This window comes from Micromonospora sp. NPDC005171 (assembly GCF_040608575.1).
GTDB lineage: Bacteria > Actinomycetota > Actinomycetes > Mycobacteriales > Micromonosporaceae > Micromonospora.
Genome location: NZ_JBEXIM010000009.1, coordinates 56,233 through 113,163 on the forward strand (window position 1 = coordinate 56,233; position 56,931 = coordinate 113,163).

At 72.9% G+C, this 56,931-nt stretch carries 52 protein-coding genes (2 of these 52 cut by a window edge); 26 read left to right on the forward strand and 26 right to left on the reverse strand.

Annotation, left to right across the window (positions count from 1 at the left end; genetic code table 11):
* The 3 genes in view from ABZU74_RS14665 to ABZU74_RS14675 are tightly spaced (each overlapping or abutting the next) and all read left to right on the forward strand, a layout consistent with a single transcriptional unit that may run on beyond the window.
* On the forward strand, window positions 1–126 hold the final stretch of the coding sequence (locus ABZU74_RS14665) for a MurT ligase domain-containing protein (protein WP_355423350.1). Its footprint begins 1,122 nt before the window's first position; the window shows 126 of its 1,248 coding nt (coding positions 1,123–1,248); its start codon lies off the left edge, out of view; the stop codon is at window positions 124–126.
* The gene (locus tag ABZU74_RS14670; RefSeq protein WP_355423067.1) at window positions 116–835 is read left to right on the forward strand and encodes a glutamine amidotransferase; all 720 of its coding nucleotides are present in this window, start codon (window positions 116–118) and stop codon (window positions 833–835) included. Before ABZU74_RS14665 ends, ABZU74_RS14670 begins: the two co-directional genes overlap by 11 nt.
* Window positions 832–1,518, forward strand: a complete 687-nt coding sequence (locus tag ABZU74_RS14675) for a VTT domain-containing protein (RefSeq protein ID WP_355423070.1) — start codon at window positions 832–834, stop codon at window positions 1,516–1,518. The genes ABZU74_RS14670 and ABZU74_RS14675 overlap by 4 nt, the downstream gene beginning before the upstream one ends.
* Window positions 1,519–1,715: 197 nt before the next feature.
* Here ABZU74_RS14675 and leuS read toward each other — a convergent pair whose 3' ends face one another.
* Window positions 1,716–4,556: a leucine--tRNA ligase gene (gene leuS, locus ABZU74_RS14680; protein WP_355423073.1), complete on the reverse strand. Its 2,841-nt coding sequence runs from the start codon at window positions 4,554–4,556 to the stop codon at window positions 1,716–1,718.
* Between the two features lie 404 nt (window positions 4,557–4,960).
* Here leuS and ABZU74_RS14685 point away from each other — a divergent pair, with 404 nt between their 5' ends.
* From ABZU74_RS14685 to ABZU74_RS14695, 3 genes are read left to right on the forward strand one after another with little or no spacing between them, the layout of a single operon-like run.
* Entirely contained in the window at window positions 4,961–6,013 is a 1,053-nt protein-coding gene (locus ABZU74_RS14685; RefSeq protein ID WP_030334536.1) for a MoxR family ATPase, read from the forward strand.
* 1 nt (window position 6,014) lies between these two features.
* Window positions 6,015–7,313 (forward strand): DUF58 domain-containing protein, encoded by a 1,299-nt coding sequence (locus ABZU74_RS14690; RefSeq protein WP_355423076.1) that lies wholly within the window; start codon window positions 6,015–6,017, stop codon window positions 7,311–7,313.
* Between the two features lie 16 nt (window positions 7,314–7,329).
* Window positions 7,330–9,798: a DUF3488 and transglutaminase-like domain-containing protein gene (locus ABZU74_RS14695; RefSeq protein WP_355423078.1), complete on the forward strand. Its 2,469-nt coding sequence runs from the start codon at window positions 7,330–7,332 to the stop codon at window positions 9,796–9,798.
* A gap of 644 nt (window positions 9,799–10,442) precedes the next feature.
* Here ABZU74_RS14695 and ABZU74_RS14700 read toward each other — a convergent pair.
* The 9 genes from ABZU74_RS14700 to ABZU74_RS14740 form a co-directional block, all read right to left on the reverse strand.
* The gene (locus ABZU74_RS14700) at window positions 10,443–10,841 is read right to left on the reverse strand and encodes a DUF3040 domain-containing protein (RefSeq protein WP_030334542.1); all 399 of its coding nucleotides are present in this window, start codon (window positions 10,839–10,841) and stop codon (window positions 10,443–10,445) included.
* A 116-nt stretch (window positions 10,842–10,957) separates the two neighbouring features.
* A complete protein-coding gene (locus tag ABZU74_RS14705) occupies window positions 10,958–12,217 on the reverse strand; it encodes a DNA polymerase IV (protein WP_355423081.1) in 1,260 nt (419 codons plus the stop codon).
* Window positions 12,218–12,279: 62 nt separating this feature from the next.
* Window positions 12,280–13,452, reverse strand: a complete 1,173-nt coding sequence (locus tag ABZU74_RS14710) for a nucleotide pyrophosphatase/phosphodiesterase family protein (protein WP_355423084.1) — start codon at window positions 13,450–13,452, stop codon at window positions 12,280–12,282.
* Window positions 13,449–14,216, reverse strand: coding sequence for a methyltransferase domain-containing protein (locus tag ABZU74_RS14715; RefSeq protein ID WP_355423086.1), 768 nt, complete (start codon window positions 14,214–14,216; stop codon window positions 13,449–13,451). The genes ABZU74_RS14710 and ABZU74_RS14715 overlap by 4 nt, the downstream gene beginning before the upstream one ends.
* A 74-nt stretch (window positions 14,217–14,290) precedes the next feature.
* Window positions 14,291–14,467 (reverse strand): hypothetical protein, encoded by a 177-nt coding sequence (locus ABZU74_RS14720; RefSeq protein ID WP_355423089.1) that lies wholly within the window; start codon window positions 14,465–14,467, stop codon window positions 14,291–14,293.
* Window positions 14,468–14,560: 93 nt separating this feature from the next.
* The gene (locus tag ABZU74_RS14725; RefSeq protein WP_355423092.1) at window positions 14,561–17,947 is read right to left on the reverse strand and encodes an error-prone DNA polymerase; all 3,387 of its coding nucleotides are present in this window, start codon (window positions 17,945–17,947) and stop codon (window positions 14,561–14,563) included.
* Window positions 17,948–18,091: 144 nt separating this feature from the next.
* The gene (locus ABZU74_RS14730) at window positions 18,092–19,741 is read right to left on the reverse strand and encodes a DNA polymerase Y family protein (protein ID WP_355423095.1); all 1,650 of its coding nucleotides are present in this window, start codon (window positions 19,739–19,741) and stop codon (window positions 18,092–18,094) included.
* Window positions 19,738–20,463 (reverse strand): hypothetical protein, encoded by a 726-nt coding sequence (locus tag ABZU74_RS14735; RefSeq protein WP_355423098.1) that lies wholly within the window; start codon window positions 20,461–20,463, stop codon window positions 19,738–19,740. The genes ABZU74_RS14730 and ABZU74_RS14735 overlap by 4 nt, the downstream gene beginning before the upstream one ends.
* Window positions 20,464–20,565: 102 nt before the next feature.
* Window positions 20,566–21,015 (reverse strand): SAV_6107 family HEPN domain-containing protein, encoded by a 450-nt coding sequence (locus ABZU74_RS14740; protein WP_196918924.1) that lies wholly within the window; start codon window positions 21,013–21,015, stop codon window positions 20,566–20,568.
* A gap of 445 nt (window positions 21,016–21,460) precedes the next feature.
* On the opposite strand from ABZU74_RS14740, the gene ABZU74_RS14745 reads away from it, so the two are divergent.
* From ABZU74_RS14745 to crtI, 6 genes are all read left to right on the forward strand, one after another.
* Window positions 21,461–21,949: a YbaK/EbsC family protein gene (locus tag ABZU74_RS14745; RefSeq protein ID WP_355423101.1), complete on the forward strand. Its 489-nt coding sequence runs from the start codon at window positions 21,461–21,463 to the stop codon at window positions 21,947–21,949.
* Between the two features lie 74 nt (window positions 21,950–22,023).
* A complete protein-coding gene (locus tag ABZU74_RS14750) occupies window positions 22,024–22,776 on the forward strand; it encodes a monooxygenase (RefSeq protein WP_355423352.1) in 753 nt (250 codons plus the stop codon).
* Window positions 22,773–23,324, forward strand: coding sequence for a GNAT family N-acetyltransferase (locus ABZU74_RS14755; RefSeq protein ID WP_355423103.1), 552 nt, complete (start codon window positions 22,773–22,775; stop codon window positions 23,322–23,324). Before ABZU74_RS14750 ends, ABZU74_RS14755 begins: the two co-directional genes overlap by 4 nt.
* The gene (locus ABZU74_RS14760; RefSeq protein WP_355423106.1) at window positions 23,321–24,196 is read left to right on the forward strand and encodes a carotenoid biosynthesis protein; all 876 of its coding nucleotides are present in this window, start codon (window positions 23,321–23,323) and stop codon (window positions 24,194–24,196) included. The genes ABZU74_RS14755 and ABZU74_RS14760 overlap by 4 nt, the downstream gene beginning before the upstream one ends.
* Window positions 24,193–25,320: a glycosyltransferase gene (locus ABZU74_RS14765; RefSeq protein WP_355423109.1), complete on the forward strand. Its 1,128-nt coding sequence runs from the start codon at window positions 24,193–24,195 to the stop codon at window positions 25,318–25,320. Before ABZU74_RS14760 ends, ABZU74_RS14765 begins: the two co-directional genes overlap by 4 nt.
* Before the next feature lie 12 nt (window positions 25,321–25,332).
* The gene (gene crtI, locus ABZU74_RS14770) at window positions 25,333–26,820 is read left to right on the forward strand and encodes a phytoene desaturase family protein (protein WP_355423112.1); all 1,488 of its coding nucleotides are present in this window, start codon (window positions 25,333–25,335) and stop codon (window positions 26,818–26,820) included.
* A 50-nt stretch (window positions 26,821–26,870) separates the two neighbouring features.
* Here the strand turns inward: crtI and ABZU74_RS14775 are convergent, their stop codons facing one another.
* Window positions 26,871–27,560, reverse strand: coding sequence for a CDP-alcohol phosphatidyltransferase family protein (locus tag ABZU74_RS14775; RefSeq protein ID WP_334499298.1), 690 nt, complete (start codon window positions 27,558–27,560; stop codon window positions 26,871–26,873).
* Window positions 27,561–27,604: 44 nt separating this feature from the next.
* The gene (metF, locus tag ABZU74_RS14780; protein WP_355423115.1) at window positions 27,605–28,522 is read right to left on the reverse strand and encodes a methylenetetrahydrofolate reductase [NAD(P)H]; all 918 of its coding nucleotides are present in this window, start codon (window positions 28,520–28,522) and stop codon (window positions 27,605–27,607) included.
* 258 nt (window positions 28,523–28,780) lie between these two features.
* On the opposite strand from metF, the gene ABZU74_RS14785 reads away from it, so the two are divergent.
* Window positions 28,781–29,170: a helix-turn-helix domain-containing protein gene (locus ABZU74_RS14785; protein ID WP_355423118.1), complete on the forward strand. Its 390-nt coding sequence runs from the start codon at window positions 28,781–28,783 to the stop codon at window positions 29,168–29,170.
* A gap of 9 nt (window positions 29,171–29,179) precedes the next feature.
* A complete protein-coding gene (locus tag ABZU74_RS14790) occupies window positions 29,180–30,262 on the forward strand; it encodes a polyprenyl synthetase family protein (protein WP_355423121.1) in 1,083 nt (360 codons plus the stop codon).
* Between the two features lie 147 nt (window positions 30,263–30,409).
* Here the strand turns inward: ABZU74_RS14790 and ABZU74_RS14795 are convergent, their stop codons facing one another.
* Window positions 30,410–30,799, reverse strand: a complete 390-nt coding sequence (locus ABZU74_RS14795) for an Rv2175c family DNA-binding protein (protein ID WP_334499306.1) — start codon at window positions 30,797–30,799, stop codon at window positions 30,410–30,412.
* Window positions 30,800–30,987: 188 nt separating this feature from the next.
* Between ABZU74_RS14795 and pknB the strand changes: the two genes are divergently transcribed.
* Window positions 30,988–32,976, forward strand: a complete 1,989-nt coding sequence (gene pknB / locus ABZU74_RS14800; protein WP_355423124.1) for a Stk1 family PASTA domain-containing Ser/Thr kinase — start codon at window positions 30,988–30,990, stop codon at window positions 32,974–32,976.
* Entirely contained in the window at window positions 32,976–33,845 is an 870-nt protein-coding gene (locus tag ABZU74_RS14805) for a deoxyribonuclease IV (RefSeq protein WP_355423127.1), read from the forward strand. The genes pknB and ABZU74_RS14805 overlap by 1 nt, the downstream gene beginning before the upstream one ends.
* 60 nt (window positions 33,846–33,905) lie before the next feature.
* On the opposite strand, the gene ABZU74_RS14810 is transcribed toward ABZU74_RS14805, so the two are convergent.
* The 4 genes from ABZU74_RS14810 to ABZU74_RS14825 all read right to left on the reverse strand — a co-directional run bounded on the left by ABZU74_RS14810 (window position 33,906) and on the right by ABZU74_RS14825 (window position 38,786).
* Window positions 33,906–34,940, reverse strand: coding sequence for a GntG family PLP-dependent aldolase (locus ABZU74_RS14810; RefSeq protein WP_355423130.1), 1,035 nt, complete (start codon window positions 34,938–34,940; stop codon window positions 33,906–33,908).
* 38 nt (window positions 34,941–34,978) lie between these two features.
* On the reverse strand, window positions 34,979–36,385 hold the full coding sequence (locus tag ABZU74_RS14815; RefSeq protein ID WP_112725193.1) for a class II 3-deoxy-7-phosphoheptulonate synthase: 1,407 nt from the start codon (window positions 36,383–36,385) through the stop codon (window positions 34,979–34,981).
* A gap of 87 nt (window positions 36,386–36,472) precedes the next feature.
* Window positions 36,473–36,979, reverse strand: a complete 507-nt coding sequence (locus ABZU74_RS14820) for a hypothetical protein (protein ID WP_355423133.1) — start codon at window positions 36,977–36,979, stop codon at window positions 36,473–36,475.
* 181 nt (window positions 36,980–37,160) lie between these two features.
* The gene (locus tag ABZU74_RS14825) at window positions 37,161–38,786 is read right to left on the reverse strand and encodes a glycosyl hydrolase family 18 protein (RefSeq protein WP_355423135.1); all 1,626 of its coding nucleotides are present in this window, start codon (window positions 38,784–38,786) and stop codon (window positions 37,161–37,163) included.
* 167 nt (window positions 38,787–38,953) lie between these two features.
* On the opposite strand from ABZU74_RS14825, the gene ABZU74_RS14830 reads away from it, so the two are divergent.
* Entirely contained in the window at window positions 38,954–39,445 is a 492-nt protein-coding gene (locus ABZU74_RS14830) for a glutathione peroxidase (protein WP_355423138.1), read from the forward strand.
* Between the two features lie 31 nt (window positions 39,446–39,476).
* Here the strand turns inward: ABZU74_RS14830 and ABZU74_RS14835 are convergent, their stop codons facing one another.
* The gene (locus ABZU74_RS14835) at window positions 39,477–39,782 is read right to left on the reverse strand and encodes a hypothetical protein (protein ID WP_355423141.1); all 306 of its coding nucleotides are present in this window, start codon (window positions 39,780–39,782) and stop codon (window positions 39,477–39,479) included.
* A gap of 60 nt (window positions 39,783–39,842) precedes the next feature.
* On the opposite strand from ABZU74_RS14835, the gene ABZU74_RS14840 reads away from it, so the two are divergent.
* Window positions 39,843–40,517: an NADPH-dependent F420 reductase gene (locus ABZU74_RS14840; protein WP_355423144.1), complete on the forward strand. Its 675-nt coding sequence runs from the start codon at window positions 39,843–39,845 to the stop codon at window positions 40,515–40,517.
* A 32-nt stretch (window positions 40,518–40,549) separates the two neighbouring features.
* Here ABZU74_RS14840 and ABZU74_RS14845 read toward each other — a convergent pair whose 3' ends face one another.
* Window positions 40,550–42,151 (reverse strand): glycosyltransferase 87 family protein, encoded by a 1,602-nt coding sequence (locus ABZU74_RS14845; RefSeq protein WP_355423147.1) that lies wholly within the window; start codon window positions 42,149–42,151, stop codon window positions 40,550–40,552.
* A gap of 288 nt (window positions 42,152–42,439) precedes the next feature.
* On the opposite strand from ABZU74_RS14845, the gene ABZU74_RS14850 reads away from it, so the two are divergent.
* The 3 genes from ABZU74_RS14850 (at window position 42,440) to ABZU74_RS14860 (ending at window position 44,796) form a co-directional block, all read left to right on the forward strand.
* The gene (locus ABZU74_RS14850; RefSeq protein WP_355423150.1) at window positions 42,440–43,105 is read left to right on the forward strand and encodes a methyltransferase domain-containing protein; all 666 of its coding nucleotides are present in this window, start codon (window positions 42,440–42,442) and stop codon (window positions 43,103–43,105) included.
* A gap of 147 nt (window positions 43,106–43,252) precedes the next feature.
* Window positions 43,253–44,122: a DUF4397 domain-containing protein gene (locus tag ABZU74_RS14855; RefSeq protein ID WP_355423153.1), complete on the forward strand. Its 870-nt coding sequence runs from the start codon at window positions 43,253–43,255 to the stop codon at window positions 44,120–44,122.
* The gene (locus tag ABZU74_RS14860; RefSeq protein WP_355423156.1) at window positions 44,119–44,796 is read left to right on the forward strand and encodes a class F sortase; all 678 of its coding nucleotides are present in this window, start codon (window positions 44,119–44,121) and stop codon (window positions 44,794–44,796) included. The genes ABZU74_RS14855 and ABZU74_RS14860 overlap by 4 nt, the downstream gene beginning before the upstream one ends.
* Before the next feature lie 229 nt (window positions 44,797–45,025).
* Here ABZU74_RS14860 and ABZU74_RS14865 read toward each other — a convergent pair whose 3' ends face one another.
* The 5 genes from ABZU74_RS14865 to ABZU74_RS14885 form a co-directional block, all read right to left on the reverse strand.
* Complete coding sequence (locus ABZU74_RS14865) at window positions 45,026–45,376, reverse strand: DUF2203 domain-containing protein (RefSeq protein WP_091407586.1); 351 nt, start codon at window positions 45,374–45,376, stop codon at window positions 45,026–45,028.
* 46 nt (window positions 45,377–45,422) lie between these two features.
* Window positions 45,423–46,241, reverse strand: a complete 819-nt coding sequence (gene proC / locus ABZU74_RS14870) for a pyrroline-5-carboxylate reductase (RefSeq protein ID WP_238661521.1) — start codon at window positions 46,239–46,241, stop codon at window positions 45,423–45,425.
* A 72-nt stretch (window positions 46,242–46,313) separates the two neighbouring features.
* Entirely contained in the window at window positions 46,314–47,342 is a 1,029-nt protein-coding gene (locus tag ABZU74_RS14875; RefSeq protein WP_091408060.1) for a 6-phosphofructokinase, read from the reverse strand.
* A gap of 162 nt (window positions 47,343–47,504) precedes the next feature.
* On the reverse strand, window positions 47,505–48,008 hold the full coding sequence (locus ABZU74_RS14880) for a pyridoxamine 5'-phosphate oxidase family protein (protein ID WP_355423159.1): 504 nt from the start codon (window positions 48,006–48,008) through the stop codon (window positions 47,505–47,507).
* Between the two features lie 78 nt (window positions 48,009–48,086).
* Window positions 48,087–48,584 (reverse strand): polyadenylate-specific 3'-exoribonuclease AS, encoded by a 498-nt coding sequence (locus ABZU74_RS14885; protein ID WP_112582786.1) that lies wholly within the window; start codon window positions 48,582–48,584, stop codon window positions 48,087–48,089.
* Window positions 48,585–48,852: 268 nt separating this feature from the next.
* On the opposite strand from ABZU74_RS14885, the gene ABZU74_RS14890 reads away from it, so the two are divergent.
* Window positions 48,853–49,545, forward strand: a complete 693-nt coding sequence (locus ABZU74_RS14890) for a Crp/Fnr family transcriptional regulator (protein ID WP_091407574.1) — start codon at window positions 48,853–48,855, stop codon at window positions 49,543–49,545.
* 39 nt (window positions 49,546–49,584) lie between these two features.
* On the forward strand, window positions 49,585–49,800 hold the full coding sequence (locus ABZU74_RS14895) for a hypothetical protein (RefSeq protein WP_355423162.1): 216 nt from the start codon (window positions 49,585–49,587) through the stop codon (window positions 49,798–49,800).
* 54 nt (window positions 49,801–49,854) lie between these two features.
* Here ABZU74_RS14895 and ABZU74_RS14900 read toward each other — a convergent pair whose 3' ends face one another.
* Window positions 49,855–50,112, reverse strand: a complete 258-nt coding sequence (locus ABZU74_RS14900) for a hypothetical protein (RefSeq protein ID WP_355423165.1) — start codon at window positions 50,110–50,112, stop codon at window positions 49,855–49,857.
* 137 nt (window positions 50,113–50,249) lie between these two features.
* On the opposite strand from ABZU74_RS14900, the gene ABZU74_RS14905 reads away from it, so the two are divergent.
* Window positions 50,250–53,741: an adenylate/guanylate cyclase domain-containing protein gene (locus ABZU74_RS14905; RefSeq protein ID WP_355423357.1), complete on the forward strand. Its 3,492-nt coding sequence runs from the start codon at window positions 50,250–50,252 to the stop codon at window positions 53,739–53,741.
* A gap of 68 nt (window positions 53,742–53,809) precedes the next feature.
* Here ABZU74_RS14905 and ABZU74_RS14910 read toward each other — a convergent pair whose 3' ends face one another.
* Window positions 53,810–54,502, reverse strand: a complete 693-nt coding sequence (locus tag ABZU74_RS14910) for a lysophospholipid acyltransferase family protein (RefSeq protein ID WP_355423168.1) — start codon at window positions 54,500–54,502, stop codon at window positions 53,810–53,812.
* Between the two features lie 394 nt (window positions 54,503–54,896).
* Here ABZU74_RS14910 and ABZU74_RS14915 point away from each other — a divergent pair, with 394 nt between their 5' ends.
* Together ABZU74_RS14915 and ABZU74_RS14920 are read left to right on the forward strand one after the other, a co-directional pair.
* Window positions 54,897–55,748 (forward strand): DUF308 domain-containing protein, encoded by an 852-nt coding sequence (locus tag ABZU74_RS14915; RefSeq protein ID WP_355423171.1) that lies wholly within the window; start codon window positions 54,897–54,899, stop codon window positions 55,746–55,748.
* Window positions 55,749–55,906: 158 nt separating this feature from the next.
* Window positions 55,907–56,931, forward strand: partial view of a trehalose-6-phosphate synthase gene (locus ABZU74_RS14920; RefSeq protein ID WP_355423174.1) — the 5' portion only. Its footprint extends 475 nt past the window's final position; only the first 1,025 of its 1,500 coding nucleotides appear in the window; its start codon is at window positions 55,907–55,909; its stop codon lies beyond the right edge, outside the window.

A 56,931-nucleotide genomic window follows, 5' to 3' on the forward strand; every position in this document is an offset into this window, starting at 1 on the left:
GTGCCGTTCCAGCACGTCCGCACGTTCGACGACGCGCTCCGGTCGGTCCCGCCCGGGCGGCTGGAGGTCATCGCGAACTACACCGCGTTCCAGGACATCCGAGCGGAGTTGGACCGTGTCATCTGAGAGCCTGCGCATCGTCTGGATCTACCCCGACCTGCTCTCCACCTACGGAGACCGGGGCAACGCCCTGATCCTCGCCCGTCGGGCCCGTCAGCGCGGAATGCCGGTCGAGGTGCTGGAGGTCCGCTCCGACGAGCGGCTGCCAGCGACCGCCGACATCTACCTGGTCGGCGGCGGCGAGGACGGCCCGCAGGCGCTCGGCGCCCAGCGCCTGCTCGCCGACGGCGGCCTGCACCGGGCGGTCGCCCAGGGCTCGGTCGTGTTCGGCGTCTGCGCCGGCTACCAACTGCTCGGCACCTCGTTCTTCGCCAAGGGCGTGCAGTGCCGCGGGCTGGAGCTGCTCGACCTGAAATCCGACCGGGGCGAGAGCCGGGCCGTGGGCGAGCTGGCCGGGGAGATCGACCCCCGGCTGGGCCTGCCCCCACTCACCGGTTTCGAGAACCACGGCGGCCGTACCCACCTCGGTCCCGAGGTCTCCCCGCTGGCCCGGGTCACCGCCGGGGTGGGCAACGACGGCGCCACCGAGGGCGCGTGGCGCGGCAAGCTGCTGGGCACCTACTCCCACGGGCCGGCGCTGGCTCGCAACCCGGCCCTGGCCGACCTGCTGCTGCGCTGGGCCACCGGGGCACACCAGCTCCCGCCGTTGGACGACACCTGGTCGGACCGGCTTCGCAACGAGCGCCGCTCCGCGGTGGTCGCCGCCCGGGCATGATCCGTGCCGTCCGGCGGCTGCTCCGGCAGCCGTCGGCCGCCCGGTTCGCCCTGCTGGTGCTGCTGATCGGCGGGTGCGGGTTACTGCTGCTCCTGGTGCCCCGGCCGGATCCGGCGCAGCTGCCGCTGGTCGCCGACCGGCTGGGCGACCTCGCCCCGGTGGCGGCGATCCTCGGGGGCGCGCTGCTCCTCGTCGCGCTGGTGCCCCGGACCTTCATCACGCTCGCCGCTGGCGCGATCTTCGGCCCCCTGGAGGGTGCCGCGTACGCCCTGTGCGCCGCGCTGGTGGCCGCGGCGATCGGGTTCACGGTCGGCCGGTTGCTCGGTCGGGAGTTCGTAGCCGAACGGGTCCGCGGTCGGTTGGCCCGCCTCGACGGCTGGTTCGCCCGGCAGAGCGTGCTCGGTGTGGTCACCGTCCGGCTCCTGCCGATCGCCGGCTTCGGGCTGGTCAGCTACGGCTACGGCACGACCGGCGCCCGGGTGCTGCCGTTCCTGGCCGGCAGCGTGATCGCGTCCGCGCCGACCGCCTTCGGCTACGCGGCGATCGGTGCGGCGGTCAGCTCCCCCGGCCACATCAACTGGTACGCCGCCGCCCCGGCCAGCCTCGGCCTGATCGCCAGCCTGGTCCTCATTCACAAGTGGTGGCGCGCGGAACGCCGCCGCCGTCGCGCCATGCCGGTCTGACCCGCGGCGCAGAGTCGGCCGGCTGGTCGAGCCCGCGGGCCGCGACCGGCGGCGGATGCGCCGGAAAGCGTTATGACTCAGAGGTATAAATATGCCCCTGAGTCATAACGCTCAACGCGGTGTCCGTCTCCGTGGCCGTCGGTGTGCGTGGCTCTCGCCCGGACCGTCCGCCGACCTGCCCCTTGATCGACAGGTTGTCAGGCGACGACCGAGACCATCCGACCCTTGACCACGATGACCTTGCGCGGTTCCTTGCCGTCCAGGGTCGCCGCCACCGCGTCCAGCGCCGCCGCGCGGACGACCTCCTCGGAGGCGTCGGCGGGGACCTCGATGCGACCACGGACCTTGCCGTTGATCTGCACCGGGTAGGTGACCGTGTCGGCAACCAGCAACGCCGGGTCGGCGGTCGGGAAGTCCGCGTACGTCAGCGAGGTGTCGTGGCCCAGCTTGCGCCACAGCTCCTCGGCCACGTGCGGCGCGAACGGCGCCACCATCAGCACCAGCGGCTCGGCCACCTCGCGGGGCGTGGCCGACAGTCGGGTCAGCCCGTTGGTCAGCTCGATCAGCTTGGCGATCGCGGTGTTGAACCGGATGTTGTCCATGTCGCCACGGACCCCGTCGATCACCTTGTGCAGCAGCCGGCGGGTCGCCTCGTCGGCCGGGTCCTCGGTGATCCGCAGGGCGCCGGTCTGCTCGTCGACGACGGCCCGCCACACCCGCTGCAGGAACCGGTACGAGCCGACCACCGCCCGGGTCTCCCAGGGGCGGGAAACCTCCAGCGGGCCCATCGACATCTCGTACACCCGGAAGGTGTCAGCGCCGTAGGCGGCGCACATGTCGTCGGGGGTCACCACGTTCTTCAGCGACTTGCCCATCTTGCCGTACTCGCGGTTGACCGCCAGGTCGCCCAGGTAGTAGGCGCCGTCGCGCTCCATGACCTCCTCGGCCTGCACGTAGCTGCCGCGCGAGTCGGTGTACGCGTACGCCTGGATCATGCCCTGGTTGAACAGCTTGCGGAACGGCTCGAACGACGACACGTGCCCCAGGTCGAACAGCACCTTGTGCCAGAACCGCGCGTACAGCAGGTGCAGCACGGCGTGCTCGGCGCCACCGACGTACAGGTCGGTGCCCCCGCAGTCACCGTCGCCGCGCGGGCCCATCCAGTACCGCTCGTTCTCCGCGTCGACGAACCGCTCGCTGTTCGTCGGGTCCAGGTAGCGCAGCTCGTACCAGCAGGAGCCGGCCCACTGCGGCATCACGTTGGTTTCCCGGGTGTAGCGCTTCGGCCCGTCGCCCAGGTCCAGTTCGACCTCGACCCAGTCGCGCCGCCGCGACAGCGGGGTCTCCGGGTTGCTGTTCGCGTCATCGGCGTCGAACGTCTTCGGGGAGAAGTCATCCACCTCCGGCAGCTCGACGGGCAGCATCTCCTCTGGCAGGGCGATGGCAGCGCCGGTCTCGTCGTAGACGATCGGGAACGGCTCACCCCAGTAACGCTGCCGAGAAAACAGCCAGTCGCGCAGCCGGTAGGTCACCGCGCCGGTGCCGTGCCCGTTCGCCTCCAGCCAGGCGATGATCGCCGCCTTGGCGTCGGCGACCCCCAGGCCGTTCAGGTCCAGGCCGCGCTCGGGCGCGGCGCTGTTGATCGCCGGGCCGTCCCCGGTGTACGCCTTGCCGTCGAAGCCCTCCGCCGGCTGCACGGTGCGGACGATGGGCAGCTCGAAGACCTCGGCGAACGCCCAGTCCCGCTCGTCCTGCGCCGGCACCGCCATGATCGCGCCGGTGCCGTAGCCGGCCAGCACGTAGTCGGCGATGAAGATCGGGATCTGCCCGCCGGTGACCGGGTTGGTGGCGTACGCGCCGATGAAGACGCCGGTCTTCTCCTTGCTGTCGGACTGCCGCTCGACGTCGGTCTTGGCGGCGGCGGCCTTGCGGTACGCCTCGACGGCCTCCCGGGGGCCGGCGTGACCGCCGGTCCAGGCGTCCCTCGTGCCCTCCGGCCAGCTGCCCGGCGCCAGCGTGTCGACCAGCTCGTGCTCGGGCGCCAGCACCATGTAGGTGGCGCCGAAGACGGTGTCCGGGCGGGTCGTGAACACCCGCACCGGCGTCGCCGTGGTGGGGAAGTCGATGTGGGCGCCGATGGAGCGGCCGATCCAGTTGCGCTGCATCAGCTTGATCGGCTCGGGCCAGTCCAGGCTGTCCAGGTCGTCCAGCAGCCGGTCACCGTACGCGGTGATCCGCATCATCCACTGCTTCAGGTTGCGCTTGAAGACCGGGAAGTTGCCCCGCTCGGAACGGCCGTCGGCGGTGACCTCCTCGTTGGCCAGCACGGTGCCCAGCCCCGGGCACCAGTTCACCGGCGCCTGCGAGACGTACGCCAGGCGGTGGTCGTCGACGACCTGGCGGCGCTCGGCGACGCTCAGCTCGGCCCAGGCGCGGCCGTCCGGGGTGGGTCGGTTACCGCCCTCGAACTCGGCGATCAGCTCAGCGATCGGGCGGGCCCGGCCGGCGTCGCGGTCGTACCAGGAGTTGAAGATCTGCAGGAAGATCCACTGGGTCCAACGGTAGAAGTCGGTGTCGATGGTGGCCACCGAGCGGCGCTCGTCGTGCGCCAGCCCCAGCCGGCGCAGCTGCGCCTTGTACCGCTCGATGTTCGCGACGGTGGTGGTCCGGGGGTGAGTGCCGGTCTGCACCGCGTACTGCTCGGCGGGCAGGCCGAACGCGTCGAAGCCCATCGCGTGCAGCACGTTGCGGCCGGCCATCCGCTGGTAGCGGGCGTAGCAGTCGGTGCCGATGTAGCCCAGCGGGTGGCCGACGTGCAGGCCGGCACCGGACGGGTACGGGAACATGTCCAGCACGTACAGCTTCTCCGCGCCGGCGCGCGGGTGGGTCGGGTCGGCCAGCGGGCCGGTGGGGTTCGGTGCGTGGAAGGTGCCCTCGCGCGCCCAGATGTCCTGCCAACGAATCTCGATCTCGTCGGCCAGGGCCGCGGTGTACCGGAACGGGGGAATGTCCCCCGCCGGTGCGGCTGCCTCACTCATCGTCTCTCCTCGCTTCGCTTCGCTTCGTCTCGGCACCACCGGGCCGGGCCGGCGGCGGGCACAAAAAAGCCCCTCGCACAGGAGGGGCCGCCGTGCTGTCGCTGCGTTCAGCGCATCAGCACGGCCCGGTAAGAAGCAGGAAGACTCCGGCCATGTCCCGCAGTGTACCTCTTCCACGGTTCGTCCTGCCGGCCCCCGGGCGGGGGCCGACCCCGTTCCCCCGAGCTGGCGAATATCGGTGCGTAAGCGGCGGACTACCTGCGGGGGTCGGCGATAACGACAAACATGGTTAGCCTGAGAGACCAGTGAGATTCCTGCGGCAAACGAGGCTCGACGTCGCGAACCCAACGGCGGGTCCAGGTGCTCTATACAGAGCTGCCGTGACGGCGACGAGGAGGAGGCCCGTGACACAACAGACCTGGGACGAGGTGGGCGGCCTGTTGCCGCACGACGAGTTCCGCGCCGCCAGTGAGGCCATCGTGGCCAACATCGAGCAGGTCATCGAGGGTAAGACCGCCACCGTGCGGCTCGCCCTGGCCGTCCTGCTCGCCGAGGGTCACCTCCTGATCGAAGACGTCCCGGGCGTCGGCAAGACCAAGCTCGCCAAGGCCCTCGCACGGTCCATCGACTGCACCGTGCGACGGATCCAGTTCACCCCCGACCTGCTGCCCAGCGACGTCACCGGGGTCAGCGTCTACAACCAGGAGACGCACGACTTCGAGTTCCGTCCGGGTGCCGTGTTCGCCAACCTGGTGGTCGGCGACGAGATTAACCGGGCCTCGCCGAAGACCCAGTCGGCGTTGCTGGAGTGCATGGAGGAGCGGCAGGTCACCGTCGACGGGGTGACGTACCAGCTCCAGACCCCGTTCATGGTGATCGCCACCCAGAACCCGATCGAGATGGAGGGGACCTACCCGCTGCCGGAGGCGCAGCGCGACCGGTTCACCGCCCGCATCGCGATGGGTTATCCGGACTCCAACGCCGAGCTGGCCATGCTCGACGGGCACGGTGCCACCGACCCGCTGCACGAGCTGCGCGCGGTCTCCGACGCGGCCATCGTCCGGCAGCTGATCGCCACCGTCCGGCAGGTGCACGTGGCGGACGCGGTCAAGCAGTACGCGATCGACCTGGTCACCGCCACCCGCGAGGCCCCCGACCTGCGGCTCGGCGCGTCCCCCCGGGCGACCCTGCAACTGCTGCGCACCGCCCGGGCGGTCGCCGCCCTGGAGGGCCGCGACTACGTCCTCCCCGACGACCTGCAGGCCCTGGCGGTGCCGGTGCTCGCCCACCGGATCATCCCGACCGCCGACGCGCAGCTCGCCCGACGCACCACCGACGCGATCGTCTCCGAGCTGGTGCACCGCCTGCCGCTGCCACACGACCGGCAGCGCAACCCGTACGACACCCGGCCCGCCACCGGCAACGGTCGCGCACCCTACGAGCCGCGGAGGCCATGACGTGCGTGCCGGGCTACGCGGGCTGACCACCCGCGGCCGGTCCTTCCTCGCCGCAGCGATCGCGGCGGCGATCTCGGCCGGCATCCTCGGCGAGAAGGACCTGCTCAGGGTGGCTGTGCTGTTGGCCATCCTGCCGTTGCTGGCCGCCGCCTACGTCGGGCGGAGCCGCTACAAGCTGGCCTGCAACCGTTCCCTGGACCCGCACCGGGTTCCGGTCGGCGCCAACTCCCGGGTGGTGCTGCGCCTACAGAACCTCTCCCGGCTGCCGACCGGCACCCTGCTCCTGGAGGACCGGCTGCCCTACGCACTGGGCAGCCGGCCCCGGGTGGTGTTGGAGCGGCTCGGCGCGCACCAGGCCAGCTCCGTCGCGTACACAGTGCGGGCCGACGTGCGGGGCCGCTACGACGTGGGCCCGCTGGTCGTCCGGATGACCGACCCGTTCGGTCTGTGCGAGCTCACCCGCTCCTTTCCCAGCACCGACCACCTGACGGTCATCCCGCAGGTCACCCCGCTGCCGTCGGTCCGGCTCCCCGGGGAGTACGCGGGCAGCGGCGACAGCCGGGCCCGCTCGGTGGCCGTGCACGGCGAGGACGACGCGGCGACCCGGGAGTACCGGCGCGGCGACGACCTGCGTCGGGTGCACTGGAAGTCCACCGCCCGCACCGGTGAGCTGATGGTGCGCCGCGAGGAGCAACCGTGGGAGAGCCGGGCCACCGTCGTCCTGGACACCCGGGCGTACGGCCACCGCGGCGAGGGGCCGACGGCCAGTTTCGAGTGGTCGGTCTCGGCCGCCGCGAGCATCGCCGTCCACCTGCGGCAGGCCGGCTACAAGTTGCGCCTGGTCACCGGCTCGGGGGCGGACGTGGACGCTTCGGAGGCCGGCGGGGACGGCGCGCTGCTCGACCACCTCGCGGAGGTCCGACTGGATCAGCGCGCCGAGGTCACCGGCCTCGTGCAACGGGTCCGCCAACGCGCCGACGGCGGTCTGATCATCGGCCTGTTCGGCACGGTGAGCGTGGCCGAGGCGGAGCTGCTGGCCGGGCTGCGCGGCAACGGCGCCACCTGCGTGGGCTTCCTGCTGAACAGCTCCACCTGGCTCAGCCTGCCGGAGAAGGCCCGGGCGGAGGCGGAGCACGCCCACGCCGCCGCGGTCCTCGCCATGCTGCAGAGTGGCTGGCGGGTGGTCGGCGTCGACCACGGCGGCCGACTGCCGGCGCTGTGGCCGCAGGTCGGCCGGGGCGCCCAGGGGTTCGCCCTGCGGGCCGCGCTGGCCGAGACGGTCGCCGGCGGTGTGCGATGAACGGAAGGCTCCCCTCATGATCAGCAGTCGGAACATCGGCATGGTGGCGGCCGCTGCCACGCTGCTGGCCGCCGCGCCGCTGTCGGCCATCTTCCAGGGCTGGACGTGGTTGATCGAGTCCATCATCGCGGTCGCCGTGGTGGCCGGCGTGGCCGCGCTGACCCGTCTGGCCCGGGCACCGCTGTGGGGTCAGGTGCTGGGCATGCTGGCCGGCCTGATGCTCGCCCTGACCTGGTTGTTCCCCAGCGGCGAGGAGCTGCTCGCGATCCTGCCCACCCCGGGCACGTTCGCGTACTTCGGCGACCTGCTCGCCGGCTCCATGCAGGACATGCGCTCGTACGGGGTCGAGGTCCCGGACACCGACCCGCTGCTGTTCATCGCCGTGCTCGGCGTGGGCGGGGTCGCCGTGCTGGTGGACGTACTGGCCGTGGGGTTGCGACGGCCCGCGCTGGCGGGGCTGCCCATGCTCGCCATCTACTCGGTGCCGGTCGCCGTCTACGTGGACAGCGTCCCCGCGGTGCCGTTCGTGGTGGGCGCCGCCGGTTACCTCTGGCTGCTGGTCACCGACAACGTCGACCGGGTACGCCGCTTCGGGCGTCGGTTCACCGGTGACGGCCGCGACGTCGACGTGTGGGAGGCGTCCCCGCTGGCGTCCGCCGGCCGCCGGCTCGCGGCGGTCGGGGTGGCCCTGGCGGTGGTGCTGCCGCTGGCGGTGCCCGGGATGACCGGCGGGCTGCTCGACTCGCTCAGCCGGGGGCCGGGCAACGGCAGCGGCAACGGGTCCGGCTCGGGCGGCACGTCGGGTCGGATCGACCTGTTCGCCTCGCTCGCCGGCCAGCTCAACCAGTCCCAGGTGGCCGACCTGGTCAAGGTGACCACATCCGAGCCGAACCCGTTCTACCTGCGCTACGCGGTCGCCGACGAGCTGCGCCCCGCTGGTTTCCAGGCGCGCAACCCCAGCGGCCGGTCGGTCAACCGGGACCTGCCGAACCCGGCCGACCGGGCCGGTCAAGGCGTACAACAGACCACCTACCAGGCGACCGTCGAGGTCACCAAGAGCCTGAGCATGTCGCTGATGCCGGTGTACGCCGAGCCGACCCGCACCGACGACCTCAGCGACAACTGGCTCTACGACGCCAACCAGCAGGTCGTCTTCTCCAACCGGGAGAACTCCCGGGGTCGGAAGTACTCCTTCGACTACGTCCGCTCGACCTTCACACCCGCCGCGTTGCGGGCCGCGCAACCACTGCCCTCCGACCACCCGGTACGCCGACAGATGACCGCCACCCCCGGGCCGGTGCCCGAGGTGGAGGAGCTGGTCAAGGGGCTGATCCAGGGCAAGCGCACGGACTACGACCGGGTGCTGGGGATCTACCAGCACTTCTCGGCGGACAACGGCTTCCGCTACCAGCTCAGCACCGAGAGCGGCAGCAGCGGTCAGGACATCGTCAACTTCCTGACCAACAAGGTCGGCTACTGCCAGCAGTACGCCGCCGCGATGGCCTGGCTGGTCCGCTCGGCCGGCATCCCGGCCCGGGTGGCGTTCGGGTTCACCAACGGCAGCAAGCGCGACGGTGACACCTTCACGCTGACCAACCTCAACCTGCACGCCTGGACCGAGGTCTACTTCGACGGGGCCGGTTGGGTGCCGTTCGACGCCACCCCCGCGTACGGGGTGCCGGGTTCCACCCGGTCGGCCTGGGCACCGGACACTGACGCGCCGGAGCCGTCCAGCCCGGACACCGGCGCCGCGGACACCCCGGCGGGGCCGGAAGCCTCGGCCGGGCCGGCCGGACCGGACAACGCCGACCGGGACACCGACGACGGGCTGGCCCTCGGCGGGACGACGCCGGACGAGCAGCCGCCGGTCTGGCCCTGGTGGACGGCCGGCCTGGTGGCCCTGCTCCTGCTGCTCGCGGTGCCCGCGCTGCGCCGGATGGCTCTGCGCCGCCGACGGGGTGGCCGCGCGGTGAGCGGGGCGATGGCCGCCGCCACTGTCGACGGGGACAGCGAGCCGGGGACGCGACCGGTGGTGGTCGGCGCGGACGCCAACCGGGCCCGCGCGGACGCGCACGCCGCCTGGGCTGAGCTGCTCGACACGCTCGTGGACTTCCGGGTCCCGGTCGATCCGACCGAGACGCCCAGGGCGACAGCGGACCGGCTCGTCCGGGACGCCCTCGACGACGACGCGATCGGGTCGGCGCGGCTGCTCGGCCGGGCGGAGGAGCGGGCACGCTACGCGCGGGATCCGCTGACCGGTGAGCGGTTGCTGCCGGCGCTGCGCGCGGTCCGTGGGGCGCTCGCCGCACGGGCGGACCGACGGACCCGCCTGCTCGCCGCCGTGCTGCCGCCCTCGGTGCTGCTGCGGTGGCGGACGACCATGGCGGACAGGTCCAGCCGAATGGTGGCGCTCACCGGGCAGGCCCGGTACCGACTGCTGCGGTGGAACCCTCGTCGGCTGCTGGCCGACCGGGCCGCACGCTGACCGACACCCACCCCCGCCACTCCGTCGCACCCTCGCCCGCCACCACTCATGATCACTTGATGATCAGTAGTTGCAGAGCTTCTGGCAGCTGCTCCTCATCAAGTGATCATGGGTGCCTGGGGTGGGTGTGCCGGTCAGGCGCAGCGGGACCGTGTCGGGTGAGGCGAAGACCGCGCCGGGCGGAGTGGGGCCTTGACCGGGGCGACGTCGGGTCTGCGCAGTGGTGCGGTGAAGTCGCGGTCTCCCGTGGCCGGGGTGACCCGACTGCGGGCCAGCCAACACGGCGACCGTTGGCAGTTCGAGGTCAGATCTAGCGGAACTCGAGTCGATCATGCCGCTCGTCGGGGCGACATCGTCCCGCGCGGATTCGACCGGGCGGCACGCGGGCCCCCGGCCGACGCCGGGCGCGGCGCAGCGGCCCAACGACTACCGGACCACCCAAGGTCGTGCTCGATCCAGGAAAGAGGCCCCTCCCTCGCACACGATGCCACTACTTCCAGGATCGAGCGCGATCATGCGGGAGAGGGCGCAGCGCAGAAGACGCGGAACCGGGGAAGGGCGCGCGGATACGACGGAGGTCGCCGGGGGCTGTGACCGGCGACCGCTCGTCGCGGCGTACGACCCGCTTCAGCGGCGGGACCGGCTCAGCGGTGCCCCTCCGGGCGCTGCCGCCACCTGTCCTCCATGCGGTCCAGGATTGACGACCGACGACCGGATCGGCCACCGCGGGGACGACGACGACTCGTCGTGCCGCCCACCACGTGCAGGTCGGGTGACTGCGCCCGCCGGTGCGACTGCACCGCGAACGCGGCCGACGCCAGCATGACGACGAAGCCCGCCACCGCCAGTGGTGGAGTCTTGATCACCGCGCCATAGACCAGTAGAGCCAAGCCAGCGATGATGACGCCGGCGGCGACGAGCAGGCGACGCCGCGCATGGAAGCGCGGATCGCTGGCGCGCACGGCCGAGGCGAATTTGGGGTCCTCGGCAAGCGACCGCTCGATCTGCTCGAACAGCCGCTGCTCGTGCTCCGAGAGCGGCACGGCACTCCTCCCCGGTCACGTTGGTCGGGCCCACTCGGGCCGACAGACCGTGGCAGCCATCCGGCTGCTTACCCGCAAGTCTACGAGGGGGGTCGCGCGTCGGAAAGCGGGACGACCTATGGGCGGGGTGGATTTTCGTTTCGACGGGGATCACGGTCGCCCATCAGACTGGCCGGACCTATGACGGACCGCCCGAAACGGGCAGCGGCGGCGTCCGCGACAGCTTCCGCCTCGCGCCAGCCGCGCTCCGGCGCACCGAGGGTGAGTTGCCGGGCAGCGCCCTGTGCCGGGGCGAGCCCTTCCACCCGGACACCGACGAGCCGGATCCGCTCGCCCGGGTCCAACGCGGTGTAGAGCGCCCAGACCGTGTCGAACATCTCACGCGCGGTGTCGGTGGGAACGTCAAGGGTGCGGGATCGGCTGACGGTGCGGAAGTCGGCCAGCCGGACCTTGAGTGAGACGGTGCGCCCGACCTGCCCGGAGCCGCGCAACCGGACACCGACCTTCGCGCTGAGCGCGAGCAACGCACGGCGGATCTCCAGCGGGTCGGCCACGTCGATGTCGAAGGTCACCTCGGCGCCGATCGACTTGTCGACGTGCTCGGGGCTGACCCCGCGCGGGTCGCGCCCCCAGGCCAACTCGTGCAGGTGTGCCGCCGAGGCGGCACCGACGGCTCGGCGGAGCATGCCCACCGGCGCCTCGGCGAGGTCGCCGACGGTGGTCAGGCCGAGCCGGCGCAGCGCCTCGGCGGCGCGTTCCCCCACCCCCCACAGGGCGTCCACCGGCAGCGGGTGCAGGAAGTCGAGCACCTGCCCCGGGGGCACGACCAGCAGGCCGTCCGGCTTGGCCCGGGTGGAGCCCAGCTTGGCCACGAACTTGGTCGGCGCCACCCCTACCGAACAGGTCAGCGCCTGCTCGTCGGCGACCCGGCGACGGATCAGCCGGGCGATGGTGGCCGGGGAGCCGAAGAGCCGGCGGGCGCCGGTCACGTCGAGGAACGCCTCGTCGAGGGAAAGCGGCTCGACGAGTGGCGTGACGTCCCGGAAGATCTGCATGACGGCCCGGGAGGCGGCCGAGTAGGCGGTGAAATCCGGTGGCAGGTAGACCGCCTGGGGGCAGCGGGCTCGGGCCTGGCTGGTCGGCATCGCGCTGCGGACGCCGTACCGGCGGGCTTCGTAGCTGGCCGAGCTGACCACACCGCGCGGGCCGACGCCACCGACGACAACCGGCCGGCCGCGCAGCTCGGGGCGACGGCGCACCTCGACGGCGGCGAAGAAGGCGTCCATGTCGACGTGCAGGATCGGGCTCGCGGAGTCGTCGCCGTCCGGCCCGAAGCGCGGATCGTCGCCCCGGGGCAACGACTGACTGCGGCCCATCCCGGCAGGTTAACCCCCGCGTACGACACCACCACCGGCCAGCGGGCCGAACCGTCAGCGGGTCAGCCCCGGACGACCAGCAGCGGCACGGTCAGCTCGACGGCGGTGTCCGACCCGTGGTAGGCCACCAACTTCGACGCCATCGGCCGCTCGGTGCGGCTGGCCATGACCGCGTACGTGTCGTTGCAGGTCACCACCACGTCGCCGATCCGGCCCAGGTGCTCCTCGGGCACCGGCCCGAACCAGCCGGTGGCCACCACCTCGTCGCGGGTGCGTACCCGGGCGGCGGGGCCCAGCACCTCCGACCAGGCGGCCCGCACGTCGTCGACCGCGCCCGGCTCGACGTGCAGGTAGCGCACCCGGGCCTCGCCGGCCACCAGCCGCACGCCGGCCCGCAGTCGCGGATCGGTGTCCAGGTCGAAGCGGTGCGCCGCGGGAATGTCGAGCTGCCCGTGGTCGGCGGTCACCAGCAGCGCCGCGTCCGGCGGCAGCCCGTCGACCAGCCGGGCGACCAGGGCGTCCACCTCGGTGGCCGCGACCCGCCAGGGCTCCGAGTCGACGCCGTAGACGTGGCCGTACCGGTCCAGGTCGGCGTGGTAGCCGGAGACCAGTGTGGGCCCGGTGCCGGCGGCCAGCGCGGCGAGCATGGCGGTGGCCACCTCGTCCCCGCCGGCGGCGCCCCGGAAGCCGCCACCCCGGTTGGCGGCCAGTGTCAACCCGCTGCCGCCGAACTCCGGCCGACTCACCACTGTCGTCGTCACCCCGGCGGCGCGGGCCCGCTCCAACTGGGTGGGCACCGGCTGCCAGCGCAGCGGCGACGGATCGGCGGCCCAGTCGGTGTGGGTGAGCACCCGATCGGTGCCGGGCACCCGCACGGTGAAGCCGAGCACGCCGTGTGCGCCCGGCGCAGCACCGGTGCCCAGCGACGCCAGGCTGGTCGGGGTGGTGGACGGGAAACCGGCGATGAGCGGGCGGGCCACCGTCGCGGCGAGCCCGGCGAGGGTCGGCGCGTACGGTGCCGCGGTCGGCAGCTGGTACCAGCCGAGCCCGTCGACAAGCAGCACGGCGATCCGGCGTACCCCGGTCAGTGCTGGCCCGAGCCCTAGCGGGTCGGTCGAACCGGGCACGCCCAGCACGGCCAGCGCGCTGGGCAGCACGTCGGCGAGACGGCCGCCGCCGTGATCCGGCCGGAGGATCTCCAGCGGCGCCGGCCGGCCACCGGCCTGGCCGATCATGCCGGCCGGCGGGCGAACAGGTGCAGTTGGGCGGCCAGGTCCCGGTACGGCGGTTGGGCGGCCAGCGCACGTTCCAACTCGACCAGGGCGGCGGGCTGCCCGTCGGCGACCGCGGCCGGCAGCAGGTCGGCCAGCACGCGTACCCCGTGGATCTCCTCGACCACCAGCCCGGCGGCGCCGAGCAGCGCGGCGGCGCCCGGGGCGTCGTAGCGTCGGCGCAGCGTGTCCCGTGGCCCGGCGGTGCCGGCCGGATCGGCGGCCAGTGTGGCCGCGACGTCCAGGTGCCCGTTCATCGCGCGGCCCAGCACGGCGGCGGCCCGGCCGGCCACCAGCACGCTGGCCGCGCCACCCGGACGCAGCGCGGTGGCCAGCGCGGCCACCACCGGCGTCGGGTCGTCCACCACCTCCAGGACGGCGTGGCAGAGCACCAGGTCGACGCCGGCCGGCTCGACCAGCCCGGCGAGGGCGTCCCCGTCGCCCTGCACGGCGGCGATCCGGTCGGCCACCCCGGCCTCGGCGGCGCGGCGGGTGAGCGCGGCGAGCGCGTCGGGGCTGGCGTCGACGACCGTGACCCGATGCCCGGCGCGGGCCAGCGGAACGGCGAAACCGCCGGTGCCGCCGCCCACGTCCAGCACGGTGAGCTCGGCGTCGCCGCGCCGGTCCAGCTCGGCGCGGAGCACCGACCAGATCACTGCGGTACGGGGTGTCAGCGGCGGCTCGGCGAACCGGCCTCGGGTCTGCTCCACCCGGTCGAGCCTAGTCACCCGGCCCGGTGGTGGTGCGGGCGTGTGGGGGCGCCCCGCCACACGCCCGATCGGTGCCTGCTGTGGGCGGTCGGTCAGGCCTCGGTGCTCTCGGCCTCGTCCTCCGCCCGGGACCGGCGCTCGTTGGCCACCGGACCGTTTGTCACCTCGTACTCGCGGGGGTCGGCGAGGTGCGACGGCACCCAGCCGGTGCCCAGTCGGGTCCGCCGGGCGTTGGCGATTCCACTGGTGTACGCGTGATTTCCCGTCACTGTCGTTCCCCCTTACGGATCACGGGCCGCTCTGCCCGCTCGAGACGAGTCTCCCGCTCGACGGCTCCGGAAACCGTAATGTGGATCACTGATTCAGCGGAAGTCGCGGGAGGCGGGACTGACCGGCGGCTCGATGGCGTCCAGCCGGTCGGCGACCAGGTTGGTCACCCCCTCGTGCCGCTGCAACCGCCCCCGGACCACAAGCGCGGCGCTGGTCCGCGCCACCCGCCGGTAGCGCTGCCACAGCCCCGGCGAACAGGTGACGTTGAGCATCCCCGTCTCGTCCTCCAGGTTGAGGAAGGTGACCCCACCCGCTGTCGCCGGGCGTTGCCGGTGGGTGACGATGCCACCGACCCGGATCCGTTGCCCCGGCTCCACCCGACCGAGCCGGGCGATCGGCACCGCGCCGAGCACGTCGAGCTGACCCCGGATGAACCGGGCGGGATGACTCTCCGGCGACAACCCGGTGGCCCACACGTCGGCGACCAGCCGGTCCACCGCCTCCATCCCGGGCAGCGTGGGCGCCGCCGCGCCGGTCACCGTGCCGGGCAGCCGACCGGGCCGGTCCTGGGCCGCCGCACCGGCGGCCCACAGCGCCTGTCGCCGGGTCAGCCCGAAACAGGCGAAGGCGTCCGCGGTGGCCAACGCCTCCAGCTGAGCGGCGGTGAGACCGAGCCGCCGGGCCAGATCCGGCATGTCCCGGTACGGCCCACCGGCGACCCGTTCGGCCTCGATCCGTTCGGCCACCTCGGCGCCGAGGGTCCGCACGCTGGACAGGCCGAGCCGGACGGCGGGGCCGCCCAACCCCCAGGCGTGTGGCGGCTCCCCCGGCCCGCTGCCCCACCGGGTCTCCGGGGTGGACTCCAGCACCGCCTTCGCGCCGCTGGCGTTGATGTCCGGACGACGGACCTCCACCCCGTGCCGGCGGGCGTCGTCGACCAGGGTCTGCGGGGAGTAGAAACCCATCGGCTGGGCGTTGAGCAGCGCGGCCAGGAACGGCGCCGGGTGGTAGCGCTTGAGCCAGGAGCTGGCGTAGACCAGGTAGGCGAAGCTCATCGCGTGGCTCTCCGGGAAACCGTAGCTGGCGAACGCGGTGAGCTTGCGGTAGACGTCGTCGGCCAGCTCGCCGGTGATGCCCCGCTCGGCCATCCCGGCGTAGAGCCGGTCGGCGATCCGGGTCATCCGCTCGACCGAGCGTTTGGCGCCCATGGCCCGGCGCAGCTGGTCGGCCTCGGCCGCGTCGAAGCCGGCCAGGTCGATGGCGAGCTGCATCAACTGCTCCTGGAACAGCGGCACCCCCAGGGTCTTCTCCAGCGCGTTGCGCATCAACGGGTGCGCGTACGTCACCGGCTCCTGGCCGTTCTTGCGCCGGATGAACGGGTGCACCGAACCGCCCTGGATCGGACCGGGACGGATCAGCGCCACCTCGACCACCAGGTCGTAGAACTCGCGGGGCTTGAGCCGGGGCAGGGTGGCCATCTGGGCGCGACTCTCCACCTGGAACACCCCGACCGAGTCGGCCCGGCAGAGCATGTCGTAGACCTCAGGGTCGTCCAGCGTCATGTCGCCGAGATCCAGCCGGGACCCGATCATGTCGTAGCCGTAGTGCAGGGCGGAGAGCATGCCCAGGCCGAGCAGGTCGAACTTCACCAGGCCCACGGCGGCGCAGTCGTCCTTGTCCCACTGCAGGACGCTGCGCCCGGGCATCCGCCCCCACTCCACCGGGCAGACCTCGATCACCGGCCGGTCGCAGATCACCATGCCGCCGGAGTGGATGCCCAGGTGCCGCGGGAACGTCTGCAACTCGTTGGCGTACTCCACCACCTGCTCCGGGATGTTCTCCACGTCGACCGTGGCGACCGAGCCCCACCTGTCGATCTGCTTGCTCCAGGCGTCCTGCTGCCCCGGCGAGTAGCCGAACGCCTTGGCCACGTCCCGCACGGCCGACCGGGGCCGGTAGGAGATGACGTTGGCGACCTGGGCGGCGTGCTCCCGGCCGTAGCGGGTGTAGACGTGCTGGATCACCTCCTCCCGGCGGTCGGACTCGATGTCCACGTCGATGTCCGGTGGACCGTCCCGTTCCGGGGCGAGGAACCGCTCGAAGAGCAGCTGGTGCCGGACCGCGTCCACATTGGTGATCCGCAACGCGTAGCAGACCGCCGAGTTGGCCGCCGAACCCCGACCCTGGCAGTAGATGTCCTGGTCACGGCAGAACGTGACGATGTCGTAGACCACCAGGAAGTAGCCGGGGAACCCCAGCTCCTCGATCATGTTCAACTCGTGGTCGAGTTGCGCGTACGCCGTCGGATGCGCCTGCGGCGGCCCGTAGCGCTCGTGCGCCCCGTCAGCGGTCAGCTTCCGCAGCCAGCTCATCTCGGTATGCCCCGGCGGCACCGGGTACGCCGGAAGCTGCGGCGCGACGAGTTGAAGGTCGAAGGCCAACTCGGCGCCGAACTCGGCGGCCCGCGCCACCGCACCCGGGTACGCGGCGAACCGGGCCGCCATCTCCGCGCCGCTGCGCAGGTGGGCGGTGGCCGCCGCGGGCAACCAGCCGTCGATCTCGTCCAGGCTGCGTCGGGCCCGGACCGCGGCGACGGTGGTGGCCAGCCGACGCCGGCCGGGGCTGGCGTAGTGCACGTTGTTGCTGGCCACCGTCGGCAACCCGGCCGCGGCGGCCAGCTCGGCGAGCGCGTCGTTGCGGTCGGCGTCGACGGGATGGCCGTGGTCGGTCAGCTCCACGGCCACCGTCTCCGCGCCGAAGAGCGCTGTCAGCCGGTCCAGCTCGCGGGCCGCCGCGTCCACCCCCTCGGTGAGCAGCGCCCCCGGCACGTGCCCCTTGCGGCAGCCGGTCAGCACCAGCACATGGTCACGCAGCTCGGCGGCGACCTCCTCCAGGTCCCCGTACTCCGGGCGGCCCTTCTCCCCGCCGCGTAGCTGGGCGCGGGCGATGGTGGTGGCCAGCCGGGCGTACCCCTCGTGGCCGTGCGCGAGCACCAGCAGGTGCGCTCCGTGCGGGTCGGGCTCACCGTTCTGCGGGCCGGGCAGGCCGAGGGACAGCTCCGCGCCGAAGATGGTCGGCAGGCCCAGCGTACGAGCCGCCTCGGCGAAGCGGACCACCCCGTAGAAGCCGTCGTGGTCGGTGACGGCGAGCGCGGTGAGCCCCAACCGGGCCGCCTCCTCGGCCAGCTCCTCCGGGTGGCTGGCACCGTCGAGGAAGCTGAAGTTGGTGTGCGCGTGCAGCTCCGCGTAGGGCACCACACCGTCGGGACGGGTCAGCTCCGGCGGCTGGTACTGCTCGCGGCGGCGACTCCAGGCCGGGGAGTCGCCGCCATCGGCGTCCACCGCGAGCGGGTCCACCACGTGCAGGTGCCGCTCCTCGCGCGACCGCCCGCCGCCCGACCGGCCGGAGCCGCCGGCGGCCCGCCCGGAGAGCACCCGTTCCAGCTCTGACCAGGGCATCTTCGGGTTGTGGAAACTCATCGAGCCGCCCTCACGGGTGGCCGGATCCCGACGGCCGGATCCGCCGGCGAGAGGGCCGGGGTGCGATATGACCGGAAGTCATGAACATGCCTGACAGTCATATCGCTCGTCGGGGCATCCGCCTCCGGCCCGGGGAGCACCGGCTCAGTCATAGATCGCCTCCACCAGCCACTGCCCGGCCTCGACGGCCAGCAGCAGAGCGGCACCGTCGGCCAGGCTGACCTGGAACCGGGCCCGGCGACGGGCCTCGACCGGCGCCCACCACCGCTCGTCCACCGGCCACGGGCCGGCCCAGCCCACGATCTCCGCCGGCTGGCCGGTGCCGACCACCAGCCGGGCCGGTGGGGCACTCACCGCCAACCGCGCGCTGATCACCACCGGCTCACCGGCGGCGTCGTGCACCGTCGCCGCGAGCGGGCTGGGCAGCACCACCGCCGGCGCGGGCGCCGGCAGCCGACCCGGCCACGGCGGAACTCCGCCCCCGCTGCGGTCGGCGGGCCGACCGGCACTGGCGGCCCGGTCGGCGCCGCCGGCGATCGGCTCGCCGGGCAGCGGTGCCGGGCCGGGGCGGGCGGGGACGCGTTCGTCGCCCCACGGCACCAGCCGCACCTGGTCGGCCGGGGAACGCCCACCACCGAGCACCGCGGTGACCACCGCTTCCGGGCCGAGGATGCCCTGCACCCGGCTCAACGCCCGGTGCGCGCGCTCCCGCTCCTCGCCGGTCTCCCCCCAGAGGCCGGCCTGCAGACCGGCCTGGGCGATCACCCCGTCCGGGATCAGTCGCAGTCGGATGATGCCGGCCGTCGGTCGGGCCGGGCGGGCGCCGGCGCGGCCGTTGCTGCCGGAGAGCCACCCGTCGAGCTGCCAGCGCACCCGGTCGGCGATGGCCGCGGCGGTGAGCAGGCCATCGTGCCGCCACACCCGGTGCAGCTCCTGCCCGTGCTCGGTGACCGCCTCGATGCCGAGCCGGGTGCAGGCCAGCCCGTGCCCGGCCAGCCGCTCGTGCAGCTGCTCGGCCAGTGCCCGGGCCACGAACGCCGCCGCGTCGACCCGGTCGATCGGCTCGTCGTGCTCCGCGGTCACCGTCAGATCGGCCGGTGGTTGCCGGACGGCGAGTGGGCGGTGGTCCCGTCCGGCGGCCAGCCGGTGGGCCAGCGCACCGTCGAACCCGAACCGGGCCAGCACATCGCCGGCTGGCAGGGCGGCGAAGTCGCCGAGGGTGCGCACCCCCAGCCGGCGCAGCAGGTCGGCCAGCGCCGACCGGCCGAGCGCCTCGACCGGCAACCCGGCCAGGAACTCCGGTGTCCCGCCCGGGGCCACCACCCGGCCGGCGCGAGCGGCCAACCCGGCCGCGAACACCCCGTCGGCGATGCCGACCTGGCTCTCCACCAGGCACGACTGGGCCACGTGCTCGATGATCCGCTCGGCGGCCGCCTCCTCGCCGCCGAGGTAACGGCCCGGCCCCCGGGCGGCCACCGCGCAGGCACCCGGACGGACCACCTCGACCCCGGCGACCAACTCCTCCACCGCCGCGACCACCGGCTCGAACGCCCGGGCGTCCCGGCCGGGGTCGTACTCCACGACGGTGAGCTGTGGGCAGCGACCCTGCGCCTCCCGCTTGCGCAACCCTCGACGCACCCCCTCGGCGCGGGCCTGCTCGGAGCAGGCGACCACCCGGTTGGCGTGCAGCACGGCGACCGGGCCGGTCGCCGGCACCCCGTCGACGATCTCGGCGGCGAGCACCGGCCAGTCCGGGCACCACAGCAGCAGCGTGCGTGCCGGCGCGCCGGTCACCCCCGACCGACCAGTGCGAGTGGCGCGGCCGATCGGCCCACGGGCGACGGCAGCGTACGAGGGATCACCCGGGTCAGCTCGTCACCCGGGAGCCAGACCTTGATCTCCTTGGGTCGGGCGGCCGCCCCGCGCCCGCGCGCCGAGACGGTGATCTCCCGACGGCGCAACCGCCCCCGGCCCAGCCCGAGCCCCTCCCAGACCCCACGGACCACCTGCAGCGTCACGTCCGCGCCGTCCCACCGGCCGTACGGGACGAGCACGCTGCCGCGCTGCCGGGCCCGGGCGGCCAATCGGGAGGCGACCGAGGCGGAGACCGAGGCCGGCACGCTGGTGACCACGACGTCCACCCCGTCGATCAGCGCGGCGACCACGGTGGCCCACTCGGGGCCGGGGTTCGGCACCAGGGCCAACCGGTCCAGGGCGATGCCCAACTCAGCCGCCGCGCCCGCGCCGAACGTCGGCACCCCGACCACGGCGCACCACGAGCCGGCCCGGGACGCCTCGGCGAGCAGGGCCAGCATCAGCGAGGTGCCACCGCTGCGGCGGGGCTGGCCGGCGGCGACCGCGATGGTGCTGCCCCGGCGCAGGCCCCGGTTGGGCAGCAGACCGGTCAGCTCGGGCACCACCGGCAGCACCCGGTGCCCACCGACCGGGTCGGGGGCGCTCGCCGGGCGCACCAGATCGGCCAGCGCGGCGGAACCGACCACCATGCGGCCCGCCATTGGACCAACTCCCCCGTCGTTGCTGTGGATCAGATCAGGACCGGCACGCCGTGCCACCGGCCGCCCGGCTCCCCCCGCGGGGCGGCCGGTGGCACGGCGGGATCAGGCGGCGAGACCGTCCAGGGCCGGTTGGTGGGCCACGCCGAGCGCGGTTTCCACCACCGTGACGAACTGTTCGGCGGCGCGGAGCAGATCGTCGGCCTCCCGGGCGCTGACCACCCGGGGGATGCCAGCCTCGGCGGCGGCGCGCTTACTGGCCCCCGCGGCGAAGAACCGGGACCACTCGTCGAGCTCCGGAGCGACGGCGCAGAGGAGGACCCAGACACTGGTGATCCGGTTGCGCCGAGTCGGCGCGGGTCGGGCCCGGGCGGCGAGCAGGGCCGCCGCCGCGCGCAGGGCAGCCAGGTGGGCAGCCGCGTAGCGCAGGCCGTCAGGTCGGGTCTGGCCGGCCTCGACCAGCCCACGGCGGGCCAACGTGAGGAGCTGGGCGGGGGTGCGGTGCGGCAGCACGTGCGCCGGCACCGTCGGTGCCTGAGCCGGGTTAGTCGGCATGAATGTCTCTCCTCCACGTGGCCGAGACGTCACTCCGGCGGCTGATGCCACCGACGCGACGCCGAGGTCGAGGTGGTGCGGAGGAAGACGCACCGGGTGTGGCCGGCCGGGTGTGGATGCTTCCCCACACCACACCCGGCCGGCGGACCGGCGGGTGCGTCGCCCGCCGCCCGGGGGTCGTGGGCGGCGGGCAACGCTCCTGCCTGTTGGGACCAGGCTCGCGACTGCCCGGAAACCCAGGTGCGGCCCGCGGAGCCGCACCGCCCGGAGGTGGCGCCGCGAAACGCCGCGCTCCGGCTGGTTGGAACGGGCGTTCGAGGCAATCGAACACTCGTTCTAACTGCTGCTGACAGTACACCTCCCCTCCGACGAAAATGCAACGTGTGACGCGCCGAGCGTGCCGGGCGGCTGAACCGGCCACCAGCGGACCGGGAAGAATGGCGGGATGCAGCCACACCCGAACGTACGGGCGGTGCAGGACGCGCTCACCGCCGCCGGCACACTCGACGGCGCCGGTGAGCCCAGCATGGTCCGTCTGCTGCCCGACGCGGTGCACACCGCCGCGGCGGCCGCCGAGGCGCTCGACGTCGCGGTCGGTCAGATCGCCAACTCACTGATCTTCGACGCGGACGACACGCCGCTGCTCGTCCTCACCTCCGGCGCGCACCGGGTCGACACCGCCGGTCTGGCGGCATCGATCGGCGTCACCCGACTGCGCCGGGCCACCCCGGAGTTCGTCCGGGCCCACACCGGGCAGCCGATCGGCGGGGTCGCCCCACTCGGGCACCCGCACCCGCTGCGCACACTGGTGGACACGGCACTGGCGGCGTACCCGGAGATCTGGGCCGCTGGTGGTGTACCCCAGGCGGTCTTCCCGACCACCTACACCGAGCTGTTGCGGGTCACCGCCGGCACCCCGGCCGAGGTGGCGTGAGCGAGCGGAGCGAGCTGACCAGCAGGCACAGCAGCGACGCGCTCGCGCCGCCGCGAAGCGGAGACGCGAGCGAGCTGACCAGCAGGCACGGCAGCGACGCTCCGGAGTTGGTCACGCTGCACGTGTGGCGGACCTCCCGCGGCGCGCTGCCCCGGGCGCTGACCCGGATGGCGCTGGACCCCCGCCGGTTGCGGGCCCTCCCGGGCGTCCGGTTCGGCAAACTGCTGGGCACCGGGACCGGCACCGACTTCGGGCCGAGGGACGCCGACCTGACCCGGTGGGCGGCGCTGACCGTCTGGGACTCCCCCGCCGCGGCGGCCGACTTCGACGACTCGTCGGTCGGGCGGGCCTGGGCGCGCATCGCCCACGCCCAGGCCCGGATCGACCTGCGCCCGCTGACCAGCCGGGGCGAGTGGTCCGGCCAGCGGCCGTTCGGTGACCCGCCGGGCGGCCGGGTCACCGGCCCGGTGCTGGCACTGACCCGGGCCCGGCTGCGGGCCCGTCGGGCTGCCACCTTCTGGCGGGCGATCCCGCCAGTGGCCGCCGCCCTGCGCGACGCGCCCGGGTTGCTGGCCCGGTTCGGGGTCGGAGAGGCCCCGTTGGGCTGGCAGGGCACGGTGAGCGTGTGGCGCGACCCGACGGACCTGGTGGCGTTCGCGTACCGTCACCCGGAGCACCGGGCGGCGATCATGCGAACCCCCACCGCGGGCTGGTACGCCGAGGAGTTGTTCGCCCGGTTCGAGGTGCGCGACGTGGTCGGCGACCGGTCGGTGCTCGGGTGGGTCGCCGACGGCGGCCCGGAAACGGTGAAGGGTGGACGGGCATGAGGTTGGTGCGCTGGACGCCGGACGATCTCGTCCGGCGGCTGGACGACGTGGTGGCCGTCTACGGCGAGGCGATGGGATACCGCACCGACCTGCTGGAGGCCCGGCGCGGTTACATCGCCACCCACGTCCGCCGGCCGGGTTTCCGGGCGGTCGCCAGCCTGACCAGCGAGGGTCACCTGGCCGGCTTCGGCTACGGCTACCTGGGCGCCTCCGGTCAGTGGTGGCACGACCAGGTGCACCGCGCGCTGGACGCCCCGACCCGCACGCGCTGGCTCACCCACTGCTTCGAGGTGGTCGAGCTGCACGTCCGGCCACCGGCGCAGGGGCACGGGCTGGGCACCGGTCAGCTGCGCGCGCTGCTCGGCATGGCGGAGGGCGACACCACGCTGCTGTCCACCCCGGAGGCCGACGAACAAACCTCACGGGCCTGGCGGTTGTACCGACGGTTCGGCTTCGTCGACGTGCTGCGCGACTTCCACTTCCCCGGCGACGAGCGACCGTTCGGCGTACTCGGTCGGGATCTACCGCTCGAGCCACCGACGTCATGACCCGGCGGATCTCCTGGACGCTGCTCGCCGTCCTGGTGCTCGCCCAGATCTGCTACCCGCTCACCACCGGCGCCACCCGGGCCGGGCTCACCGTGGCCACCGTTGTCCTCGGTTGGCTGCTCTCGGTCGGCCACGCGCTGCTCAGTCGGGGCCCGCGGGTGGCGGCGGCGCTGGTCGCTGTGGCCACCGGCGGCGGGTTCGCGATCGAGGCGATCGGGGTGGCCACCGGCGTGCCGTTCGGCAGCTACGACTACTCCGGTGAGCTGGGCCCCAAGCTGGCCGGAGTGCCACTGATCATTCCCCTGGCCTGGACCTGGATGGCCTGGCCGGCCTGGCTGGCAGCGGTCCGACTGACCGGCGGCAGTGCCCCGACGGTCGACGGCAGCACGTCAACGGCCGGCGGCGGGCCGACGGTGGGTCGATGGGTGGGGCGGATCGCGCTGGCCACTGTGGGGCTGGCCGCGTGGGACCTCTTCCTCGACCCGCAGATGGTGGCCGAGGGCTACTGGGTCTGGCGCGACGCCACCCCGGCCCTGCCCGGCCTGGCCGGCATCCCAGTCAGCAACTACCTGGGCTGGCTGCTCTTCGCGGTGCTGATGATGAGCGCGCTGCGCCCGCTGGCCGGACCGGCCGCCGAGCGCACCGACCAGCGGGACCACCCGATGCTCGCGCTCTACCTGTGGACGTACTTCTCCAGCATCCTGGCCCACGCCGTCTTCCTCGACCTGCCCGCCTCGGCGCTCTGGGGCGCCGCCGGCATGGCCGTGACCGCCGTACCCCTGACGGTGACCCTGCTGCGCGCCCAGCGCAGCCGTCACCTCCGGCCGCAGGCCCACCAGCCACACCGCCCCGGCGTCGACGCGACCCGATGACCGTCCTGCTCGCCCTGCTGCTCGCCGTCGCCGCGTTGACCGGACACACCTGGCTCAACGCCGGCCGCTGGCTGCGACGGCCCACCGACCGGCCCGAGGACGTCGACGAACCGGTGGCCGTGCTGCTGCCGCTGCGCGACGAGGCCACCCGGGTCACCCCCTGCCTGCGCGCCCTGCTGGCCCAGCGCGGTGTACCCGGGCTGCGCGTCGTGGTCCTCGACGACGGGTCCACCGACGGCACCGCCGACGTGGTCCGCGCGGTGGCCGGCGACGACCCCCGGGTCACGCTGCTCACCGGGGTCGCCCCGCCACCGGGCTGGCTGGGCAAGCCGCACGCCTGCTGGCAGCTGGCCACCCGGGCCGACCCGGACGCCACCGCGCTGGTCTTCGTCGACGCCGACGTGGTGCTCGCCCCGCACGCCGTGGCCGCTGCCGTCACCGAGTTGCGCGCCGCCCGGGCGACGCTGCTGTCGCCGTACCCCCGGATCGTGGTGGCGACGGCGGCCGACCGGTTGGTGCAGCCGCTGTTGCAGTGGCTCTGGTTGACCTTCCTGCCGCTGCGCGCGATGGAACGCTCGCCGCGGCCGTCGCTGGCCGCGGCGGGCGGGCAGTTCCTGGTGGTGGACCGGGCCGGCTACACCGTCGCCGGCGGGCACGCCTCGGTCGCCGACAAGATCCTTGAGGACGTCGAGCTGGCCCGGGCGGTCAAGCGGTCCGGCGGGCGGATCGCCCTGGCCGACGGCTCCCGGCTGGCCACCTGCCGGATGTACGACGACTGGCCGCAACTGCGCGACGGGTACTCGAAGTCGCTGTGGGCGTCGTTCGGGCACCCGGGCGCGGCGGCGGCCGTGGTGGCCGCGCTGTTGCTGCTCTACACCGCCCCACCGCTGATCGCGCTGGCGGGTGCGGCGGCCGGCGCACCGGGGGTGGCCGCCGTGGGCCTGGCCGGCTATCTGCTCGGGGTGACCGGACGGGTGCTCACCGCCCGCGCGACCGGAGGACGGTGCTGGCCCGACGCGCTCGCACACCCCGTGTCGGTCGTGGTCCTCGGTTGGCTGACCCTGCGGTCGTACCATCTGCGAAAGCGACGCCGCCTGACCTGGCGGGGCCGCCCGGTCACCTAGGGAGGACGCGGCATGGCGCGGATCGTGGTCGTCGGCGCCGGGGTGGGTGGCCTCGCCACCGCCGCCCGGCTGGCCGCTACCGGGCACCAGGTGACCGTCTTCGAGGCCGCGGACGCGGTCGGCGGCAAGCTCGGCCGGTACGCCCACGACACCCCGGCCGGGTCGTTCCACTTCGACACCGGGCCGAGCCTGCTCACCCTGCCCGAGGTCTTCCACGACCTGTTCGAGGCGACCGGGGCGAAGCTCGACGAATATCTGGACCTCGTCCCGCTGGACCCGATCGTCCGGCACGTCTTCGCCGACGGTGGCCCGACCCTGGACTCGTGCGCCGACCCGGTGGAGTTCACCGCCCGGATCGGGGCCGCCTTCGGTGACCGGGCGGCAGCCGACTGGCAGCGGCTGTGGCGCCGGGCCGAGCGGGTGTGGAACGCCTCCTCGCGGGACATCCTGCGCCGCGCCGTCGACTCTCCCCGCGACCTGGCGTCGCTGGCCTGGCGCGTCGGTGACCTGGCCGCCATCGCCCCGGGTCGCAGTCTGCGCGGCCTGGGCCGCCGGCACCTGTCCGACCCCCGGCTGCGGATGCTGCTGGACCGGTACGCCACCTACACCGGCGCCGACCCACGTCGGGCACCGGCGGCGCTGGTCGCCGTCCCCTACGCCGAGTTGGCCTTCGGCGGCTGGTACCTGCGCGGCGGGCTGGGCACGCTCGCCGACGCGCTGCTGACCCGCTGCCTGGACCTCGGCGTGGTCGTGCAGACCGACGCCACGGTCACCCGGATCGACGCCACCGGCGGCCGGGTGCACGGGGTACGCCTCGCCGGCGTCACCGCCCCGGTGCCCGCCGACGTGGTCGTGGCCAACGTGGACGCGCTCACCGTCTACCGTGACCTGCTGCCGCACCCGCGTCGGCTGGCCGCGCTGACCGACCGCAGCCTCGCCGGCTTCGTGCTGCTGCTCGGCGTCTCCGGCAGCACCGGGCTGGCCCACCACAACGTCTTCTTCCCGAACGACTACGACGCCGAGTTCGACGCGGTCTTCGGTGACCCCGGGCGCGGCGTACGGGCCCGACCGGCGGTCGACCCGACGGTGTTCGTCACAGTGGCCGACGACCCGATGGTCCGCCCAGCCGGGCACGAGGCGTTGTTCGTGCTGGTCAACGCCCCCCGTCAGGGCACCGCGGCGGGCGCTGTCGACTGGCGACGCCCGGGACTGGCCGACGCGTACGCCGACCGGATCCTCGACGTGCTGGCGCGGCGCGGCGTGGACGTGCGGGACCGGCTGCTGTTCCGCGAGATCCGCACCCCCGCCGACCTGGACGTGGCGACCGGCGCGCCGGGTGGCTCGATCTACGGCACCGCCGGTGGACTGCTCCGCCCGGCCAACCGGGGTCCGGCGAACGGGCTGTGGCTGGTGGGTGGCTCCACCCACCCGGGCGGCGGGTTGCCGATGGTGACCCTCTCCGCGCAGATCGTCGCCGACGAGATCGGCCCCGCCTGGTAGACCCGGCGTTGCTGTCAGCCGGCGCCGGTCTCTTCTGCGGGTGTCTGTCTTCAGCCGGCGTCGAGCAGGGCGCGGCGGATGCTGGAGAGCAGTTGCCCCAGGCCGAAACCGGCAAGTAGCACCCAGACCGCGGTCGCCATGGTGATGGTGCCGGCGGCCAGGTCCGGCTCGATCAGGCCGGCGAGCCCGGCGACCAGCAAGCCGGCCAGCGCCACCGAGACCCGGGTGGGCCGTTCGCCCACGGTCACCGCGCCGATCTCCCGCATGCCGGCGGCGACCGCCCGCGCTCGGACGTACTCGTGCAACCAGGACAGCGCGCCGCCCGCGACGACCAGCCCACCCGGCGCGCCCACCAGCCAGAACGCCAGCAGCCACGCCACCTCGCCGAGCCGGTCGGCGACCGAGTCGTAGACGTAGCCGAGCCGGGTGGTGCGACCGGTGGCGACCGCCACCGCGCCGTCCACGCTGTCCGCGACGGCGGCGAGCAGCACGAACAGCGCGCCGAGGAACGGCCCGTCCCCCGGCCGGCCCACCAGCAACGGTACGCAGAAGCAGAGCAGCACCCCGGCCACCGTGACCGCGGTGGGGCTGACCCGCAGCCGGCCCAACACATATCCGACGTGGTACGCGAATCGCAGCCAGGCACGCACCACCGGCGCCGCGACCCGAGGGTCGAACCCGCCGTGCAACCGCGCCCACGCCGTGGCGTACTGATCCCAGTTCAGCTGTGTGCCCACCACGGATCAACCGTCGTGCCGGGCAACAGGTGTCGCAGGCGCAGCGTTCACACGCGGGCGCCGACCTTCAGGTTCTGCCAGACCTCGCGGGTCGCGGTGGACCTGTTGAGGGTGATGAAGTGGATTCCCGGGACGCCCTCGTCCAGCAGCCGGCGGCACATCTCGCTGGCCTGCTCGATGCCGAGCCGGCGGACGGCGTCCGGGTCGCCGGCGACGCGTTCGAAGCGGGCCGCCAACTCCGGTGGGAACGGCGCGCCGGACAGCTGCACGGACCGCTCGATGGTGCCGATCTGGGTCACCGGCATCACCCCGGCCAGGATCGGGGTGTCACAGCCGGCAGCGGCCACCCGGTCGCGTAGCCGCAGGTAGTCGTCGGCGTCGAAGAACATCTGCGTGACCGCGAACTCCGCGCCGGCCCGACACTTGCGGACGAACTGGGCGGTGTCGGTGGCCACGTCGGGCGAGCGGGGGTGCTTGTACGGGAAGGCGGCCACGCCGACGCTGAAGTCGCCGGCGTCGCGCACCAGCCGGACCAGGTCCTCGGCGTAGTCCACCCCCTCGGGGTGGCGGATCCACTCGCCGCCCGGATTGCCCGGGGGGTCGCCACGAACGGCCAGCACGTTGCGCACGCCCACCCCGGCGAGCCGGCCGACCACGTGCCGCAGCTCGGCGACGGAGTGGTTGACCGCGGTCAGGTGGGCCATCGGCAGCAGTGTGGTTTCGGTGGCGATCCGCTCGGTCACCGCCACGGTGGTGTCCCGCGTCGAGCCGCCGGCGCCGTACGTGATCGACACGAACGACGGACGCAGGGACTCCAGCTCGCGGATGGCCTGCCAGAGCAGCTGCTCCCCCGCCTCGGTCTTGGGCGGGAAGAACTCGAACGAGAAGGTCGGCTGGTGCTCACGGATGAGCTCCCCGATCGCCGGCTGCGGATTGGGGAGTGTCGAGGGAAGACCGAGCGCCACGACCCGACTCTAGCGGTCAATGGCACCAGGACCCAGGCCCTTCCCACCCAGCGGCGGGCCCGCCCGGTCCGCCCGACCGATGGGCGGGGGTCGCCCGGGCGGAAAGGCGTCGTACCTCCGAGGTAGGAAAGGGCGGTGCGGGAGGGGCGGCGGGGGTGGTCCCGGTCTCGTGCGGGGGTCAGCAACCGAGCGGTGACGCCGGTCCCGTCCGGTCGGGTGGGTGGGTCGTCACCGCACCGACGCCCGCCAGGAGGACCCATGATCCCGCCCGCATCGCCGCGCCCCGCGCAGCTCGGGCCGCTGCTGGCCCGGTGCCGACTGGCCCGGGGCTGGAGCCAGCAGCGAGCCGCCGCCGAGCTGTGTGCCGCCGCCGGGGTGCCGACGTTGAGTCGGCACGAGATTTCCCGGTGGGAGCGACAGCGTCGCGTGCCGGGCGGGTTCTGGCTCGGCTGGCTCGCCGTCGTCCTGGACGTGCCGCTGGTGGTGCTCGCCGAGGCCGCCGCGGCCGCCCGTCGGGCCGGCTCGACGCGGGCCACCGGGCCGGGCCGCGCCGCGGTGGCCGGCGGGCGACCGAGTGGGCGCACGGGTCCCGGCCGCACCGGCGGGACCACGCGTGGCGGTGGAGCACGAACCATGACGACCGGCTAGCGTCGAGGCGTGACCCACGCTGCTCCCGTGTCCCCCGTCGACCGCGCCGGCCTGCGGGAGCGGATCGACAAGGCCCTCACCGAGTTCCTGGCCGGCCAACGGGTCCGGCTCGCCGCCGTGGACGACGCGCTGGGTCCGGTGGCCGAGGCGATCGAGGCGTTCGTGCTCGGCGGCGGCAAGCGGCTGCGTCCGGCATTCGCGTACTGGGGGTTCCGGGGGGCCGGCGGGGTGGACGGCGACCAGGTGCTCACCGCCCTGGCCGCGCTGGAGTTCGTCCAGGCCAGCGCCCTGATCCACGACGACCTGATGGACCGTTCCGACACCCGTCGCGGCGAGCCGGCGGTACACCGGCGCTTCGCCACCCGGCACCGGGAGGCCGGCTGGGGCGGCGACCCGGACGGTTTCGGCGACGCCGCGGCCATCCTGCTCGGTGACCTCTGCCTGGTCTGGTCCGACGAGCTGCTGCACTCCGCCGGACTGGACCTGTGGTCGTTGGCCCGGGCCCGGCCGGTCTTCGACGAGATGCGCACGGAGGTCACCGTCGGGCAGTACCTCGACGTGTTGACGCAGGTCACCGGGGACACCTCGGTGGAACGGGCCAGCAAGGTCGCCCGGTACAAGTCCGCGAAGTACACGGTCGAGCGTCCGATGCTGCTCGGCGCCGCGCTGGCCGACGCGCCGGAGGAGGTGCGAACGGCCTACTCGGCGTACGGGCTGCCGTTGGGCGAGGCGTTCCAGCTCCGCGACGACGTGCTGGGGGTCTTCGGTGACCCGGCGCTGACCGGCAAGCCGGCCGGGGACGATCTGCGCGAGGGCAAGCGCACCTACCTGGTGGCGGCGGCCGTGGAGGCCACCGACGACGCGGGCCGCGAGCTGCTGCTCGGCCGGCTCGGCGACCCGGAGCTGGACGAGCAGGGGGTGGCCCGGCTCCGCGAGGTGATCTCGGGAAGTGGGGCACTGGCCCGCACCGAGCAGCGGATCGTCACGCTCACCGACACCGCCCTGGCCGCCCTGACCGCCGTCGACCTCGACACCGAGGCCCGCCAAGCCCTGGTGGACCTGGCCATAGCCGCAACCCGCCGAGCCGACTAACCCCGCCCCACCCGGCCCCGGCCCCCGGTGTTGATCATGAAGTTATTGCCACGACACGCCGAGCGGGCTGGCAATAACTTCATGATCAACGGGGACGGGAGGCGCGGAGGCGGCGGGAGCGGGCGGCGGGGGCGGGCGAGCGGCGGGTCAGAAGCCTTGGGCTTGGGCTCGGCGTTTTACCTCGCGGGCCTGGTCGCCGGAGAGGGCGGCGGCTGGGGTGGCGCCGGGGAGGGTGTCGTCCGGCTCGTAGAGCCAGCGCAGGGCAGCCTCGTCGTCGTAGCCGTTGTCGGCGAGCAGGTTGAGCACGCCGGGCAGGTGCTTGAGCACGGTCTGGTTGGCAACCAGGTCCGCTGGGATCCGGCGGACGCCGTCGCGGCGGACCGCCAGCAGCTCCCGGTCACGGATCATCTGGTGCACCTTGCTGATCGACACGTCGAGGCGTTCGGCGACGTCGGGCAGGGTCAACCAGCCGGCCGGGTCGGTGGGTCCGGCGAGCTCCAGGCCGGGCGCGGCCTGGTCGGGTACGGGTTCGGTCACCCGACCACCCTGCCACGCCATCGCCGCGACGAGCCACCGGCACCCCGGGCGACCCATCGGCGCCCACTCTGTTGATCGCCGCTGACCAGCAAATAAGGGGCGACGAGCGCGGCGGGACGGGCCGGTTCGGCGTACGGCTGTAGCATCCTGTTCATCCTTCACCCCCTGGACACATAGACTGCCTGCCGATGGACACTCAGGTCGCCGACACGTTGCTGGGCTCGCTTATCGACGGGCGCTACCGCATTCGCGGTCGCGTGGCCCGTGGTGGCATGGCGACCGTGTACACCGCCACCGACGAACGCCTTGAGCGCACCGTCGCTGTCAAGATCATTCACCCGACCCAGGCGAGCGAGGCACGAGCCCGGATCGCCAACTTCGTGGCCCGGTTCACCGACGAGGCGAAGACCATCGCCCGGTTGACCCACCCGAACGTGGTGGCGGTCTACGACCAGGGCACGCACGCCGGTCTGCCGTACCTGGTGATGGAGTACGTCCGTGGTCGCACGCTGCGCGACGTGCTGGCCGAGCGACGCCGACTCAACCCGGACGAGGCGCTGGCCATCACCGAGCAGATGCTCGCCGCGATCGCCGCCGCGCACCGGGCCGGGCTCGTGCACCGCGACGTCAAACCGGAGAACGTGCTGGTCGCGGAGGCGCCTACCGGCGGCGTCGCCAACCTGGTCGACAGCGTCGTGAAGGTGGCCGACTTCGGGCTGGCCCGGGCGGTCGAGGCGAGCGCCGACGAGGAGCAGGGCAATCAGCTGATGGCGACCGTGGCGTACGTCGCCCCGGAGCTGGTCACCGAGGGCCGCGCCGATCCGCGCACGGACGTCTACTCGGCCGGCATCGTGCTGTTCGAGATGCTCAGCGGCCGCGTGCCGTACGACGGGGACCGCCCGGTGGACGTCGCCTGGCAGCACGTCGACCGGGACGTGCCGGCGCCCTCGACGCTGGTGCCGGGCCTGCCGTCGATCCTCGACGACCTGGTGCAGCGGGCCACTCGACGTGATCCCGGCGCACGGCCCGCAGACGCCGGCGCACTCCTGGCCGAGGTGCAGGTTGCCCGGGATCGTCTGGGCGACGCCAACAGCCACACCGCCGTACTCAGCCCGATCAGCGACGCACCGTCGCTCTCCCAGCCGACCATGATGGTCGCGACGGTCCAGCCGCCCAACCGCCCGTCGTGGGCACGACTACCGGAGGGGGCCAGCAGCCAGGGGCCGGGGCGGCGTCGGGCCGCCCCGGAGCCGGCGGAGGGCCTGGGTGCCCGGCTCGCCGCGCTGCGCAGCACGGTGCTGAGCGACCCTCGTGGCCGGCTGGCCGTCGCTGCCGTGGTGGTGACGCTGGGCCTGGTGGCCGCGATCGGGGGTTGGTGGTTCGGCGTCGGCCGCTACACGGACGCTCCGCAGCTGGTGAGCCTGACCAAGGCGCAGGCGCAGGCGCAGGCCGACCGCGCGGGGCTCGTCCTCAAGTACGCCGAGCCGCGCTTTGACGAGAAGACCCCGAAGGACAGCGTGCTGGGGCAGAGCCCGGCGTCCGCTGCCAAGATCGTCAAGGGTGGCACGATCACCCTGACCCTCTCCCTCGGCCCGGAGCGTTTCCCCGTACCGGACGTGATCGGCAAGGAGTTCGAGCTGGCCGAGGCGGACTTGGTCAACGCGAAGTTGGTGGTGGCCAAGGGCACCGCCCGCTACGACGACAGCCTGCCGGCCGGGGTCGTGGTGGACAGCTCCCCCAAGGTGGGCGCCGAGGTCAAACCAGGTGCGAAGGTCACCCTCATTCTGAGCCGGGGTAGGGCGCCGGTGACGGTGCCGAACCTGGTCGGCAAGAGCCTGACCGAGGCCCGGACGACCCTGGCCCAGCTCAACCTGGTGCTGGTGGAGAACTACAAGGACTCCGACAAGCCGAAGGACGAGATCCTCGGCCAGAGCCCGGCCGATGGCGCCGGCGTGGAGAAGGGCACCTCGGTCAAGCTGGACGTCAGCAAGGGGCCGCCGCTGATCGTCATGCCACGGGTGATCGACCTGCCGTGCCAGCAGGCCAAGCAGGCGTTGGAGGGTCAGGGCTTCCCGGTGGCGGTCGCGATCAACCCGAACGCCGTGGTCCGGATCCAGCTGCCGGGTGAGAATTCGCAGGTGGCGCCCGGCACCCCGGTCACCCTGACGTGCTTCTGATGCCGACGATCTCCGCGCGGCCGGTGGGCACGCACACGCCGACCTCGGGTGGGCTGGCGAAGGCTGCCCTGCCGTACGCCGACACGACCGGTGCGCGGGTGGTGCAGGTCTACGTCTCCAACTCGCGCGGCTGGGCACTGCCCGACGGCGATCCGGGGCAGGACGCCCTGTTCCGCGACGGTTGCGCCGAGCGGGGCATTCCCGCGTTCATCCACGCCGCGCTGCTGGTCAACCTGGGCTCGCCCACCCCGGCCACTGTCGAGAAGTCGGCCCAGACGCTGGCGCACGCGCTGCGTCGGGGCGTGGCGATCGGCGCGCGGGGAGTGGTGTTCCACGCGGGCAGTTCGGTGGACGAGGGGCACGCCGAGGCGGCGATGCGACAGGTCCGCGAGGTGTTGCTGCCGCTGCTCGACTGGGCCGCCGACGCTGGCGGGCCGATGTTGCTGGTCGAGCCGAGCGCGGGCGGAGGCCGGTCACTGGCCTCCCGGGTGGAGCAGCTCGGGCCCTACCTGGACGCGGTGGACCGGCACCCCATGCTCGGGGTCTGCTTCGACACCTGCCACGCCTGGGCGGCCGGGCACGACCTGGCGGCCGAGGGTGGCATGACGGCGACCCTGGACACCCTGGTGGCGACTGTCGGTGCGGACCGGCTGCGGCTGGTCCACGCCAACGACTCGAAGGATCTGTGCGGCTCCACCCGGGACCGGCACGAGAACATCGGCAAGGGCAGCATCGGCGAGCCCGCCTTCGCCGAGCTGATGGCCCACCCGGCGACCGCTGGTGTCCCGGTCGTCGTGGAGACCCCCAGCGAGAAGCACGTGGGTCACGCCGCCGACATCAGCACCCTCACCCGCCTGTCCCACCCCTGACCCTCCCCGCGTCCCTCACCCGCCCCGGTGATCATGGGTGTGAGCGCTGGGGTGGGGGATTCAGGCTGCGGCGAGGATGCGGGGTAGGGCTGCGACGGCGCGGTCGATGTCCGCGTCGCTGACGCCCAGGTGGGTGACCAGGCGGGCGGTGCGGGGGCCGAGCACCGAGATCAGTACGCCCTCGGCCCGCGCCGCGGCGGCCAGGGCCCGCGCGTCCAGGGTGTGCTTGGTGAGGTCCAGCGCGACCAGGTTGGTGCGGACAGTGGTGGCCAGCACCCCGAACGGCGCGACCGCCTCGGCGAGCCGGGCCGCCTTCGCGTGGTCGTCGGCCAGCCGGTCGATGTGCTCCGCCAGCGCGTACCGACCGGCGGCGGCGAGAATGCCGGCCTGGCGCATGCCACCGCCCATCCGCTTGCGGATCAGCCGGGCACGCTCGATCTTCTCCGCGCTGCCCACCACGAGCGAACCGACCGGCGCGCCGAGACCCTTGGAGAGGCACACCGACAACGTGTCGAAGAGCTGGCCGTACTCGATGAGCGGCACCCGGTCGGCGACGTGCGCGTGCCAGATCCGGGCGCCGTCACAGTGCAGCGCGACGCCCGCCTCGTCGGCGACCCCGCGCAGATCCCGCAGGGTCGCCAGCGGAATCACCCCGCCACCGCCGCGATTGTGGGTCTGCTCGACGGCGATCGCGCGGGTGGTGACGGCGAAGTAGCCGTCCGGCCGGATCATCCCGGCCACCACCTCCGGGTCGATGTCCGCGCCCACCGCGGGCCAGGTCCGCGAGGAGATCCCGCCGTACGCGGCCGCGGCGCCGATCTCGTACGTGACCACGTGCGCGTCGGCGTCGCAGAGCAACTCGTCGCCGGGCGACACCAACAGTTGCAGGGCGATCTGGTTCGCCATCGACCCGCTCGGGGCGAACAGCGCCGCCTCGTGCCCGAACAACGCGGCGACCTCGACCTCCAGCGCGTTGACGCTCGGGTCCTCGCCGTACACGTCGTCACCGACCTCGGCGGTGGCCATCGCCTCCCGCATCCCGGCGGTGGGTCGGGTCACCGTGTCGGACCGCAGGTCCACGAACAAATCAGCCATGGTCATCCTTTCGGCTGCGGTTGCGGGTCTCGCAACCCTCAGCCACGGAGCATCTCCGCTACGAGGAACGCCAACTCCAACGACTGCTGGGTGTTCAGTCGCGGGTCGCAGGCGGTTTCGTACCGGTCGGGCAGGTCGAGATCCTCGATCCCCTGGGCGCCGCCGAGGCATTCGGTGACGTCCTCACCGGTCAACTCGACGTGCAGGCCACCGGGGTGGGTGTCCAGCCCCCGGTGCACCTCGAAGTAGCCGAGCACCTCGTCGACGATGCGGTCGAAGTGCCGGGTCTTGTAGCCGTTTGACGACTCGTGCGTGTTGCCGTGCATCGGGTCGCACTGCCAGACCACCTTGGCGCCGGCGGCAGTGACCTTGGCGACGATCGGCGGCAGAGCGTCGCGCACCCGGTGGTTGCCCATCCGGCTGATCAGGGTGAGCCGGCCGGGGATGTTGTCCGGGTTGAGCTTCTCGCACAGCTCGATCGCCTCGTCCGGGGACGTGGTCGGGCCGAGCTTGACCCCGATCGGGTTGGCGATCCGGGAGATGAAGTCGATGTGCGCCCCGCTGATCTGCCGGGTGCGCTCGCCGATCCAGAGGAAGTGCCCGGACAGCCCGTACGCCCGGCGGTCGGAGACCCGGGTGAGCGCCCGGTCGTACTCCAGGGCGAGGGCCTCGTGGGAGCAGTAGAGCGTGACGGTGCGCAGCGCCTCGTCGTCGGTCATGCCGCAGGCCCGGATGAAGGCCAGCGCCCGGTCGATCTCCCGGGCGATGGCCTCGTAGCGCTCCCCCGCCGGGGAGTTCTTCACGAAGCCCTTGTTCCAGTCGTGCACGGCGTGCAGGTCGGCGAGCCCGCCGGCGAGGTACGCCCGGAGCATGTTCATCGCCGCCGCCGAGTTGGCGTACGCGCGGATCATGCGCTGGGGGTCGGCGACCCGGGCGGCCGGGTCGGCCTCCAGCGAGTTGATCATGTCGCCGCGGTACGCGGGCAGGCCGCGGGCGTCGGTCGGCAGTGAGCGGGGCTTCGTGTACTGCCCGGCGACCCGGGCGACCTTGACCACCGGCAGCGACGCGCCGTAGGTGAGCACGATCGCCATCTGAAGCAGGGTGCGGGCGTTGGCCAGCAGGTGGCTCTCGGTGTTGTCGACGAACGTCTCGGCGCAGTCACCGCCCTGCAGCAGGAACGCCTTGCCCTCGCAGACCAGGGCGAGCTTCTGCCGGAGCTGGTCCACCTCGTAGGGCGCGACGACCGACGGCACGGTGTCGAGGACCTTGCAGACCGCGGCCACGGCGGCCGGGTCGGACCACGGCGGGACCTGCTCGCGGGGCAGCTCCCGCCATCGGTCCAGGCCGAGTGCGGCGTCCTCGGCGGAGTCGACTGTCGGTCGGCTGGTCTGCAGGCCCGGGCTGCCCACCGCGGGATGGCTCAGCTGATGCCACTCATGGCGCATGAGAGAAAGCGTACGGCGACCGTTGGGGTGGCCGGGCGGCGAGGGGGACGGTTCCGGCAGATGGGAGATCAATCTGCCGGGCGCTGGTCAGGACGCGCGGGTAGGGGCGATGCCGGTCGGCGTCGGAGCTGCCGACCCACCCGGCGCTTCGCCGGCGATGCACCAGTCGCTGCCGTCCCGGGTGACGGTGAAGACCAGCGGCCGGGTGACGGTGCGCTTGCCGACCGCGACCGAGACCGACACCGAGACTTCCTGCCCGCGCGGACCGGACCGGATGTCGGTGATGGCCGCCTCCGGCACCTGGAAGTGGTCGGCGAAGTCACCGTTGGGGCTGGTGGCGCCCAGGTCGAAGCCGTCATGGAGCAGAGCGCAGAGCTGACTGCGGCCGGCGGCGAGGTCCTTGGCCGCCATCGCGTCGAGGTACGCCTGCACGCGCTCACGGGAGCGGGTCGTGGCCTCCTCGGCGGGGGCTCGGGCCGGCTTGGCGGCGGACTCGTCCTCGTCCCCGCCGCCGATCCCGCAGCCGACCAGGGCGACCGGCAGCAGCACCAGCCCGGCGGCGGTCGCCGCCAGCCTGCGGTGGGTCGCGTACATGATCACCTCCGTTGGCGGTGAGATCGAGATGTGCCGAGCCGCGAGTCTGCCACATTCAGCTGACCGAGCCCAACGGCGGCGGTCCGGTCGACGCCGGGCGTCGACCGGACCGCTGTGTCACGGGCGGGAAGGGGCGGTGCGGGCCCCTTCCCGCCGTGTGGGTGGTGCGTCGGCCTTCGGCTCAGCCGAGACCGCCCTTGATGGCGCCGATGAGCTCGCCGTTGCTCGTGTCACCGGAGAGCTCCCAGAAGAACGCGCCACCGAGGCCCTGGTTGTTCGCGTACGTCATCTTGCCGTTGATGGTCGACGGGGTGTCGTAGCTCCACCAGTTGCTGCCGCACTTGGCGTACGCGGTGCCGGCGATCGTGCCGGTGGCCGGGCAGGTGTTCTTGAGGACCTTGTAGTCCTCGATGCCGGCCTCGTAGGTGCCCGGCGCCGCGCCGGTGGCGCTGCCGCCCGGAGCGGTCTGGGTGACACCGGTCCAGCCCCGACCATAGAAGCCGATGCCGAGCAGCAGCTTGTTGGCCGGGACGCCCTTGCTCTTGAGCTTCTGGATCGCCGCGTCGGAGTTGAAGCCCTGTTGCGGGATGCCGGTGTACGAGGTGAGCGGTGAGTGCGGTGCCGTCGGACCCTGGGCGGCGAACGCGCCGAAGTAGTCGTAGGTCATCGGCATCAGCCAGTTGAGGTTGCCGATGGCACCGGCGTAGTCGGTGGCGTCGATCTTGCCGCCGTTGCTGCCGTCCGCGGTGATGGCGGCGGTGACGAGTGCGCTGGACCCGAACCTCGACCGCAACGCGCTGATCACGTTCTTGAACGCGTTCGGGCCGCTGCTGTCACAGCTCAGACCGCAGGCGTTGGGGTACTCCCAGTCGACGTCGATGCCGTCGAAGACGTCCGCCCAGCGCGGGTCCTCGACCAGGTTGTAGCAGCTCTCGGCGAACGCGGCCGGGTTCTGCGCGGCCTGGGTGAAGCCGCCGGACCAGGTCCAGCCACCGAACGACCAGATCACCTTGAGGTGCGGGTTCATCTGCTTGAGCTTGCGCAGCTGGTTGAAGCTGCCCCGCAGCGGCTGGTCCCAGGTGTCGGCGACGCCGTCCACGCTGTCCGCCGCGGTGTACGCCTTCTCGTAGTCGGCGTAGCTGTCACCGATGGCGCAGCGACCGCCCGTGGTGTTGCCGAAGGCGTACAGGATGTGGGTCAGCTTGGCGGCCGACCCGCTGGTCTGGATGTTCTTGACGTGGTAGTTGCGCCCGTAGACGCCCCACTCGGCGAAGTAGCCGACGACCTTCTTGCCACCCGTGTTCGGCGGCGGGGTGGTGGGCGGTGGCGTGGTCGGCGGTGGCGTGGTGGGCGGGGTGGTGGTGGGTGGCGTCGTGGTCGGCGGGGTAGTGGTCGGCGGTGTGGTCCCACCGCCGCACGCGGCACCGTTGACTGTGCAGTTCAGTGGCGCCTTGTACGCGCCGGTGCCGTTGTAACCCCAGCTGAACGAGGCGCCGGGGGCGAGGCCGCCGGCCCAGCTCTTCTTGACGGCGACGTAGTGGTTGCCGCTGCTGGTGACGTCGGCGTCCCACGCGCTGCTGATGGTGGTACCCGACGGCAGGTCGAACTCGATGCGCCAGGTGGTGACGGTGGCGCTGGAGCCGTTGGTGATGGTCACCTTCGTCTCGTGACCGGTCCCCCAGTCCTGCGCCTTGGTGAAGGTGGTGGTGACCGTGCCGGCGCCGAACGCGGTGGTCACCGGCACCGCTGCGACGGTCACGGCGACCACGGCACCGGCCCAGAGGGCCCGGCGGAGCGATCTTTTCATGAGGCGTCTCCCGAACTGTTAGGAAACTTTCCAAAAGAGATGGTGAGACGGTACTCACGCCGTCATCAGTTCGTCAAGATGCGCATGTTTCGATTTCTCCTGGTGCACGGAGTGCGTACGCTGCGCCCACCCCCGGTCGGCACCCGGCTGGCGCGTAGCCTCGGCCCATGACCGTCTTCGACATCCCGATCGACGCCCTCAACGGCGGCCCCGCCGACCTGGCCCGCTACCGCGGCAAGGCGTTGCTGGTCGTCAACGTGGCCTCCCGCTGCGGCCTCACCCCGCAGTACGCCGGCCTCCAGACGCTCGCCGACTCCTACGCCGACCAGGGCCTCGTGGTGCTCGGCGTGCCGTGCAACCAGTTCGCCGGGCAGGAGCCGGGCAGCGCCGCCGAGATCAGCGACTTCTGCCAGGTCAACTACGGGGTCACCTTCCCGCTGACCGAGAAGGTCGACGTCAACGGCCCCGACCGGCACCCGCTCTACGCCGCGCTCGTGGACACCCCGGACGCCGACGGGCACACCGGTGACGTGCGCTGGAACTTCGAGAAGTTCCTGGTGGCCCCGGACGGCTCGGTCGCCGCCCGGTTCGCCCCCACTGTCGAGCCCGGCTCCGACGACCTACGCGCGGCCATCGAAAAGACCCTCCCCACCTCCTGACGCCCCGGGGCCCTCCGTGGCGCCGCCTTGATCACGCTCGAACATGGACGTAGTGGCCTTCCGACATTCGGACGCCACTACATCCCGGATCGAGCACGATCTTGCGGGGGCCGGGCCGGGCCGGGCCGGGCCGGGCCGGGCCGAGCCGAGCCGAGCCGAGCCGGCACCGCACGGCGGCCGGCACGGACCGCTCGTCACCGGAGAGTGGCGCGTCACCGGAGAGCCGGTCGGTGACCAGCGTGAGCAGTACGTTGTGCAGGACGGGCGCGGCGCCACCAGGCACCCGCCGGTACGGCGAGGTCGCGAGCAGCCGGAGCAGCCGCCCGACGGCGGACAACCGAATAACCCACCAGGCAGGTCGGGAATGCGGCGCGGGTGGACGGAGTTGGGAACGAGCATGACAACTGTGGGACTGATCGGCAGCGGCAACATCGGCGGTACCGTGGCCCGGCTGGCCGTCGACGCCGGCTACGACGTGGTGCTGAGCAACTCGCGGGGCCCGGAGACCCTCACCGACCTGGTGGAGACCCTGGGCGAGCACGCCAGCGCCGGCACCACGCAGGACGCGGCGCAGGTCGGTGACCTGGTGGTGGTCAGCGTGCCGCTGAAGGCGTACCGCGCGGTGCCGGTGGAACCGCTGGCCGGCAAGGTCGTCATCGACACCAACAACTACTACCCGGAGCGCGACGGCACCTTCCCGGAGCTGGATTCCGGCGAGATCACCAGCAGCGAGCTGCTCCAGCGGCGCTTGCCGGACTCGCGGGTGGTCAAGGTCTTCAACAACATCTACTTCAAGGGCCTGGCGGCGCTCCCCCGCCCGACCGGCGCCGCCGACCGCAGCGCCCTCGCGATCGCTGGTGACGACGCCGCCGCGAAGGCCGAGGTGACCGCCTTCCTGGACCGGATCGGCTACGACGCGGTGGACGTCGGCCCGCTGGCCGAGGGGTGGCGCTACCAACCGGACACCCCGGCGTACGGCACGCTCTACTCGGCCAGCCCGACCGACTGGGAGCACCCGGCCCCGGGCGACGCCGCGAAGCTGCGCGACGCCCTGGCCGCCGCCACCCGCTGAGCAGGGCCAGCCGCCGCCCTGCCCGCGATCGCCTATTTGGTGGTCCTGTGAAGGGCGGCGGCGAGTTCGTCGTCGTAGCTGGCGATCGGCTGCCCGTCCGAGGCGTACGCGACGAGCCGACCGTGGGCCATCGTCGCGGACCGGAACGAGAAGGTTCGCGAACCCGGGTACGCGGCGAGTAGCGGGATGGCCCGGGGTGCTCCACCCGGGGCGGAGTAGTACTCCAGGCGGGTCACCTGCGGGGAGACCACGCCGTTGACCCGGACCTTGGTCTTCTCGGCACGGGTGCCGAAGGTGACCGGCGCGTCGGTGGCGTATTCGGCGCATTCGGCCGGTCCACGGCAGACGAAGAAGTATCGCGGGTTGACCACGTCGTCGAGGCTGTACGCCTTGAAGGTGGGGTCGGCCCCGGCCGGCAGCGGCTGCACGGCGAAGAACGCGACCGCGACCGTCGCCGTGACGCCCACCCGCATCCAGGCACGGCCGGCGGCCGGTCGTCTGCTCGTGTGCTGGGCGGCGACGGCGACACCGCCGAAGCCGACGAGGCACAGGAGGCACACCCCGACGGCACGGGCGTTCTCGAAGAGGAACTGCACCCCCGGCCGCGTCGAGACCGGGCTGAGCACCGCACCCAACGAGACGACGGTGGCGGCGAGCAGCGCCGCGCCGGCGACCCGCTGGGTGACGCCGGACGCGCCGATCAACAGCATCGCGGCGAGCACCGGCCACACCTGGTGGTGGGTCCAGGACACCGGGGACGCGGCCACGGTGGCGCAGCCGACCAGCACGGCGGCGTGCCCGGGGCGGCCCTGCCGCGCCAACTGGCGGGCCCGCAGCAGTGCCGCCGCGCAGATCAGTGCCACCATGCCGGCCCAGAGCAGGGGCAGCGCCGTCTCGTCGACGCCGACGCGCAGCAACATTCCGTGTACTGACTGGTTGCCCAACGAGGACAGATTGCCGATGCGCGAGGTCTGCCGCACGGTCTCGGTCCAGTAGGCCCAACTCTCCCCGGGCAGCACGATCGCGGCGAGTCCCGCGCAGGCCACGAAGGTGGCCGCCGACCGGCCGGCGTCACGGTAGCGGCCGACGGCGAGGAAGTAGACCACGAACAGCAGCGGGGTGAGCTTGATGGCCGCGGCCACCCCGACCAGCGTCCCGCGCAGTCGGGGTGGGACGACGCCCAGCCCGTCGAGCAGGGCCATCAGCACGATGAAGATGCTGACCTGCCCGAAGCGTAGATTGCTCTGCACCGGCGCGGAGACCATCAGCACGGTGGCCGCCAGCGCCACGACGAGCGGGCGCCGGGAGTGTCGGGTGGTCAGCGCGACACCGACCGACCCGGCGATGGCGACGACCGCCGCGCACGTCGCCACCAGCCAGATCCCCTGGAGTACGCCCTCGCTGACGGCGGTTATCGGCCACAGCACGAGAGCGGCGAACGGGGGATAGGTGAACGGACCGCCGTTCTCCGCGACATATCCGTACAGCGGCCTGCCGGCGCGCAGGTCGGACAGCGCGCCGTAGTAGATGTGCAGGTCGGAGAGGCGATCCGGCCGGTACAGGACGAGCACACCGGACACCAGCGCGACGACGACGAAGGCCGCCCACGCCAGCGCCACCCGGCGATCCCGCATCGCCCGAGAATAGGCGACCGCGATGGTCGTCGTGGCCCCGCAGCGACGGACGCGGGGCTTCGGCCACGTCAGGTGGTGGGGTCGGGCGACGGCTCGTCGACGACGCGGGCCACCGGGTGTGCCAGTTCGGCGCAGTCGGTGGACGTTCGGCGGGTCTCCCCTGCCGGCCTCCGCCACCATTGCTGCCCAGTAGCCGGTCGTGAGCGAACGCAAACGCCCCGGGCCAGCCATGTCTGCCCTCGGAAGAACGGGTGTCGCGGGATGGGTGTCGATTCGTAGCCTCAGCGAATGGGGACGGCGAGCAGACCGGCGTACGACGCCCACGCGGACTGGTACGAGGGTTTCATCTTTCGCGGCGGCGACTATCTGCGGCGGGTGCACGTAACCGTGGGGGACCTGCTCGGCGTGGGCGAGGGGCCCTGCCTCGACATCTGCTGTGGTACCGGCGCGCACGCCTCGGTGCCGGCGGGTCTGGGTTGGACGCCGGTGGGCGTGGACCTGTCCGGCGGGCAGTTGCGGCACGCGCGGGGGCGGCTGCCGGTGGCCAGGGGTGACGCGGTCGCCCTGCCGGTCGCCGACGCGTCGCTGCCGGCCGCGATGTGTGTGCTGGCCAGCACCGACCTGCCCGACTACCCGGCCGTGCTACGCGAGGTGGCCCGGGTGCTGCGCCCCGGCGGGCGGTTCGTGCACGTGGGTGTGCACCCGTGTTTCGTTGGCGCGTTCGCCGACTGGAGTCAGTTTCCGCGGGTGGTCGTCGACGAGCGCTACGCCGACCGCGCGCGGAGCTTCGACAGTTGGAACACGGAGGGCGTCCGCGCCCGGGTCGGCGCCTGGCACGTGCCGCTCGCCGATCTGCTCACCGCGACCGTGGCCGCCGGCCTCCGGCTGGTCCGGGTCGTCGAGGCCGGGCCGGGCGGCGTGCCCGACCTGTTCGGCTTCGTCGCTGCCCGATAGCGGGCGTCGCCCGCCAGCAGCACGATGCGGAGCAGCCGGGACGGCAACAAGAAACACCCGTTGTGGCAACTTGCGTCGCAGTCCTGTCCACGGGACCCTGTTCTCTGGGTTGCCGCCCGCTCACCGAACGTGCCCCCCGGAGGCGACATGCACACGCTCCGTACCGTGCCCCGCCGGCTACTGGCCGGCTCCGGCGCGCTCCTGCTCGGCACCGCCCTCGCCACCGCCGCCATCCCGGTTCCGGCCAAGGCCGCGACCGGCGCGGACACCGTTGGATACGTCCGACTCGCGCACCTCTCCCCGGACACTCCGGCGGTGGACGTCTACCTGGCCGCGCCGGGCGCGGCGAAGCCGCAGGTCTTCCCCGGAGTCGGTTACGGCGTGGTCTCCGACTACCTCGAACTCGCTCCGGGCCGGTACGCGGTGGCCATGCGCGAGGCCGGCGCCCCGGCCAGCGACCCCCCGGTGCTCACCACCGAGGTCGCGGTGACCAGCGGCGACGCCTTCACGGTGGCCGGCGTCGGTCGGCACGCCGACCTCGGCCTGCGGGTGCTCAACGATGATCTCAGCGCCCCCACCGACGGGCGCGCCAAGGTGCGGGTCGTGCAGGCCTCGGTGCGGACCCCGGTGCTCGATGTGGCCGCCGCCGACGGCCCGATGATTGCCGGCGGGGTGCAGTTCGCCACCACGACCGACTACCAGCAGGTCGAGCCGGGCAAGTGGCGGCTGAAGCTGACGGGTGCCGGCGGGCCGAGCACCGACGCCGAGGTGCGGCTCACCGGTGGCGCGGTCTACTCGCTGCTGGTGCTCGACGCGAAGCAGGGCGGGCTCACCGCCGAGCTGCGCCGCGACGCCGAGGGCGGCACCGTCGTCCCGGCCGGCGGGGTGGACACCGGCGCCGGTGGCACCGCCGGGTCCGAGCTCGACGCGTACCCCCTGGTGGCCGGCGGTCTGGCCGCGGCGGTAGGCGCGGTGGCCCTGGTGCTCTGGCGTCGGCGGCGGCGCACCACCTGGTGAGCGCCGGGGCGGACCCGTCGATCCGGCGGCACCGTGACCGTCGGACACCGCTGGCCGCGCTGGTCGCGGCCGGTGCGGCGGTCTGCCTGGCCGCCGGCACCGGGATCGGGCTGGCCACCACGGCCCCGCCACCGCCGGGGGCGAGCTGGCGCCCCGGCTGCGGCGACGACTGCCCGTCGACGGCCGCCCCGCCCGTGTCACACAATCCACCCACGCGGGTACGCATACCGCGCATCGGCGTCGACTCACCGCTCACCGTGCTGGGTCTGGACCGCGTCGGCGCGCTGATCCCGCCGACCGACTTCCACACCGCTGGCTGGTACGGCGGCGGCCCGGCCCCGGGTGACACCGGCCCGGCCGTACTCGCCGGGCACCTGGACTCACGACGCGGCCCGGCGGTCTTCGCCCGGCTCGGCGAGCTACGGCCCGGTGACCTGGTGGAGGTCTGGCGCGACGGGCAGCGGTTGTCGTTCCGGGTGACCGGGTCGCTGCGTACCCGCAAGGACCAGTTTCCGACGGCAGTGGTCTACGGTCCGACGCCCGGGCCGGAGTTGCGCCTGGTCACCTGCGGGGGCGACTTCGACCGGCGGCGCGGCCACTACATCGACAACGTGGTGGTGTTCGCGGTGACCGAGGCCCGCGGCCCGGTCCTGCCGACGTCGGCGGCAGGTTGAGCCGCGCACCCGGCCCGCATGGGCCCACGCCGCGAGGTCCCGGCCCGCCGCGACCCACGCCGCGAGGTCCCGGCCCGCCGCGTGATCAACTCGGGTTTAAGGAAGTCGCGGTGTCCGGCGTGCCCGGATGCCGCGACTTTCAGGATTCCGAGTGGATCAAGCCCTCAACCCGGCGCGGCGCGCATCAGCACGGCAGGCCGCGCGGGCCCCGGCGCCAGGGCCGGGGGTGTCAGAGGGGGCGGCGGCCGGCGAAGCCGCACTCGGCCCGGTGGTACCAGCGCACGTCGGAGTCGCCCTCCAGCCAGCACCAGAGCACGGCGCGGCCGGCCCGCTCGCCGGGAAAGTCGAGCAGCACCGGGGCGATGCCCTTGACCTGGATGTCGTGCTGGTGCAGCTCGTCAACGACGGCGTGCAGCCGGGCCTCCAGCGCCTTCACCTCGGCAAGCCCGCCGAGCGCGCTCACGCCGTGGTCGGCGAGGTCGACGCGCAACTCGGCGAGGTCGGCCCGGACCCTGATCAACTCGTCGACGCGGGGCTGCAGAGTGGCCACCAGGTGCCGGGCCTGGGCAAGTGTGAACACCGGGCCAGTATGCGGCACGCACGGCCCCGCGACGCGCCCCGACCGCTCAGTCGGCCTGTGCCGCCAGCTCGCGGGCGCGATCCCGGGCGGCCTCCAACGCGGCGAGCAGCGCCGCGCGTACGCCGTGCTTCTCCAGCTCACGGATCGCGGAGATGGTGGTGCCGGCCGGTGAGGTGACCGCCTCGCGCAGCTTGACCGGGTGCTCGCCGGAGTCGCGCAGCATCACCGCCGACCCGATCGCGGTCTGCACGATCAACTCGTGTGCCACCTGACGGGGCAGCCCGAGCAGGATCCCCGCGTCGATCATGGCTTCGACCAGCAGGTAGAAGTAGGCCGGGCCGGAGCCGGAGAGCGCGGTGACCGCGTCCTGCTGCGACTCGGGCACCCGGATCGTCTGGCCGAGCGGCTTGAACATCTCCTCGGCCAACGTCAGGTGCGCCCCGGTGGCGTACGCGCCTGCGGAGATCGCGGTCATCGCCTCGTCGACAAGCGCCGGGGTGTTGGTCATCACCCGCACCACCGGGGTGCCGTCGGGCAACCGGCGGCTGAAGAAGCTGGTGGGCAGCCCGGCGCAGAGCGAGATGACGAGCTTGTCGGCCGGCACCTTGGGGCCGATCTCGTCGAGCAGTGCGGCGGCGTCCTGCGGCTTCACCGAGACCGCGAGCACCGCCGCCTCGTCCACCGCTGTCAGGTTGTCGACCACCCGTACGCCGTAGCGGGCGGTCAACTCCTCGGCGCGAGCGGGCCGGCGGGCGGTGGCCAGCAGCCGGTCCACCGGCCATCCCGAGCGCAGCAGCCCGGAGAGCATCAACTCACCGATCTTGCCCGCGCCGATCACCGCGACCGTGTGCACCCCGGCTGACATGTCGGCCCGTACCCCCTCGCATCGGGTCGCGGCGCGGCGGACCCGCAGGCCCGCCGCGCCGCCGACGATCGATCAGCTGCCGAAGAAGACCTCAGCCTCGGCGTACCGCTCCAGCGGCACGGTCTTCAGCTCGCGGGTGGCCTCCGCGAGGGGCACCCGGACGATGTCGGTGCTCTGCATCGCGACCATCTTGCCCCAGTCGCCGTCGTTGACGGCGTCGATGGCCTGCAGGCCCAGGCGGGTGGCGAGCACCCGGTCGAAGGCGGTCGGGGTGCCACCGCGCTGGATGTGGCCCAGCACCACGGTGCGGGCCTCCTTGCCGGTCTTGGCCTCCAGCTGCTCGGCGAGCCACTGGCCGATGCCGCCGAGGCGGACGTGGCCGAACGAGTCGAGCTCCTGGTTGGCGAGGACCATCTGGCCGTCGAGCGGCTGGGCGCCCTCGGCGACCACGACAATCGGGGCGTACTGGTGCTGGAAGCGCTTCTCGACGTAGCCGGCCACCTGGTCGACGTCGAACTGGCGCTCGGGCAGCAGGATCACGTTGGCGCCGCCGGCCAGGCCGGCGTGCAGGGCGATCCAGCCGGCGTGCCGGCCCATCACCTCGACGACCAGGGTGCGGTGGTGGCTCTCCGCGGTGGTGTGCAGGCGGTCGATGGCCTCCATCGCGATGTTGACCGCGGTGTCGAAGCCGAAGGTGTAGTCGGTGGCGCCGAGGTCGTTGTCGATCGTCTTCGGCACGCCGACGACGTGCACGCCCAGCTCGTAGAGCTTGGTGGCCACGCCGAGGGTGTCCTCGCCGCCGATCGCGATCAGCGCGTCCACGCCCTGGGCGGCGAGGTTGTCCTTGATCCGCTCGACGCCGTTCTCGATCTTGAACGGGTTGGTCCGGGACGAACCGAGGATGGTGCCGCCGCGGGGCAGGATGCCGCGAACGTCGGCGATGTCCAGGGGCCGGGACAGACCCTCTAGCGGGCCCTTCCAGCCGTCCCGGAAGCCCACGAACTCGTGACCGTAGGTGGCGACGCCCTTGCGGACCACCGCCCGGATGACCGCGTTGAGACCGGGGCAGTCGCCGCCGCCGGTGAGCACGCCGATACGCATGATCCGCTCATCCTCCTGGAGCATCAGGTAAAGCCCGATATGCCCCAGGGTATGTGTCAGGTCAGACCATCGGCGCCGTTGCCGGCCCGGGGCGGGCCGTCATTGCGAACTGTAGTCGGCCCGCCGGTACGACGACAGCGCGCCCCGGTCACCCGCCCCCGGTCAGTAGGTCACCTCGTGGTTCTCGCCGACCTCCGGCGGCCGGCCGGTGACCGCGGCCTTCGCGTAGTCGAGCAGGTTCACCACGGTGCTGTTCGGCGAGTCCCAGTACTCGGCGGAGCTGGCGTGCACCTTGATCAGGGTGAGGCCGGGGGTGTCCAGCCCGTCGGGGAACCACGCCTTGAGCAGTGGGCTCCACAGCTGCTCGGCCCGGGCCCGGTCGAACCCCTCGGTGGCGGTGCCGGAGATCGACACCCACGCGTTGTGCTTCTGGTCGGAGAAGGCGACGTTGACCTCCGGGTTCACCCGGATCTGGCGGACCTTGGCCGAGTCGGCGTAGGCGAAGAACCACAGCTCGCCGTCGAACTCGGCCTCCTGGAGCCCCATCGGCCGACTCACCTGCCGTCCGTCCAGAGCAATCGTGGTGAGCATGCAGATCCGCGCGGCCCGGGCCAGGCCGGTGACCCGGGCGCGTGCCTCCGCGGCGCTGGTCGGCTGGTCGCTCATGGCAATCTCCCTCGGCTCGGCTGGTCGAACCGATGCCCGGGACAGAACCGGTCAAACCTACGGCGGTACGGCCATCACTCAGCGGGCGGTCATCGCCCGCCAGCGGGCCAGATTGTGCCGGGCATCGACCAGGGCATCGTGCCGCGCCGCGTCCGCGTCCGGCAGGGGCGGCCGACCACGATCGTCCCAGAGCTGTCGTAGCTCCTTGGTGTAGCGGGGGATCTCCCGGGGCAGCGCCGGCATCGCACCCCAGAGCTGGGCGAGCACCACGTGGTCGTACGCGGCGAACCAGGCCCACAGCTCCAGCTGCTCCCCCGGCCGGTCCCGGATCGGCTCGACCAGGAAGTCGTACAGGTCGTCGCGGATGCGCTCACGCGAGCGCCAGGCCCGGTCCGCCGGGGAGGGCAGCTTGTCCAGCACGTTGCGTCGAACCCAGGGCACGGCGCGGGAGTCGTCGAACTCGGTGGAGACCGCGTAGAACTCGCGGCCGTACTCGTCGACGACACCGATCGAGACGAGGTCGACGGTCGTGCCGTCCTCGATGAACTCGCAGTCGTAGAAGTAGCGGTAGACCATTCCGGGCATCCTCGCCCACCGCCACACGGCCGTGCCCGGCGGGGCCCGTCCGGAGGCCGTCGAGGTGCGGCCACACCTCGTGAACGGCACGTCGCAGCTCGTGACGGTCACGGAAGTGCTTCGAGGGGTGTACAGCAAGCGACCGGACCGTCATGATCTGATGTGTACCGCTACCGGACGCCGAATCGGTGTCAGTTCACCTTGTCGGGGCCTATCAGGTTCGCCCGGTGAGCGAGTTGTGGTCCATGACCGGGGGAGGGGTTGGGCCGTGGAGGTTCGCCTGCCGGAGCCGGGTGACGCGCTCACGGGTGTCGAGATGTTCGCCGGGCTGGAGCCCGAGGTGCGGCAACGCGTCATCGCCGCCGCCGTCCCCCGCACCTACCGCAAGGGCCAGTTGCTCTTCGTGGAGAACGACCCCGGCGAGTCGCTGATCGTGCTGCGCCGCGGCGCGGTGGCCGTGTTTCGCACCGCACCCACCGGCGAGCGGGCCGTGCTGTCGGTTATCCGTCCACCGGACGTGCTCGGCGAGGTCTCCCTGCTGGACGCGTCCACCCGGTCCGCCTCGGCGGAGGCCATCGAGGACTGCGCGGCGCTCGCGCTCTCGCGGGGCGCGTTCATGGAGTTGGTGCACTCCAACCCACGCATCCTGGACGCGGTGATGCGCTCACTGGGCGGGCTGATCCGCCGGCTCACCGAGCAGAACGCCGACCATGTCTTCCTCGACCTGCCCGGTCGGGTGGCGAAGACGCTGGTCCGGTTGGCCGGCGAGAGCCAGGCCCCGATGATCACGATCGAGCTCAATCAGAGCCAGCTGGCCGAGATGGCCGGTGGATCCCGGCAGAGCGTCAACCAGGCCATCGGCTCGTTCGCGAGCCGTGGCTGGCTGCGCACCGAGGGCCGCCGGATCGTGGTGACCGACGTGGCCGCGCTGCGCCGCCGCGCCGGCATGGCCGACCGCTGACCGACCGGCCCGCCCGGTTCGGCCCAGCCGCTCGCGGTCGTGGTGTTCGGCACCGTCTACATGTTCCCGTACGCGGCGGAGGCACTGGCCTACGCGGCTGGCGCACCGCTGCTGGCGGTGGTCGGGCCACAATGGGTGCTGGTCATCTCCGGGTTGGGTGTGCTGGCCACAGTGGGGCTGATCGCCGCGCTGCTCACCCGGGCCCTGGGGCTACGGCTGCCGACACCGGGCAGGTTCGCGGCGGCCAACGGGTGAGGCGCCGACGGGTGCGGCCGGCGGACCACCGGCCGGCTGGCCGCACCCGGGCGATCAGTTCTCCTTGCTGTCGGCCGGCGGTGCACCCGGCCCCGGACCGATCTTCTTCGGATCGGTCGGCTTGTCGGTCGTGGACGTGCTCGACGAGGTGGTCGTGGTCTCCCCCGACCCGCCCGACTGACCCTCAGGCTCTTCCACCATGCCCTGCTCCTCCAGTTCGGCGAGAGTGACCGCATCGACGTCGATCGTGTCGCCCGGCGCCCACTGCGTGCCACCCGGATCGGTCCACGAGGCGGACAGTCGTACCTGCACGGCACTCTCCCTGACATGAAACTTCCTGGTACGGAACACTAACCCCGACCGATTGACGACGTTGCCCGTCCGCACGTCGGGTACCCGACTTGGCTGGCTGGCCGCGATACTGACCTCTTTCGCACACGGAGCTGAACATCGACCTCAAGTGTGGACACTGCGCACGCGCGGCCGGGCCGGACGACCGCTTCTGCGGCGGTTGTGGCCAGCCGCTCGGGGTCAACTGTGCGCACTGCGGGCACGCCAACAGCACCGAGGTCAACTTTTGCACCAGCTGCGGCCAACCGCTGCGGGACCACGTCGTCGCGGTGCAGGAGGACCGGCGTCAGGTCAGCGTGCTCTTCGTCGACATCGTGGACTTCACCAGGTACGCGGAGCGGGCCGACCCGGAGCAGGCCCGCAGTCTGCAGCAGACCTACTTCGCCACGGTGCGCCGGATCGTGCACCAGTACGGCGGAGTGGTCGAGAAGTACATCGGCGACGCGGCGATGGCCCTGTTCGGCGCGCCGGTGGCCACCGACAACGACGCGTTGCGGTGTGTCCGCGCCGGTCTGGAGCTGCAACGGAACCTGGCCCGCCAGCCCGCCGGTCCGCAGCCGCCGCTCGGTTTCCGGGTCGGCATCGCGACCGGCGAGGCCCTGGTCGACCTCTCCGCCACCCGCGACGGTGGGCAGGCCTTCGTAACCGGGGACGTGGTCAACACGGCATCCCGCCTGCAGGGGTTCGCCCCGCCGGGCGGTGTCGTCGTCGACGAGAGCACCTGGTCGGCCACCCGACACGAGATGGAGTACGCCGACCAACCACCTGTCACCCTGCGCGGCCGGTCCGCGGTGAGCCGGATCTGGCTGGCCGTCCAGGTGCGACCACACCGGGACCCGCGCGGCGCCGAGCTGACCCCGATGGTGGACCGGGAGCACGAGCGCGGCCTGCTGGTCAACGCGCTGCACCGGATGGTGACCGAGCGGACCTCCCAGTTGGTGACGGTGTTCGGCCCGGCCGGTGTGGGCAAGAGCCGGCTGCTGCGCGAGCTGGCCCGGCACGCCGGCAGCATGCCCGGACCGCCGATCACCTGGCTCGTCGGGCAGTGCCCGCCATTCGGCGAGAACGTCACCTGGGCCGCACTGTCGGACATCGTGAAGACCTGGGTGGGCGTACCGGAGGTCGACGACCCGGCCGCGCTGCGCGAGCGGCTGCGGTCCCGGCTGGGGCAGCTCGCCGACCCGCACGCGACCCGGCTGGCCGAGGCGCTCGGGCCGCTGATCGGCGTACCCGGTGAGCGTCTCACCCCCGGCGAGACCGAGGCCGCCTGGCGGCGGTTCCTGCTCGCCCTGGCGACCACCGGCCCGACCGTGCTGGTCTTCGAGGACATGCACTGGGCGGACCAGGCGATGCTCGCCTTCGTCGAGCAGTTGGGCGCGACAGCGCGCGGGGTTCCGCTGCTGGTCGTCGCGACCGCCCGGCCCGACCTGCGGGAACGGCACCCGGCCTGGACCGGCACGATCAGCGGCGCGATGTCCATCTCGGTGCCGCCGATGCACGACACCGACATCGACACGCTCTACTCGCTGCTCCTCGGGCAGGCGACCCTGCCCTCCAGCTCGCGTACCCCGCTGATCGAGTTCGCCGACGGCAACCCGCTCTACGCCCAGGAGTACGCGCGGATGCTGTTGGACGGCGGCCTGCTCGACGCGGTCGGTTCGGCTGCCCGCCCCGACCTCGACGGCGGCGCGGAGATGCCGCGCACCGTGCAGGCGGTCATCGCCAACCGGCTCGACCTGCTGGACCCGGCCGACCGGGCGGTGCTCCAGGCCGCTGCCGTGGTCGGCGTGGTGTTCTGGGCCGCGCCGGTGGCGATGGCGCTGGGGCGGCCGGTGGAGTGGGTGGAGCGCGCGCTGGACCGCCTGCAACGTCGCGACCTGGTGTACGAGCAGAGCACGTCGACGATGCCCGGCCAGTCCGAGTACCGGTTCCGGCACATCCTGGTGCGCGACGTCTGCTACCAGCGGCTGCCCAGGGCCGAGCGGGTGCTGCGCCACCAACGCACCGCCGACTGGATGGCGCAGCTCACCGACGGCCGGCAGTACGACCTGGCCGAGGTGCTGGCCAACCATCGTTGGGCGGCACACGAGATCGCCCGGACCGTCGGGTTGGACACCGCCCCCTACGCCCCACCGGCGCGGGCCGCGCTGCACCGGGCGGCCCGCCGGGCGTACGAGCTGCACGCGCTGGACACCGCCGCCGCGCTGGTCGGCCGGGCGCTGGCCCTGGACGTCGGGCCGGACCCGGCGCTGGAGCTGTTCGACGCCGAGCTTGCGTTCTATCGGGACGGGGACGCCTTCCTGGTGGCGGGGGGCACGGACACCCTGACCCGGCTGGCCGAGCGGCTCACCACCAGCGGCGACCGGACGGGGGCAGCCCGCGCCTGGACGCTGCTCGCCACCGCCGCGTGGAGTCGGGCCGACCGCTCGACGACGCTGCACTGCCTGGACCAGGCGATCGGCATCTACGGCGACCTACCGGACAGTCAGGAGAAGGCGGGCGCTCTGCTGGAGTTGGCCCGGGTGCACATGCTGAACGCGGAGACCGAGCCGGCGTGCACCGCGGCGCGGGCGGCGGAGTCCCTCGCCGAGCGGCTCCAACTGCGCGAGGTTCAGGCCAATGCGCGGATCACCCTGGCCGTGGCGCGCTACCTGTCCGGTTCCGCCGAGGCGTTCCCGGAGTTGGCGGAGGTGACCGAGCACTGCCGAGTGGAGCGGCTAACCAGTCGGCGCCGGGCGGTGCAGAACCTGGCCTGGGCGTTGCAGGAGGAGGGCGACCTGGCCGGCTCGGCCCGGTTGGTCGACGAGCAGCTCACCCTCGACCTGGGTGGCGAGCACAGCCTGGCCACCAGCTTCGAGGACCAGTGGGCGCGCTCGTACTACGCGGGTGACTGGACGGCGGCGCTGGCCATGGCGGCGGAGTCGGCCCGACGGCCGACCGCCGAGTGGGATCTGCACATCGTGGCGGTCTCGGGTTGGATGCGCGGGCTGGCCGGAGCCGAGCCGGTGCCACCTGCGGGGCCGGACGGAACCGCGGGGCCGGACGGAACGGCCGGGGATCTGGTCGAGCAGGCGCTGCTCGCGGCGCGGCGCAGCGGATTCCACCGGGTGCTGCGCTCCACCCTGGCGCACGCCGCGCTGTGCCGGGCGGTGCAGGGCCGCCGGGACGAGGCGATGGCGCTGCTCACCGAGCTGGACGAGGACTGGCGACGCACCCGGATGATTCCGTTCGCGGAGTGGGTGCCGGCCGTCGGGCACGTCGCCGGGGTGCTCGGCGCGGACGCGGCCCGGCTGGTCCGGCAGTTGCTCGACCGGGCGCCCCGGACGACCCCGTGGGCTCGGGCCGCCGGTCAGGTCGCCGACGCCACGCTGGCCCGGCACGCCGGGGACGCCTCGACGGCGGCGAGCCTGCTGCGTTCGGCGGCGGCGAGCTACGCCCGGATGACCGACGTGACCGACGAGGTCATCACGCTGGCGTTGGCTGTCGGCCCGCTGGCCGAGACCGACCCACCCGCGGCCGCGGCGACCCGTGCCCGCCTGCACGACTTCGCCACCCGTCACCACGCCCCCGCCCTGCTCCACCTGCCCTGACAGCGGCCGGGCCCGGCGGTGGTCAGGCGGCCAGCGGCGTCGGGACGGGCGGCCGGGCCCGGCGGTGGTCAGGCGGCCAGCGGCGTCGGGACGGACGCCTTGAGCTTCTGGGCGTAGATGTCGACGTACTCCCGGCCGGAGAGCTCCATCAACTCGTACATGATCTCGTCGGTGACCGCGCGCTCGACGAACCGGTCGCCGGCCAGCCCGGCGTAGCGGGAGAAGTCCAGCGGCGCCCCGAACCGGATCTTCACCCGATCGATCTTGGGGATGAGCTTGCCCGGTGGTTGGATCTCGTCGGCGTTGAGCATTGCCACGGGCACCACCAGCGCGCCGCTTTCCAGGGCGAGCCGGGCCACCCCGGTCTTACCCCGGTAGAGCCGCCCGTCCGGGGAGCGGGTGCCCTCGGGGTAGATGCCCGCCACTCCCCCGGCGCGCAGCACCTGCAACTGGGTGTCCAGGGCGGCGCGCGCGGCCCGGCCGCCGGAGCGGTCCACCGGAATCGTGCCGGTGCCGACGAAGAACATCTTGGTCAGCCAGCCCTTGATTCCCTTGCCGGTGAAGTACTCGGCCTTGGCGACGAAGGTGACCTTCCGGGCGGTGATCAACGGTGTGAAGATCGAGTCGGAGAAGGAGAGGTGGTTGCTCGCCAGGATCACCGGGCCGGTCGCCGGCACGTTGCGCAGGCCCTCCACCTGCGGGCGGAAGATCAGCTTGAGCAGCGGACCAAGGATGACGTACTTCAGCAGCCAGTAGAGCACCGGCGTCCTTTCCCGTGGTGTGCCCGCGACAGCGCCAGCCGTCGTCGCCGCCGAGCCTACGAAGCGAGCGCTCTCACCACAACGGACGAAACCCCGGGCACTCATCGGCGGTCACCGCTGCCACGTCGTTCGGGGCCGCTGGCAGGTCGGTGGGGCTGCGCTCGGCGGGTCGGGGCGCCTCGCTGCCAACGATCACCGAGATCGCACTTGTCGCGCAAGAACGGACAAAGGAGGCCCGCCGCGACCTGCGGGAGTAGCCGTGACTTTGGAAGACGCGACACAACGCACTCCCGGAACCATGCCCTGACGTGTCACGATTCAGAGCACGGCGTGCGGACGGGCGTCGAAGGGCAGCGGTGGCCGCGCCGCAAGGCGCGTTAAGGGGGATGTCCGGGTGTCAGCGGGTGGGGCCCGCCGGGGACGGCGGGACAACGGGCTCGACGCGAACGAGTACGCCGTCGTCGGCGATGTCGATCCGCGCGTCGGTGAGCACCTGCTCGACGTGCTGGCCGCCGGCGGGATCGCCGCCTACCTCCAGCCGTCCGCCGACCTCAACCCGGTCACCCGCACCACCACCGTGCCGGCCCGGCCGGTCGACCGGCTCTACGTCGACCGCTCACACCTGACCACCGCCCGGGACTATCTGACCCAGCTCGCCGACGAGACCACGCCGGAGCAGCCGCCGGCTCGCGACGAACCGGACATCGACGCCGAGTGGGCGCGGATCGTGGCCGGCTTCCACACCACCTCCACTCCCGGTGACCACCCGTGGCCGGCCTCGGAGGACGTGGACGAACGGGACTCCCGGGACGAACCGACCTCCGGGCCGCTGACCCGCTCCGGCGCGGACGAGCCCGGCCCGACCGCCACCGACGTTCGCCGGCTACCGTCCGCGACCGACATCTCCGGGATCTCCGTGGGGCGCGGCACCCGACCGGACGAGCCCTCGCTGCTGGACGGGTTGGACACCTTCGGCGCCGACCTGCCCGACGACGAGGACGACGAGGGCTACCACCCGCCGCCACCGCCGCCGCTGCCACGGGTCAGCAAGTACGCGGTGATCGGCGTGCTCGGGGTGGTCGTCGGGTTCGTGCTGTTCCTCTTCCCGTGGCTGCTCCCGATCGACCGCTCGGCGGTCACGCTGTTCGGGTTCACCGGCATCCTGGCCGGTTTCGTCACGCTGATCTGGCGGCTGCGCCCCGGCGACGACGACGAGGACGACCCGGACAACGGCGCCGTCGTCTGAGCCCGGCCCGCATCCCGGGACGGCAGCGACCCGCCGGACGCGTAACAGTGGTGTAACTTACTGTCAGTAGGAATACCGCTGTACGTCACTTCCCCCGCTGACTGACCGGTTTTTCCTTGCTCGCGGCGGTCAGTCCTCTGCTGATCGGAATGCCCGAGATGCGACAGAGTTCTCTCGTGGTGGTGGCCAACCGCCTCCCCATCGACGACAGTCAGGCCCCCGACGGGGCCTGCGAGTGGCGGCGCAGCCCAGGTGGGTTGGTCAGCGCACTGCACCCGCTCCTGCGGCACACCCCGGCGACCTGGGTCGGCTGGGCCGGTGGCACTGGGCCGGCCCCCGCACTGCCGGACGTGGACGGCGTACGGATGCACACCGTCGCGCTCAGCCCGGAAGACCTGCGCGACCACTACGAGGGGTTCGCCAACGCCACCCTCTGGCCGCTCTATCACGACTCCGTGGAACAGCCGCAGCACCATCGCCGCTGGTGGGAGGCCTACCAGCGGGTCAACCAGCGCTTCGCCGAGGCGACCGCGGAGGTGGCCGAGCCGGGTGGGGTGGTCTGGGTGCAGGATTACCACCTGCAACTCGTCCCCGGTCAGCTGCGCGCGCTCCGCCCCGACCTGCGCATCGGGTTCTTCCTGCACGTGCCGTTCCCGCCGCCGGAGCTTTTCATGCAACTGCCCCGCCGGGCCGAACTGCTGCGCGGCATGCTCGGCGCCGACCTGGTCGGCTTCCAGCGGGTGCAGGCGGCGCACAACTTCGCCCAGTTGGTCACCCGGGTGCTGGAGCTGCCGGCCACCGACCGGCGGATCGGCATCGACGACCGGGTCGTCCGCATCGGCGCGTTCCCGGTCTCCATCGACACCGCCGAGATGGCCGCGCTCGCGGACCGTCCGGACGTGGCCGCTCGGGCCCACCGGCTCCGTCAGGACCTCGGCGACCCCCGGCAGGTCATCCTCAGCGTGGACCGGATGGATTACACGAAGGGCATCGAGCAGCGCCTCAAGGCGTACAGCGAGTTGCTCGCCAGCGGCGACGTCAAGGTCCGCGACACGGTGCTGGTGCAGGTCGCCATGCCGAGCCGGGAACGCGTCGGCCAGTACCAGATCCTCCGCGAGCGCATCGAGCGCGAGGTCGGCCGGATCAACGGCGAGTTCGGCCGGGTCGGCGAGCCGGCGATCCA

Bases quoted from the DNA above. Each gene is read 5' to 3' on its own strand.
- ABZU74_RS14675 (WP_355423070.1), top strand. From the start codon at position 832: ATGATCCGTGCCGTCCGGCGGCTGCTCCGGCAGCCGTCGGCCGCCCGG.
- ABZU74_RS14765 (WP_355423109.1), top strand. From the start codon at position 24,193: ATGACCGTCCTGCTCGCCCTGCTGCTCGCCGTCGCCGCGTTGACCGGA.
- ABZU74_RS14885 (WP_112582786.1), bottom strand. From the start codon at position 48,584: ATGGTCTACCGCTACTTCTACGACTGCGAGTTCATCGAGGACGGCACG.
- ABZU74_RS14845 (WP_355423147.1), bottom strand. From the start codon at position 42,151: ATGCGGGATCGCCGGGTGGCGCTGGCGTGGGCGGCCTTCGTCGTCGTC.
- ABZU74_RS14880 (WP_355423159.1), bottom strand. From the start codon at position 48,008: ATGAGCGACCAGCCGACCAGCGCCGCGGAGGCACGCGCCCGGGTCACC.
- ABZU74_RS14855 (WP_355423153.1), top strand. From the start codon at position 43,253: ATGCACACGCTCCGTACCGTGCCCCGCCGGCTACTGGCCGGCTCCGGC.
- ABZU74_RS14740 (WP_196918924.1), bottom strand. From the start codon at position 21,015: ATGCCGACTAACCCGGCTCAGGCACCGACGGTGCCGGCGCACGTGCTG.
- ABZU74_RS14850 (WP_355423150.1), top strand. From the start codon at position 42,440: ATGGGGACGGCGAGCAGACCGGCGTACGACGCCCACGCGGACTGGTAC.
- proC (WP_238661521.1), bottom strand. From the start codon at position 46,241: ATGTCAGCCGGGGTGCACACGGTCGCGGTGATCGGCGCGGGCAAGATC.
- ABZU74_RS14695 (WP_355423078.1), top strand. From the start codon at position 7,330: ATGATCAGCAGTCGGAACATCGGCATGGTGGCGGCCGCTGCCACGCTG.
- ABZU74_RS14710 (WP_355423084.1), bottom strand. From the start codon at position 13,452: ATGATCGGCCAGGCCGGTGGCCGGCCGGCGCCGCTGGAGATCCTCCGG.
- ABZU74_RS14735 (WP_355423098.1), bottom strand. From the start codon at position 20,463: ATGGCGGGCCGCATGGTGGTCGGTTCCGCCGCGCTGGCCGATCTGGTG.
- ABZU74_RS14810 (WP_355423130.1), bottom strand. From the start codon at position 34,940: ATGGCTGATTTGTTCGTGGACCTGCGGTCCGACACGGTGACCCGACCC.
- ABZU74_RS14840 (WP_355423144.1), top strand. From the start codon at position 39,843: ATGACAACTGTGGGACTGATCGGCAGCGGCAACATCGGCGGTACCGTG.
- crtI (WP_355423112.1), top strand. From the start codon at position 25,333: ATGGCGCGGATCGTGGTCGTCGGCGCCGGGGTGGGTGGCCTCGCCACC.
- ABZU74_RS14755 (WP_355423103.1), top strand. From the start codon at position 22,773: ATGAGGTTGGTGCGCTGGACGCCGGACGATCTCGTCCGGCGGCTGGAC.
- ABZU74_RS14705 (WP_355423081.1), bottom strand. From the start codon at position 12,217: ATGGGCCGCAGTCAGTCGTTGCCCCGGGGCGACGATCCGCGCTTCGGG.
- ABZU74_RS14805 (WP_355423127.1), top strand. From the start codon at position 32,976: ATGCCGACGATCTCCGCGCGGCCGGTGGGCACGCACACGCCGACCTCG.
- ABZU74_RS14745 (WP_355423101.1), top strand. From the start codon at position 21,461: ATGCAGCCACACCCGAACGTACGGGCGGTGCAGGACGCGCTCACCGCC.
- ABZU74_RS14820 (WP_355423133.1), bottom strand. From the start codon at position 36,979: ATGTACGCGACCCACCGCAGGCTGGCGGCGACCGCCGCCGGGCTGGTG.
- pknB (WP_355423124.1), top strand. From the start codon at position 30,988: ATGGACACTCAGGTCGCCGACACGTTGCTGGGCTCGCTTATCGACGGG.
- leuS (WP_355423073.1), bottom strand. From the start codon at position 4,556: ATGAGTGAGGCAGCCGCACCGGCGGGGGACATTCCCCCGTTCCGGTAC.
- ABZU74_RS14875 (WP_091408060.1), bottom strand. From the start codon at position 47,342: ATGCGTATCGGCGTGCTCACCGGCGGCGGCGACTGCCCCGGTCTCAAC.
- ABZU74_RS14725 (WP_355423092.1), bottom strand. From the start codon at position 17,947: ATGAGTTTCCACAACCCGAAGATGCCCTGGTCAGAGCTGGAACGGGTG.
- ABZU74_RS14825 (WP_355423135.1), bottom strand. From the start codon at position 38,786: ATGAAAAGATCGCTCCGCCGGGCCCTCTGGGCCGGTGCCGTGGTCGCC.
- ABZU74_RS14760 (WP_355423106.1), top strand. From the start codon at position 23,321: ATGACCCGGCGGATCTCCTGGACGCTGCTCGCCGTCCTGGTGCTCGCC.
- ABZU74_RS14830 (WP_355423138.1), top strand. From the start codon at position 38,954: ATGACCGTCTTCGACATCCCGATCGACGCCCTCAACGGCGGCCCCGCC.
- ABZU74_RS14785 (WP_355423118.1), top strand. From the start codon at position 28,781: ATGATCCCGCCCGCATCGCCGCGCCCCGCGCAGCTCGGGCCGCTGCTG.
- ABZU74_RS14815 (WP_112725193.1), bottom strand. From the start codon at position 36,385: ATGCGCCATGAGTGGCATCAGCTGAGCCATCCCGCGGTGGGCAGCCCG.